At 31.6% G+C, this 47,010-nt stretch carries 39 protein-coding genes and 1 tRNA gene (1 of these 40 cut by a window edge); 26 read left to right on the top strand and 14 right to left on the bottom strand.

All coding sequences use genetic code 11. The features are described 5' to 3' along the window. Positions 1 to 97: 97 nt before the first annotated feature. A tRNA-Cys gene (locus N4A44_01510) sits at positions 98 to 171 on the bottom strand. 123 nt (positions 172 to 294) lie between these two features. On the opposite strand from N4A44_01510, the gene N4A44_01505 reads away from it, so the two are divergent. The 4 genes from N4A44_01505 (at position 295) to N4A44_01490 (ending at position 4,098) form a co-directional block, all read left to right on the top strand. After that, entirely contained in the window at positions 295 to 870 is a 576-nt protein-coding gene (locus N4A44_01505; GenBank protein MCT4552322.1) for a TIGR00730 family Rossman fold protein, read from the top strand. Between the two features lie 145 nt (positions 871 to 1,015). Then, a complete protein-coding gene (locus tag N4A44_01500; protein ID MCT4552321.1) occupies positions 1,016 to 1,447 on the top strand; it encodes a SufE family protein in 432 nt (143 codons plus the stop codon). Next, positions 1,440 to 2,921 carry a peptidoglycan DD-metalloendopeptidase family protein gene (locus N4A44_01495; GenBank protein ID MCT4552320.1) on the top strand — a complete coding sequence of 494 codons (1,482 nt, stop codon included), beginning with the start codon at positions 1,440 to 1,442 and terminating at the stop codon, positions 2,919 to 2,921. Before N4A44_01500 ends, N4A44_01495 begins: the two co-directional genes overlap by 8 nt. Before the next feature lie 70 nt (positions 2,922 to 2,991). Then, positions 2,992 to 4,098, top strand: coding sequence for a glycoside hydrolase family 3 (locus tag N4A44_01490; protein MCT4552319.1), 1,107 nt, complete (start codon positions 2,992 to 2,994; stop codon positions 4,096 to 4,098). Positions 4,099 to 4,140: 42 nt separating this feature from the next. On the opposite strand, the gene N4A44_01485 is transcribed toward N4A44_01490, so the two are convergent. After that, complete coding sequence (locus N4A44_01485) at positions 4,141 to 6,765, bottom strand: valine--tRNA ligase (GenBank protein MCT4552318.1); 2,625 nt, start codon at positions 6,763 to 6,765, stop codon at positions 4,141 to 4,143. 183 nt (positions 6,766 to 6,948) lie between these two features. Here N4A44_01485 and N4A44_01480 point away from each other — a divergent pair, with 183 nt between their 5' ends. Further along, the gene (locus N4A44_01480; protein MCT4552317.1) at positions 6,949 to 7,338 is read left to right on the top strand and encodes a hypothetical protein; all 390 of its coding nucleotides are present in this window, start codon (positions 6,949 to 6,951) and stop codon (positions 7,336 to 7,338) included. Positions 7,339 to 7,596: 258 nt separating this feature from the next. Here N4A44_01480 and N4A44_01475 read toward each other — a convergent pair whose 3' ends face one another. Next, a complete protein-coding gene (locus N4A44_01475) occupies positions 7,597 to 8,814 on the bottom strand; it encodes a phosphoglycerate kinase (GenBank protein MCT4552316.1) in 1,218 nt (405 codons plus the stop codon). A gap of 147 nt (positions 8,815 to 8,961) precedes the next feature. Beyond that, entirely contained in the window at positions 8,962 to 10,413 is a 1,452-nt protein-coding gene (gene pyk, locus N4A44_01470; protein MCT4552315.1) for a pyruvate kinase, read from the bottom strand. A gap of 135 nt (positions 10,414 to 10,548) precedes the next feature. Between pyk and N4A44_01465 the strand changes: the two genes are divergently transcribed. After that, positions 10,549 to 10,782 carry a DUF2312 domain-containing protein gene (locus tag N4A44_01465; GenBank protein ID MCT4552314.1) on the top strand — a complete coding sequence of 78 codons (234 nt, stop codon included), beginning with the start codon at positions 10,549 to 10,551 and terminating at the stop codon, positions 10,780 to 10,782. Positions 10,783 to 10,838: 56 nt separating this feature from the next. On the opposite strand, the gene xth is transcribed toward N4A44_01465, so the two are convergent. Then, positions 10,839 to 11,615, bottom strand: a complete 777-nt coding sequence (gene xth, locus N4A44_01460) for an exodeoxyribonuclease III (protein ID MCT4552313.1) — start codon at positions 11,613 to 11,615, stop codon at positions 10,839 to 10,841. Positions 11,616 to 11,870: 255 nt separating this feature from the next. Continuing rightward, positions 11,871 to 12,386, bottom strand: a complete 516-nt coding sequence (locus N4A44_01455; GenBank protein MCT4552312.1) for a ClpXP protease specificity-enhancing factor SspB — start codon at positions 12,384 to 12,386, stop codon at positions 11,871 to 11,873. Positions 12,387 to 12,633: 247 nt separating this feature from the next. Here N4A44_01455 and N4A44_01450 point away from each other — a divergent pair, with 247 nt between their 5' ends. The 3 genes from N4A44_01450 (at position 12,634) to typA (ending at position 17,242) form a co-directional block, all read left to right on the top strand. Continuing rightward, positions 12,634 to 13,620, top strand: a complete 987-nt coding sequence (locus N4A44_01450) for a hypothetical protein (protein MCT4552311.1) — start codon at positions 12,634 to 12,636, stop codon at positions 13,618 to 13,620. 160 nt (positions 13,621 to 13,780) lie between these two features. Further along, entirely contained in the window at positions 13,781 to 15,238 is a 1,458-nt protein-coding gene (locus tag N4A44_01445) for a replicative DNA helicase (GenBank protein ID MCT4552310.1), read from the top strand. A 180-nt stretch (positions 15,239 to 15,418) separates the two neighbouring features. Further along, entirely contained in the window at positions 15,419 to 17,242 is a 1,824-nt protein-coding gene (gene typA / locus N4A44_01440; GenBank protein ID MCT4552309.1) for a translational GTPase TypA, read from the top strand. Positions 17,243 to 17,336: 94 nt separating this feature from the next. Here typA and N4A44_01435 read toward each other — a convergent pair whose 3' ends face one another. From N4A44_01435 to N4A44_01425, 3 genes are all read right to left on the bottom strand, one after another. After that, the gene (locus N4A44_01435; protein ID MCT4552308.1) at positions 17,337 to 17,915 is read right to left on the bottom strand and encodes a porin family protein; all 579 of its coding nucleotides are present in this window, start codon (positions 17,913 to 17,915) and stop codon (positions 17,337 to 17,339) included. Positions 17,916 to 18,064: 149 nt separating this feature from the next. Beyond that, positions 18,065 to 19,684 (bottom strand): ATP-binding cassette domain-containing protein, encoded by a 1,620-nt coding sequence (locus N4A44_01430; protein ID MCT4552307.1) that lies wholly within the window; start codon positions 19,682 to 19,684, stop codon positions 18,065 to 18,067. A 10-nt stretch (positions 19,685 to 19,694) separates the two neighbouring features. Continuing rightward, the gene (locus N4A44_01425; protein ID MCT4552306.1) at positions 19,695 to 20,477 is read right to left on the bottom strand and encodes an ABC transporter permease; all 783 of its coding nucleotides are present in this window, start codon (positions 20,475 to 20,477) and stop codon (positions 19,695 to 19,697) included. 279 nt (positions 20,478 to 20,756) lie between these two features. Between N4A44_01425 and N4A44_01420 the strand changes: the two genes are divergently transcribed. Further along, complete coding sequence (locus N4A44_01420) at positions 20,757 to 21,056, top strand: hypothetical protein (protein ID MCT4552305.1); 300 nt, start codon at positions 20,757 to 20,759, stop codon at positions 21,054 to 21,056. Between the two features lie 52 nt (positions 21,057 to 21,108). On the opposite strand, the gene dnaJ is transcribed toward N4A44_01420, so the two are convergent. Together dnaJ and N4A44_01410 are read right to left on the bottom strand one after the other, a co-directional pair. Further along, complete coding sequence (gene dnaJ / locus N4A44_01415) at positions 21,109 to 22,260, bottom strand: molecular chaperone DnaJ (GenBank protein MCT4552304.1); 1,152 nt, start codon at positions 22,258 to 22,260, stop codon at positions 21,109 to 21,111. A 466-nt stretch (positions 22,261 to 22,726) separates the two neighbouring features. Further along, entirely contained in the window at positions 22,727 to 23,761 is a 1,035-nt protein-coding gene (locus tag N4A44_01410) for an AI-2E family transporter (GenBank protein MCT4552303.1), read from the bottom strand. 91 nt (positions 23,762 to 23,852) lie between these two features. Here N4A44_01410 and ychF point away from each other — a divergent pair, with 91 nt between their 5' ends. The 9 genes from ychF (at position 23,853) to N4A44_01365 (ending at position 36,376) form a co-directional block, all read left to right on the top strand. Next, positions 23,853 to 24,956, top strand: a complete 1,104-nt coding sequence (gene ychF, locus N4A44_01405) for a redox-regulated ATPase YchF (GenBank protein MCT4552302.1) — start codon at positions 23,853 to 23,855, stop codon at positions 24,954 to 24,956. 59 nt (positions 24,957 to 25,015) lie between these two features. Beyond that, entirely contained in the window at positions 25,016 to 27,625 is a 2,610-nt protein-coding gene (locus tag N4A44_01400) for a PBP1A family penicillin-binding protein (GenBank protein MCT4552301.1), read from the top strand. Between the two features lie 51 nt (positions 27,626 to 27,676). Continuing rightward, the gene (locus tag N4A44_01395; GenBank protein MCT4552300.1) at positions 27,677 to 28,201 is read left to right on the top strand and encodes a hypothetical protein; all 525 of its coding nucleotides are present in this window, start codon (positions 27,677 to 27,679) and stop codon (positions 28,199 to 28,201) included. 261 nt (positions 28,202 to 28,462) lie between these two features. Next, the gene (locus tag N4A44_01390; GenBank protein ID MCT4552299.1) at positions 28,463 to 30,850 is read left to right on the top strand and encodes a PD-(D/E)XK nuclease family protein; all 2,388 of its coding nucleotides are present in this window, start codon (positions 28,463 to 28,465) and stop codon (positions 30,848 to 30,850) included. A 129-nt stretch (positions 30,851 to 30,979) separates the two neighbouring features. Continuing rightward, entirely contained in the window at positions 30,980 to 31,243 is a 264-nt protein-coding gene (rpsT, locus tag N4A44_01385; GenBank protein MCT4552298.1) for a 30S ribosomal protein S20, read from the top strand. A 132-nt stretch (positions 31,244 to 31,375) separates the two neighbouring features. Further along, positions 31,376 to 32,284 carry a hypothetical protein gene (locus N4A44_01380; protein MCT4552297.1) on the top strand — a complete coding sequence of 303 codons (909 nt, stop codon included), beginning with the start codon at positions 31,376 to 31,378 and terminating at the stop codon, positions 32,282 to 32,284. Between the two features lie 9 nt (positions 32,285 to 32,293). Continuing rightward, a complete protein-coding gene (locus N4A44_01375; protein ID MCT4552296.1) occupies positions 32,294 to 34,591 on the top strand; it encodes a hypothetical protein in 2,298 nt (765 codons plus the stop codon). After that, positions 34,563 to 35,081, top strand: coding sequence for a hypothetical protein (locus N4A44_01370; protein ID MCT4552295.1), 519 nt, complete (start codon positions 34,563 to 34,565; stop codon positions 35,079 to 35,081). The genes N4A44_01375 and N4A44_01370 overlap by 29 nt, the downstream gene beginning before the upstream one ends. A 14-nt stretch (positions 35,082 to 35,095) precedes the next feature. Continuing rightward, positions 35,096 to 36,376, top strand: a complete 1,281-nt coding sequence (locus N4A44_01365) for a hypothetical protein (protein ID MCT4552294.1) — start codon at positions 35,096 to 35,098, stop codon at positions 36,374 to 36,376. A 34-nt stretch (positions 36,377 to 36,410) separates the two neighbouring features. Here the strand turns inward: N4A44_01365 and nrdR are convergent, their stop codons facing one another. Together nrdR and N4A44_01355 are read right to left on the bottom strand one after the other, a co-directional pair. Then, a complete protein-coding gene (gene nrdR, locus N4A44_01360; protein ID MCT4552293.1) occupies positions 36,411 to 36,869 on the bottom strand; it encodes a transcriptional regulator NrdR in 459 nt (152 codons plus the stop codon). 135 nt (positions 36,870 to 37,004) lie between these two features. Further along, positions 37,005 to 39,047 carry a ComEC family competence protein gene (locus tag N4A44_01355; protein MCT4552292.1) on the bottom strand — a complete coding sequence of 681 codons (2,043 nt, stop codon included), beginning with the start codon at positions 39,045 to 39,047 and terminating at the stop codon, positions 37,005 to 37,007. A 679-nt stretch (positions 39,048 to 39,726) separates the two neighbouring features. Here N4A44_01355 and N4A44_01350 point away from each other — a divergent pair. Next, positions 39,727 to 41,064 carry an MATE family efflux transporter gene (locus tag N4A44_01350; protein ID MCT4552291.1) on the top strand — a complete coding sequence of 446 codons (1,338 nt, stop codon included), beginning with the start codon at positions 39,727 to 39,729 and terminating at the stop codon, positions 41,062 to 41,064. A 136-nt stretch (positions 41,065 to 41,200) separates the two neighbouring features. After that, positions 41,201 to 43,285, top strand: a complete 2,085-nt coding sequence (fusA, locus tag N4A44_01345) for an elongation factor G (GenBank protein MCT4552290.1) — start codon at positions 41,201 to 41,203, stop codon at positions 43,283 to 43,285. Positions 43,286 to 43,651: 366 nt separating this feature from the next. Here the strand turns inward: fusA and N4A44_01340 are convergent, their stop codons facing one another. After that, positions 43,652 to 44,104, bottom strand: coding sequence for a hypothetical protein (locus N4A44_01340; protein MCT4552289.1), 453 nt, complete (start codon positions 44,102 to 44,104; stop codon positions 43,652 to 43,654). 342 nt (positions 44,105 to 44,446) lie between these two features. Between N4A44_01340 and rpsJ the strand changes: the two genes are divergently transcribed. The 5 genes in view from rpsJ to rplB are tightly spaced (at most 25 nt apart) and all read left to right on the top strand, a layout consistent with a single transcriptional unit that may run on beyond the window. Further along, a complete protein-coding gene (gene rpsJ / locus N4A44_01335) occupies positions 44,447 to 44,755 on the top strand; it encodes a 30S ribosomal protein S10 (protein ID MCT4552288.1) in 309 nt (102 codons plus the stop codon). Between the two features lie 23 nt (positions 44,756 to 44,778). After that, positions 44,779 to 45,450: a 50S ribosomal protein L3 gene (gene rplC / locus N4A44_01330; protein ID MCT4552287.1), complete on the top strand. Its 672-nt coding sequence runs from the start codon at positions 44,779 to 44,781 to the stop codon at positions 45,448 to 45,450. 12 nt (positions 45,451 to 45,462) lie between these two features. Next, positions 45,463 to 46,086, top strand: coding sequence for a 50S ribosomal protein L4 (gene rplD, locus N4A44_01325; protein MCT4552286.1), 624 nt, complete (start codon positions 45,463 to 45,465; stop codon positions 46,084 to 46,086). A gap of 13 nt (positions 46,087 to 46,099) precedes the next feature. Beyond that, the gene (rplW, locus tag N4A44_01320) at positions 46,100 to 46,423 is read left to right on the top strand and encodes a 50S ribosomal protein L23 (protein MCT4552285.1); all 324 of its coding nucleotides are present in this window, start codon (positions 46,100 to 46,102) and stop codon (positions 46,421 to 46,423) included. A 25-nt stretch (positions 46,424 to 46,448) separates the two neighbouring features. Beyond that, positions 46,449 to 47,010 carry the 5' portion of a 50S ribosomal protein L2 gene (gene rplB / locus N4A44_01315; protein MCT4552284.1) on the top strand. Its footprint extends 272 nt past the window's final position, so the window shows 562 of its 834 coding nt (coding positions 1-562); its start codon is at positions 46,449 to 46,451; its stop codon lies off the right edge, out of view.

Here is a 47,010-nt window from a genome sequence, read left to right as displayed (position 1 = left end):
TTCGTCAGCGGCAGATTTTAACTTGTTCAAATACGGTGAATAAAAAATAAACCCCAGGAGAACCTTACCATTATCCCTGGAGTCTAATTTCAAAATTTGGAGGTCGGTACCGGATTTGAACCGATGTACATGGATTTGCAGTCCACTGCATAGCCTCTCTGCCAACCGACCATATAACTTATGAAAATATAATATTCATATTAAAAAAAAATTCAAGTTAAAAATAAAAATATTTGATAAAAATCCTTACTTTTGCTATAATGTCATCAAAATATAAATGAGGAGAAAAAGTAAATGATAAAAAAAGTTTGTGTATTTTGTGGGGCTCACAAAGGGAAAAATCCTAAACACGTAAAAACAGCATACGAAATGGGAAGAAGATTGGCAGAAGCAGAAAAAACACTAGTATATGGCGCCGGTGGAGTAGGTCTTATGGGAGCTGTTGAAAACGGAATTATTCACCACGGTGGAAAAGCTGAAGGACATACAACAGAAGTTATTACCCACCTAGAAAAACCAATAGACAGTCCATTAGTTAAAAACTATGTTCACAAAGATCTCTCTCTAAGAAAAAGAAAAATGATGGAAGTTTCTGATGCCTTCATAGCACTTCCTGGCGGAGTTGGAACTATAGATGAAATAACAGATGTTTTAACTGCCTTACAAGTAGACGAAATGACAGGTAAATGTTTAATCCTAGTTGGAAAAGAATTCTGGGGACCTCTTTATAAAGTATTAAGAAGTGGTTGGAGAGATGGTTTTATCGCTAGAGATGACTTCGATAAATTCGTAATAGTAAATACTCCAAGACAAGCAATTAATTATCTAAGAAAATATGATAAGCTAGGAATTAAAAAATCTTTTATATAAAGCTTTTGATTCTTTTGGATAAATTTAATGAAAGCCCCTTGAAATAAGGGGTTTTTCAAAAAATATTTCATAAAAAATCCCATTTATAGTTTGAACTTCTAAGAAAATATGTTATAATTAAAAGAAAAAATAAAGGATATATTTTATGTTGAAAACTATACCAGAAATAGAACAAGACATGTCTATGTTTCTAGATTGGGAAGATAAGTACGAATATATTATAGAATTAGGTAAAGAACTTCCTGATTACTCAGATATTAGAGATGAAAACCATATCGTAGAAGGGTGTATGGCTAATGTTTGGTTGGTCAAGGAAAGAAATCATAATGGAACTTATTCTATAAAGCTAGACGGCGATGCTATAATAGTAAGAGGTTTACTATATATAATATCATCTTTATTTAATAATAAGACAAGACAAGAAATTTCAGATATAAATGCTCAAGATACTTTAGAGAAATTGGCTCTAGACTCTCATTTATCATCACAAAGATTAAACGGTTTAAGTGCCGTAATTAAAAAGATTCAGAATTTTGATTTAGAAGAAAAATTGGAGAAGGAAGCGGAAAATGAATAAGGCTGTAAGAAGAACAAAGAAAACTAAAAACAAGAGAATTGTTAGCAAAGTAGATAAAAAGTTTCCAACAATTTCTATTTCTGAAGCTATTAAGGTTTTAAAGAAAAGTGATCACTTCCAATTCTTTTCTTACGGTTTTGCAGCTGCAACTTTAGTTTTAACTATAGTTATATCTAGTTTCCAAATTTTTTATAAGAAACCAACATCAGCATATCTTATAAAAGAACAACAAAAAGTTTCAGATTCTATGAGGGAAGAAGAAGCTAGAATGGCAAAGCTTCAACATAAAATTAAAGAAGGTGGCGAAGAACCTCTTATAGCGGGTGAAAAAAGAGAAAGAGAACTTATCAAAGTTGTTGAAGAAGGTGATACTCTAGGCGGGATTATGAATGAATATAATATCCCTTACTCTCAAACTTATTCTCTAATAAAATCATTAAAAGGTACATTTGATATCAAAAGAGATTTAAGACCTTCATCAAAAACAAAACAGGGTACTAAACTTATATTTGATGTTGAAGAAGGCTATACTGCAGAGAATAATTTAAGAGCCAATCTACAAAAGTTCACAATAGAAATTTCTCCTATAGAAAGAATTGAGGCTATAGTTGAAAAACATGAAGATGAAATTAGTTTCGATGTAAGAAAAATCAAAGATAATAAATACACAAAATTAGTTAGAAAAGAAGCTAAGATTGCTCCAGAGCAAAGTATAATGTATTTAGCTGAAAAGCAAGACATACCTTATAACATAATATATAGCTTCTATGATATTTTCTCATTCGATGTCGATTTCGAACGTGAAATAAGACCAGGAGATTCATTTGAACTTCTTTATGAAGAAGAGTTCTCTAAAGAAGGTAAATATTTAGGTGTAGGTAAACTTCTTTATGGTAAGCTAAGCATTAGAGGTAAAGAATTTAAAACATACAACTATGCTAAAAAAGAGGGTCAAGATAAATTCTATGATGAAAAAGGTAAGGGATCTACAAAAGCTCTTAAGAAAACACCAATCAATAAGGCTAGAATATCTTCAACTTATGGTTCTAGAAGACACCCAGTATTAGGTTTCAGAAAGAATCATAATGGAGTTGATTTTGCAGCTCCAACAGGAACTCCAATTCCAGCAGGTGGATCAGGTACAATCATCTATAGAGGATGGAAGGGACCAAACGGAAACCTAATTAAGATCCGTCATAACTCTACTTATACAACAGCGTATGCTCACTTAAATTCATTCAAAAAAGGATTAAGAGTTGGTTCATACGTTAAACAGGGTCAAATTATCGGATATGTTGGAAGTACTGGTAGATCTACAGGTCCTCACTTACACTATGGTATCCAAAAGAACGGTAGATATGTAAATCCACTTACAATCAAGTTACCATCGACAGAAAGTCTTAGAGGGAAACATCTTAAAGCTTTCAAAAAGAAAAGAGATGGAATGAATAAAAAATTCGAATTTTTGGGATAAATAAAAAATCTCGGCATTAAGTCGAGATTTTTATTCAGTATTCTAATATAGAATTAAAAAAGGGTAAAAAATGAGATTAAAAATAATATTTTTTATATTAACTTCATTTATTATAATTTTTCTTGGTAATATTTATAATAAAAGGCAAATTTTAAAAGAAAAAATAGGACAAATGATCCTAGTTGGCTTTAAGGGAAAAGAAGTGCCTGATTATCTAAAAGCTCAACTTAAAGATAATATAATAGGCGGAATTATTTTATTCGATTATGACGTTACTAGCAAAAGCTTTGATAGAAATATAGAAAATCCCAAGCAGGTTAAATCACTAATATCTGATTTACAAAATAATGCGAAAACACCTCTTTTTATCAGCGTTGATCAAGAAGGTGGGTTAATAAATAGGCTTAAACCAGAATATGGTTTTCCTAAGACATTATCTGCCAAAGTGTTAGGCGAAAAAGATGATGCAAAATTAACATATGAAAATGCAAAAGTTATAGCAGAAACTCTTAAAAGTTTAGGATTTAACCTTAACTTTGCACCGGTAGTTGATGTTAATACAAATCCTGAAAATCCAGTGATTGCAGGCAAGGAAAGAAGCTACTCTTCAAATCCTTATAAGGTTGCAGAACATTCTGAACAAGTAATTAAAGCACATAAAGATTTAGACATCTTAACTGCTTTAAAACATTTTCCTGGGCATGGAAGTTCAAGCTCAGATTCGCACTTAGGTTTTGTTGATGTCAGTGAAACTTGGAATGAAAAAGAATTAATTCCATATAAAGAATTAATTAATACAGGTAAAGTAGAAATTGTTATGACAGCTCATGTTTTTAACAAAAAATTAGATGAGAAATATCCAGCAACTTTATCTAAAAAATCCCTAAGTAAACTAAGGAAAGACTTCGCTTATGATGGAATTATAATTAGTGATGATCTTCAAATGAATGCCATTGCAAAGCATTATTCCATTGAAGAAGCAATTCCTTTAATGGTTAATGCTGGAGTAGATATTTTTTGCATAGGAAATAACCTAGAAATCGATGAAAACATCGTTCCAAAAGTAATAGATATTGTTATGGAAAAGATTTTTTCAGGTGAGATATCAGAAGAGCAAATAGAAACATCTTATAATAAAATAATATCTCTAAAAAAGAAATATAAAATCATAAGATAATTCTATAAAAAAATAAAAGAGGTTATTTAAACCTCTTTTATTTTATCCTAAAGTTTCAATCAAAACTCTTAGTTTTTCAGCTTTTATCTTATTCTTTTCATAAGATATCTTTTGCTCCATTAAAACATTTTCTGGTACGTTTTTAACAAAGTTTTCATTGTTAAATCTACCTTCTGCAGCCTTAATTCCACCTTCAAGTTTAGCTAAATCTTTTTTCTTCTTTTCAATATCTATATCTATGTTGTCATTTAATACACCTTTAACATTGAAAGTAGGGTTAGCTATGTAAAGAGTTTTTTCACTTGAGCCAAATTCTAAAGCTTTACATCTAGCTAAAGTTTCCAATATAGCCAAAGTATTATTTTCAAGTTTTTCTTTTATTTCTATATCTATAAATGCACTAGCACTAATACCTAAGTCAGCTTTTATAGTACGAATTTGTTGAATAAGCTCAATGATATCATCAATATTAGTATCAGAGAAATCCCAGCCATATAGTTTCCAAACTTCAGAAGCTAACAAGCCATCTCTATCAGAAGTTTGTCCCCAAAGTTCTTCGGTAACAAATGGCATGAAAGGATGTAATAGTTTTAATATTTCATCTCTAACAAATGCAAGAGTTGCCTTAGACTCATCTGAAGGGTTCACTTTACCCATTTCAATGAACCAATCACAGAATTCTTTCCATACAAAATCATAAGCAGCAGATGTAGCATCATTAAATCTTAAGTCTTTTAAGGCTCTATAAACGTTTGCCCTTGAAGTTTTTAATCTTTCAAGTACCCATTTATTTCTTTCTTCAGAAACTTTAAATGGATCAAAAGTTTCATCATAAGATGCACATTGCATTTCAATAAACTTACATGCATTCCAAATCTTAGTAACAAAGTTTCTATAACCTTCAATTTGCTTTTCACTCAAGTTTATATCATTACCTTGTGTAGTAGCAGATGCAAAATAAAATCTACAAGCATCAGCACCATACTTATCCATAAGCTCAATAGGATCAACTCCATTACCTTTAGATTTACTCATCTTCTTACCATGTTCATCATTAACTAATCCATGGAAAAAACATTTTTCAAATGGAACAGATTTTTTATCATCTCCTTTGAAGTCTTTTAAGAAGTGAGTTCCCATCATCATCATTCTAGAATACCAGAAGAATACTAAGTCTCTACCTGTAATCAATAGCGAAGTAGGGTAGTATTTTTCTAACTCTTCAGATGTGCTACCAACACCATTCCAACCTAATGTAGTAAATGGCCAAAGTGCCGAAGAGAACCATGTGTCTAAAACATCATTATCTTGTTTTAATTCAATTTCATCTGCAGATTTACCATAATGTCTAACAGCTTGTTCCAAAGCTTCTTCTTCATTCTCAGCAACAAAACAATGTCCATCTTCACCATAGAAAGCAGGAATTCTATGTCCCCACCAAAGTTGACGAGAAATACACCAATCTTGAATATTATTCAAGAAGTGAAAGAAAGTATTTTCTACAAATTTAGGAAGTATTTCAGTTTCACCATCTTTAACGGCAGCCATAGATCTCTCAGCCATTTTCTTAGTATCTATAAACCATTGTTCAGTCAACATAGGCTCAACAATTTCCTTACTTCTTTCTCCGTAAGGAATTGCCATGTTGTTATCTTCGGCTTTAACGAAAAGACCAAGTGCTTCCATTTTTTTAATAACTAATGGTCTGGCTTCTAATCTATCCATACCAACGAATTCTTCAGGACATTTATCATTTAAAGAACCATCTTTATTCATAATAGAAATCATAGCAAGACTATTTCTCTTACCAACTTCAAAGTCATTAAAGTCATGAGCAGGAGTTATTTTCACTGCACCAGTACCTTTTTCAGGATCTGCATATTCATCAGCTATAATAGGAATAACTCTTCCAATCATAGGAAGTTTAACAGATTTGCCAATAAGGTGTCCTATTTTTTCATTTTCAGGATGAACAGCAATTGCAGTATCACCAAACATAGTTTCTGGTCTTGTAGTACCTATTTGAATAAATTCACCTTCTTTACCATCAATAGGGTAATTGAAGTAATACATTTTTCCTACAGTTTCTTTATTTTCAACTTCTAAATCAGATACAGCAGTCTGTAACGCAATATCCCAGTTAACAAGTCTTTGACCTTTAAATATCAATCCATCGTTATATAAAGATATGAAAACTTTTCTAACAGCAGAAGACACATCTTCGTCTAAAGTAAACTTTAATCTATCCCAATCAGGGCAAGCACCAAGTCTTCTAATTTGGTTTAAAATTTCACCACCAGATTCATTTTTCCATTTCCAAACTTCTTCAAGGAATTTTTCTCTACCTAAATCGTAGCGAGATTTACCTTGCTCAGCAGATATTTTTCTTTCCACCATTAACTGAGTAGCAATACCAGCATGATCTAACCCTGGTTGCCATAAAACATCTTTTCCTTGAGCTCTACAGAATCTAGCATAAATATCAGTTATAGAATGCTCCATTGCGTGACCACAGTGTAAGTTACCTGTGACATTAGGAGGAGGCATGATTAAGCAGACTGAATCTTTCTTTGATTTCACATCAGAAGCACCGACGTGAGATTTCTCCCATTTGTCATAAATTTGCTTTTCTAAATTGTTAAAATCAAATGATTTATCTATTGCCATTTTTCTACAACCTTTCTTTTAGTTTTTGTTTGAATAATTAATAGTAATCAATGATATAACAGGCGCTCACAAAACACAATAGAAATATTGATAAGAATAAAATATTAAAAACCCTTGACATATTGGGTTGTAATATGCCAGAGTATAAACTCATAATTTTTTAAACCTAATAAATGATTTTTTATGCAATTACAAAAAAGTCTACAAAAGCAAATCGAAAGAGTTAAGCAAGTTGAAAAGAATTTATCTTCTGCGAAGGGTGGAAATGTTGTTTTCGAATTAACATCAAATCCAGCAAAAGCATTAGAAGCTTGGTTGCGGAATGATGAAAATTTCAACAATGTTTCACCTGATTTTAAAGAGCAGGTTGATGCGGTTAAAGCAAGATCCATCTACCTATTAAATGAAAATGCCGGAGTTAGAGTTTCCGATCTACTGAATTCTTTAAAAAAGTTTCGAGAAAATATTTCTGCTGAAATAAAAAGACTTGAGAATGCCTCTAGAAAGAGAAGTGGTTCAAAATCTTCTAATGGAGGACCCAGAAGGGTTCGCCATCATAGAAATATTGCTTAACTATTTCAATGAAAATAAAAGGGAGTTGGTTTTTACCAACTCCTTAATTTTATATAATGTTCGTTATTAAGTATTTACTAGATAAAAAAAAGCCTCCAGAATTCCAGAGACTTTATATTTACTATTAAACAAGTATTTTGTGCGAAGATTAGTAAAATCAGACTTTAAATTCTAAGAAGCGTATAAGTAATACGTGACTGAATTTAAATGTCACAATTTTGCTAAAAATTCGTGCAAAAGCCACCGTTTAATTTATATTTACTTTTCTAAAGCTTTAACTCCAGGTAATTCTTTCCCTTCCATGTATTCAAGGAAAGCACCTCCAGCTGTAGAAATATAAGTCATTTTTTCTATATTTCCAGATTGTTTAAGAGCAGAAACAGTATCTCCACCTCCACCAACAGAAGTTAATTCACTAGCTTGAGTTTGTTTAGCGATAAAATCAGCAACTTCAAAAGTAGTCTTTTCAAAAGGCTTCATTTCAAACGCACCAAAAGGTCCATTCCAAACAATACTTTCTAGTTCAGTAATTTTATTTTTAATTAATTCCAAAGTTTTTGAACCAAAATCTAAAGCCATACAATCTGCAGGAACAGCATCTATAGCAACAGTTTCAACTTCATTTTCTTCATATGATTTAAACTCAGGAGCAACAACAAGATCAACTGGTAATATAATTTCACAACCTTTTTCTTCAGCTTTTTTAAGAACTGTTTTTGCAACATCAACCATGTCAGCTTCAACTAAAGATTTTCCCATGTCATAACCTTGTGCTAGTAAGAAAGTATTAGCCATTGCACCACCAATAAATAATACATCAATCTTATCCATCAAGTTTTCTAATACAGTAATTTTTGTAGAAACTTTGGCTCCACCAACTATTGCCCCACTTTTACCGCCATCAATCTCAGTTGGTTTATGTAGTATAGTACCCAAAGCGTTAAGCTCATTTTCCATTAAGAACCCGGCAAAAGAAGGTACATGATTAGTAATGCCAAAAGTAGAGGCGTGAGCTCTGTGAGATGTAGCAAAAGCATCATCTACATAAAAGTCAGCCAAGTTAGCCAGCTTCTTAGAAAATTCTTCATCACATTTCTTTTCTTCTTTGTAAAATCTTAAGTTTTCTAGAAGTAAAATATCTCCACCATTCATGTCTGCAATAGTTTGTTCAACTTCTTCGCCAATACAGTCATCAACAAATATAACTTCTTGTTCAACTTCATTAGCAACTTCTTCGGCAATTTGTTCTAAAGAGAACTTAGCTTCTTTTCCTTCAGGTCTACCTAAGTGAGAAGTTACAATAACTTTAGCTCCAGCTTCAGATAAAGCAATCGCAGTAGGCGCAAATTTTTCAATTCTAGTTTTATCAGAAACTTTTCCATCTTCAGTTAAAGGTACGTTCAAGTCAGCTCTAACAAAAACTCTTTTACCTTTTAAATCTTTTGATAATAAATCATCCATAGTATGAAATTTCATATTAAAATCCTTTCTTAAATTATTTTAATCTCTCCGCAATTATACTACTAAAGAATAAAAAAGAAAAGTCATAAATAACATTAAATAAATAAAAAAAACTCCCCAGAAATTTCCAGGGAATTTTAATAATTGTATTAAGAAGATATCTTATACACGTACAACTGTTACGATATTAGTATTACCTTCTTCCATAACTGATTTAGCTTCAGGAGTTTTCTTACCCATAGAAACTACGATATGGTCGCCAGTTTCAGCATTAACTTCTTTTTTAGCTAATTCTCTAGCGAAGTTGTCCATACCTAATTCAGAATTATTTTCTTCACTAGTTACAACACCTCTAACACCAGCACAGATACCTAATCTACCAAGAGTTCTAGGTTCTAATGAAACAGCTAAGATTGGAGCTTCTGGTTTATTTTTAGCAATTCTAATTGCTGTAGTACCAGAAACAGTAGCTGTAACGATTGCTGAAGCAGAAAGTTCGTTAGAAATTTGTTTAGCAGAGTGAGCCATAACGTCAGAAACAGTATTATGTTCTAGGCCTTCAAGAATAACAGCATTAAGATTTCTTTTGTAATCTTCAGAAGCTTCTACTTTTCTAATAACGCTATCCATCATTTCAACTGTTTCGATAGGGTAGTCACCGATAGTAGTTTCAGCAGAAGTCATAACACAGTCAGCACCTTCAAAAACTGCGTTAGCAACGTCTGTTACTTCAGCTCTTGTTGGGAATGGATTGTCAATCATAGATTCCATCATGTGAGTTGCAACGATAACTGGTTTAGCTAAGTCTCTACCAACTCTGATCATTTCTTTTTGGCAAAGAGGAACATTTTCAGCACCAACTTCAACAGCTAAGTCGCCTCTAGCTACCATTAAAGCATCAACTTCTTTAGTGATTTCTACTAGGTTTTCCATCGCTTGAGGTTTTTCCATTTTAGCAATTATTTTAATATCATCTCTAACAAGTTCTCTACATTCTCTGCAGTCTTCAGCAGTTTGAACGAAAGAGAATGCTAGGTAATCAAAGTCAGCACTGTTGATAATTTCGATATCTTCTCTATCTTTTTTAGTCAAGCAAGATGATTTAATTCTAACATCAGGAATATTAAATCCTTTTTTGTTTTTAATCCATTCGCCAGATAGAACTTCAGTTTCAGCAAAGTCAGCACCTTTTTTAGTAACTTTTAATTGAACTTTACCATCATCAACAAGAATTCTTGAACCAACTTCTAAAGCTTCAATAACTTCAGGGTGAGGCAAGCAAACACGAGTGCTATCACCAGGAGTTTCATCTAAATCAACTGTGAATTTTTGGCCAATTTCTAATTTAGCTTTATCGTCTTTGAAAACACCAACTCTGTGTTTAGGACCTTGTATGTCAGCTACAGCAGTAACATAAACACCTAATTTTTTAGAAACTTCTCTTAAAGTTTTTAATCTATCTAAGTGAGTAACTGTTTCGTGAGAAAAGTTAAATCTAAATGCAGAAGATCCAGCTTTAATCATTTTTTCCATCATTTCTGCAGATTCAGTAGCAGGTCCGATAGAGTTTAATATTTTCGTTTTTCTAAACGCATTTTTGTTTGTTTCAAACATATTATTCTCCAATTCGATTTTTAATAGTTGATTTTATATAATATTTTTATAAAATACAGTATGTACTATAAATAAAAAAAGAATAAAATCAACAAAAAAAGTTTGAAAAAGCTGAGAAAATTATCGGAGGAAAAGATGTCAACAGTGTCAGGAGAACAATTAAGAAGTTTTATAGATAGAATCGAAAGATTAGAAGGCGAAGTTTTAGAAATTAAAAACGACATTAAAGAAGTTTATGCAGAAGCTAAAGGTACAGGCTTTGACGTGAAAGTGATGAAGAAAATCGTAGCTTTAATGAAGAAAGACAGAGACGAAGTGGCTGAAGAAGAAGCAATCTTCGAAACTTACAAAGCAGCATTAAACTTATAATTTAATTTCGCTTTAAAAAATTAAAAAGAGCAGGGGATTAACCTCTGCTTTTTTCTTTAATCTTTAAGTTCTAGAACTACCGGAGTGTGATCTGATGGTTTTTCCTTTGATCTAGGTTCTTTATCTATATCACAGTCAACCAACAAATCCATCGCTTTATCATTCAATAAGAAGTAATCAAGTAAGATGCCATATCCTTTTGGCCAACATCCACCTCTATAACCCCAGTAAGAATATGCATCATCAACATCATCATGAAAAGTTCTATAGGCATCAGTAAAACCAAGAGCTTTTAAATTATTAAATTCCGCACGACTTTCAGGCTGAGTAATAGCATCATCCTTATATGCCTTTGGATTATAAACTTCTCTATCAGTTATGGCCACATTATAATCACCAGTAACGATAAGAGGTTCATCGTATTTTAATACTTCTTTAACATGTTCGTTTAATTTTTGATGCCACTTTATTTTATAAGGGAATTTAGGTGTGTCTATAGGATTTCCATTAGGAGCATATATGTTGCAAATTCTAACTTTCCCACCAATAACAGCTTCTATATATCTAGCTTGTTCATCTTCTTCGAAAGTAGGTAGCCCTCTAACAACATCTTCAATAGAGTGTTTAGAAATAATAGCAACACCATTATAACTTTTTTGCCCATGAGTTTCTATGTTATACCCTAAAAGTTCAATTTCATTTCTAGGAAAAACCTCGTCCATACATTTAATTTCTTGCAAAAGAACAACATCTGGCTGAACCTCTCTCAACCAATTTACAAAATTTTCTAATCTAGCTCTAACAGAGTTTATATTAAAAGTAGCTATTTTCATTTTAAAACCTTTCTCTTAAACTTTTATAAAAATATACAGAAATTGTTTTCAAAGTTAAGTAAAATTATATTTCGATTATATTAAATTAATTAATCGTAAAATTCATTTTATAATTGTTATATATGTATTAAGCAAGTATTTTGGCTTAGTAAATTATAAAACAGATAAAATTTTTGAGGGAGTGTATAAATAATACATGACCGAATAAAATTATTATCTAATTTTGCGATTTAATATTCAAAAGATGCAGCTTAATTAGTCTCTGAAATCATCCAACGAAATAATATTATCCTTATCTTTCCCATCTTTTTTCTTTTCTTCCTCTTTTCTATTTGCATCATAATCAATATGAGGCTTAGGATCTATAGATGAATCGACTATATCAAACCTATCTTCACCATAGATATCTGGAACATCAAAAGCATAAGAGAAGTTAGCTATAGAATCTACAAATGCAGTGATTGCAGAAAAAGGAACCGTAATGTAATAAGGATTTCCACCAAAATTTAATGTAACACCAAATTCTTTATCAGAAACAGAAAGATTCTCGAAATGTTTTTCTAAAATAATAGTCATTTCATCTTTATACTTTTCATCTTTAGATATATAATCAGGTAATTTAACACCTTTTTGTCTAGTTTTGAAAGTTATATAGATGCAATTTTCATTAGGGCATCCATATTTACTAAGGTGCGTAAGTACATTCTTTACAACGTCTAAAAGAGCCTTTTCCACCAATAAATCATAGTCTATTTTTTTAGAGAAATCCATTTTCAAATCCTTTTCCACCTTTATTTTTTTATTTTTCCATATCCAAGAAACATTATAAAATAGTTTTTGCTAAAAACCTAGCTTTTTCTGCAAGTAAAAACCGTTTCTAAAAAATTATCACTTTTTTCTTGACAAATATTTTTAAATAGTGCTATATTGTCAATAGAAAACAATTTGAACTAATATATAAGAGGATTCGTCCTCTCAATAATTAAAATGTAAATAAAAACCTAAAAATAAAAAAAATATGAAAACTTTAATTACAAAGAGTAGTTACGTACTACTTAGCGCAATCGCATTTATGTTCATTTTTACATCTTGTAACGACGAAGGTCCTCTTGAGGACGAGAGTTTTACAAAGTATAATGGAATTGATAATGTACCTTTGGATTGTAGTCAAGAAACTCTTGACCTGTTCAATAGAGATTACATTACAACAACTGTAATACTTGAAAATGATACCGTACAGGGGAGGGTTTGTAACCTTGACTCGGCTGACGTAACCCAGCGTTACAAAGACGAGCTATCTGTTTTAGGGTTGAATAAAGAAACCATCCAAACAGGTTCGGTTCTTTATCTTAACTCTAAAGATGATTTTTCAAGCTTTACTATAGCTTCAAAAGATCCTAATATCATTTTCAATGAAAGTGAACTTGAAAGATCGATAAAAGCTGCCGAAGGAGTTGCTCTAAACGATACAATAGAAGCTAACCCATCTGCAAAGCAATTGGACATTGTTGTTATTTACGACAACTCACCGAGATTTTTCGAAATAAAAATCACGAGAACTCCGGTGAGAAACCCTTACCAAACTGAGGTGTCTGAACACTTGTATGAATATGAAATTGTAGGTTTCAAGTCTCAACCAGTTATGCTTGTTTACTCAGGCAAAACCGAGGACAGAAGAACATATTTTCATAAGTACATTGGTCCTAGAGTTATCGAGGGATCTGAAGCTAAGATCAGTGATATGGTCAAAGCTATCAATTACCCACAGGTTATTGAAAACAACCTAATGGTTATGAATGATGATCCTACATCTGTAGAAGCGGTATTAGACGTATTCGGAGATAATGGCAGAACAATATTCGCCACAATCTTTGAAAGGTGTCTTGCTCAAACAGACAGTGTAAACTTTGGTGATGTGATTTCAGTTCCAGCGTACGAAACTATGGAACAGTCAATCAACAAGGAAGCTCCTATGGAGATTAACTCCCCAATTAATGAGCTTTAATTTCATTTTTCATTTTATAAATTTTACCCCTCGTTAGTCTTCGGACTAATGGGGGGATTTTTTATATTCAATAACAAAAATTTAAAACACAAGTAAATTTTATTGATTTTTCTCAAATAATATTCTAGATTTATATCAATATTATTATAAGGAAACAATCATGTTAGAATTAAACGACATCAACATAAAAAACAAAACACCTATGTCTATTGAAGCGGAGCAAGCGCTTCTAGGTGCAATCCTTATAAATAATAGAGAATTAGAAAAGGTATCAGAGATTCTTCAGCCAATTCATTTCGCAGACAAAGTTCACAGCAAAATTTATGAAGCATGTGTTAAAATGATAGAGAGAGGTCACGTTGCAGACCCTATCACTTTAAACGATTATTTTTCAAGTCTTGGCGAAAGTAATGATATAGGTAAAGACTATTTAATCCGTCTTGCAACATCAAATGTGTCAGGTGTTAATATAGCAGGCTATGCTCAATTAATTTATGATAGAGCCTTAAGAAGAGAGCTTATTAACATTGGTCAAAATATTGTTGAAAATGCCTTAACAGATAATCTTGAAAATCCAGCATCAAAACAAATAGAAGAAGCAGAACAATTCCTTTATGATGTAGCTATAACAGGAACTGCAGAAGGTGATTTAAAAACATTCAAACAAACTTTAGGAGAAGCTCTTCAAAGTACAGAATATGCCCTTAAAAACAAAGGTGGAATCTCAGGTATATCTTCAGGTTTAAGAGATATGGACAAAGTTCTTGGTGGTCTTAACCCATCCGATTTATTAATCGTAGCAGGAAGACCTGGTATGGGTAAAACCGTACTAGCATTAAACGTAGCATTCAATATGGCTAACGAAGTTTATAACAAAAGATCTCCAGAAAAAATGACAGGACCATGTTGTTTCTTCTCACTGGAAATGTCAGCTGACCAGTTAGCAGCCAGACTATTATCAATGAATGCAGAAGTTGAAGGTCATAAACTAAGAAAAGGATCTATCACAACAGAAGAATTTGCTCGTTTAGCAGAAATTTCAAGAGCATTGGAAGAAATTCCTCTATTCATAGATGATACTCCAGGTATTACAATTTCAGCAATAAGAACTAGATGTCGTAGACTAAAAAGACTTCACGGCTCTCTTTCAGGAATCGTTATTGACTATTTACAACTTTTAACTCCATCAGGAAGACAAAGAGAAAATCGTGTTCAAGAACTTTCTGCAATGACAAGAGACTTAAAAATACTTGCAAAAGAAATGGATTGTCCAGTGGTAGTTCTATCTCAGCTATCTCGTCAAGTTGAGCAAAGAGAAGACAAAAGACCGGTTCTATCCGATCTTAGGGAATCTGGTTCAATCGAGCAGGACGCCGACATAGTTATGTTCGTTTACAGAGAAAACTATTATATTGCCCAACAAGAGCCAACTGCAGAAAATTCAGATAATTTTGAAGAGGAAATGCAAAAGTGGAAATCTAGAATGGAAAGAACTAAAAACCGTGCAAGTGTTATCATAGGTAAGAACAGACACGGTGAAGCCAAAACCATAAAATTATTTGCTAATATGGCATATTCGAAACTAGGCGATCTAGCAGTTCAATATGAAGAAGAATAAAATATAAGAAATTGTCATCCTCGTGCTTGTCACGGGGATCTCTCTTTTAAAAGTTAAATCAGCTCATAGAAATATGAGCTTTTTTAATATTAATTCCAAAATAACAACTATTTACTTGTATTATCAACTTCAATAAAGTAAGTTCATTTCTAAATTAAATAAATTAATAAGGAAAATAATATGCAATTCCGTAATATAGCTATTATCGCTCACGTAGATCATGGTAAAACAACACTTGTAGATAATATTTTAAAACAAAGTGGAACTTTCGCAGCTCACCAAGAAGTATCAGACAGAGTAATGGACTCTAATGACCTTGAAAAAGAAAGAGGTATCACAATTTTAGCCAAAGCCACATCTGTAGAATGGAAAGGTCATAGATTTAATATCGTAGACACACCAGGTCACGCTGACTTCGGTGGAGAAGTAGAAAGAATCCTTTCAATGGTTGATGGAGTAGTTTTACTAGTAGACGCAGCTGAAGGAGCTATGGCTCAAACAAAATTTGTGCTAGATAAAGCTCTTAACTTAGGTCTTAAACCAATAGTTTTAATAAATAAAGTAGATAGACAAGACGCAAGACCAAATGAAATTCATGACGAAATTTTTGATCTATTTGATAAAATGGGCGCTTCAGATGAACAACTAGATTTCCCAACTCTTTTCGCAGTTGGTAGAGATGGATGGGCAGTTCAAGATTTAGAAAATGAAGAAAGAAAAGATTTATCTCCTCTTATGGATTTAATTATAGATCATGTTCCAGCTCCAAAAGTTGATGAAAATGCCGAATTTAAAATGATTGCAACAACAATTTCAGCAGATCCATATGTAGGAAGACTACTTACAGGTAAAATTGAAAGTGGTAAGGTTAAAGTAGGACAACCAATACACGCACTATCTCAAGATGGAAGCAAAATAGAACAAACTAAAGTTTCTAAAATTATGGCATTCAGAGGTGTTGAAAGAGCTGAGCTTCAAGAAGCTGTTGCTGGTGACATCGTATCTATAGCAGGCTTCTCAAAAGCTTCTGTTGCAGACACACTTTGTGATCTAACTGTTGAAAAAGCATTAAAAGCTCAACCAATAGATCCTCCAACATTAACAATGAATTTCTCAGTAAACAGTTCTCCATTAGCAGGTAGAGAAGGAAAGCAGTTAACATCTCGTGTTATAGCAGCTAGACTAATGAAAGAAGCAGAAAGTAACGTTGCCTTAGAAGTAAAACCATCAGAAGAAAATGAATCTTTAGAAGTTTCTGGAAGGGGTGAGCTACAATTAGGTGTCCTTATTGAAACTATGAGAAGAGAAGGGTTTGAGCTTTCAATCTCAAGACCAAAAGTTAGATATAAAAAGGCTGAAAACGGACAAACTTTAGAACCAATCGAAGAAGTAGTTGTAGACGTTGAAGATGAGTTCACAGGTATAGTCGTTGAAAAGCTAAGTAAAAGAAAAGCAGAAATGACAGAAATGAAACCATCAGGTGGTGGTAAAACAAGAATAACTTTCTACGCTCCATCAAGAGGTCTTATTGGTTATCTTTCTGAATTCAGAACTGACACAAGAGGTACTGGAGTAATGAACAGACTTTTCCACGAATACGCTCCTTATAAAGGTGACATAGAACAACAAAGAAATGGAGTTCTAATATCTATGGCAAACGGAAAAGCAGCACCATACGCTTTATTCAATTTAGAAGACAGAGGTGTTATGTTCATAGAACCAACAGAAGAAGTTTATGTTGGAATGATCGTAGGTGAAAACGCAAAAGCAAACGATTTAGAAGTTAACGTTATAAAAGGAAAACAACTGACAAATGTAAGAGCTTCAGGTAAAGACGACGCAGTTAGATGTACTCCTCCAAGAAGATATAATCTTGAAGAATCTATTTCTTACATACAAGATGATGAGCTTCTAGAAGTTACACCAACTAAAATCAGATTTAGAAAAAGACATCTAGATCCAAATGATAGAAAAAGAGCTTCTCGTCAAAAAGCTGCTTTATAAAAAGAAAATTAAAACTCTCTTTTTCAAGAGAGTTTTTTTATAAAAAAAAGAAGTGAGAAATTTCCCACTTCAATTAATTATAAAATAATATTTATTAGAATACGTATCTAGCTTTTAAAGAAACAACGTCTTGTTCAAGATCATCTTCACCAATTCCACCTTCAACAGTAAATGGATTAACAATTTTTCTATATTCTAAAGATGTATAAAAAGGTGTTGCAGGAATATTAATATCCAAACCAACCATATATTGATATCCAATACCATCTTCTTCAAGTTCAACGTCTCCAACTGGTCCACCAACATTTACTGTACCATCAGTGATTTTACCAACACCGGCACCAACATATGGGCTAAGAAGTGGAGTAGGGAATGGAATATCTATATAAGCGTTTGCCATGATGCTTTCATATTCAACATCATTATTATCTTTAGCATCTCCCATTTTATTATATTCTATCTCAGCTCTTATATCTAGAACAGGAATAGGTAGTTCCCAACCAAAAGCAACAGAATATCCAGAATCAGACTTATCATTATTATCTGTATCAGCACTGTGAATAGATCCACCTAAATAAAATTCACCTAACAAACCAGCGTTAGCATTATTAACATTTGCAGAAAAAGCGATAGAAGAAACTAGCGCAACTAAAGCAATTTTACTTTTTACCATCATAATAATCTCCTTCAGTAAATTGACTTAATAAGATGTTAATATAATCATAAAAATTTAGCAACAGCTTTTTAAAATCAAAAGATTTAAAAATAAAAAACCTCTAAAATTATAGAGGTTTTACAATGTATTAAAAAACTTTTTCAATATTATAAATTTTTTAAGAATAATTTGATATTTTCATTTTTTGCTTTCTTAATATCAGCAGGAGAACCTTTCCATTCAAGTTTTCCATTATTAAGAAGAGCAATCCTATCAGCGATTTTAATTGCAGAATGAATATCATGCGTAATTGTAACAGCAGTAGCTCCAATTTTTTTTACAGATCTAATAATTAAATCATCAATAATCTCCGACGTTATTGGATCTAGTCCTGTAGTAGGTTCATCAAAGAAAATTATTTTTGGATTAGTAGCAATTGCTCTAGCCAAAGCAACTCTTTTTTGCATACCACCAGAAAGTTCTGAAGGATATTTTTCACCAATTTCATCTGCATCTAAATCAACATCAGCAAGTTTTTCTCTAGCTATATCAAATGCGATTTCTTTTTTAATTCTTTGACTTTCAATAATTCCGAAAGCTACATTTTCAAGTACAGTCATACTATCAAATAAAGCATTACCTTGGAATAAGAAAGAAATATCTTTATTTAGCTTATAAAGTCCAGTTCCAAAGAAACCAGTAATCTTCTTACCAAACACAGAAACCTCACCAGAATCTGGTTTTAAAAGACCATTTGCTATTTTAATAAATACAGATTTGCCACCACCAGATCTTCCTAATATAACAAAAGACTCACCTTTCTTAACTTTAACAGAAAAGTCATTAAGAACAGGTTCGCCATCAAAAGTTTTAGAAACATTTTCAAAGTTTATAATAGAATTGTCAGCTGCAGGTTTTGCTTTAACTTCATCTTTTTTCTTAAATATTTTAGGAGTTTTAAAAGAAACCATTTCTTTTAAACTTTTTCTATTTTCTTTTTTAACAGAAACTTTTACTTTTTTCTTAGAAGTTATTTTTTTAACCTTATCTTTCTTATCAAACTTTGCTTTAAGAGAAGAAACTTTTCCAGAAATTTTTTCCCCTATAGGAGATAATGGATTCTTAATCTTAGGAAGTTTAAAAGAAGGTTTTTTAATTTTTCCAGATACAGCTTTTTTAATTTTAGAAAAGCTAAGTAGCTTTAATAAGTTTCCATCAAAAGCTTCTTTATCAGCAGAAATCTTTTTTTCTTTTTTAGTTTTCTTTCCAGACTCTTTTCTATTTTTAGCAGGAACTTCAATATTAAAGATATCTTCGCTAGCCATTTTAATTTCATCGTTTTCAATTATTTCTTCAGCTTTAACTTCTTCAACTTTTTCAGTCTTAGCTTTCTTTTTAGCAGTTTTCTTAATTTCCTTAGTCTCATTAGTTTCAGGCGAAGGAATACTAGCTTTCTTTAAAGAAGCTTGAATTTTTTCTTTTACTTTTCGTTCAAATTCTTCATCAGAATCTATGATCTCAACTTCATTTTTAATCTTATCTAACTCATTTTTAACTTCATCAGCCTTATAGAAAGTTTCTTTTTCATTTGAAGTTTTTTTATCTTTTTTATTATCCATATTTTCAACCATATTCTTAATTTTTTCTTTGGTTTTACTAACTTCATCTTCTTCTAAAGAAGGAGATTCCAAATTAACAGAAGATTTTAGTTCATTTTTCTCTTTTTCGTTTTCCTCTTTATTTTCAGACATATTTGCATACAGTCCATTCATCAAATCTTTTTTCATAATAAACTCCTTAACTAAATAAAACTGCAGTTAGTATATAGTTAAACATTAATATTAAAATAGAAGAAACAACTACAGATGCCTTAGTGGCTTTACCAACACCAGCTGCCCCACCTTCAGAATAATAACCTTTATAGCAAGCAACTATAGATATTAAAGCTCCAAATACAGCTGACTTAATAAGTCCTGAAATAACATCTTCCATTAATAAATGTTCAAAAGAATTTTGTATATAAATATGAGGATTAAAACCTAACATTTTCACAGATACAAAGAAACCACCAAATACACCAACTATATCAGCAATAAGTGTAAGAAATGGCATAACAATTATAGTGGCAATAACTCTTGGAACTATTAAATATCTAAAAGGGTCTGTTGAAAGTGTCTTTAAAGCATCTATTTGCTCAGAAACTTTCATAGTACCAATCTCAGCAGAAATTGCAGCTCCTGATCTACCTGAAACCATTAATCCAGTAAATACAGGACCCAACTCTCTAGTAAGAGCAATTATAACAACGGTAGCAATTGCACTTTCGGCAGAAAATCTAGAAAATCCAGAATAACTTTGTAACGCTAAAACCATTCCAGCAAATAATGCTGTAAATGCAACTATCGGAATAGAATGAAATCCAATCTCCCACATTTGCTTAAATAAAATTCTAAGATGGAATGGAGGAGTAACAATCGCTCTAAATATATTAAGTACAAAAGCTAATAATTTTACAGTTTCAGTAACCAATAATCTGAAACCAGCTCCTGCGTTATTAAAAATTTCAAATATTTTTCTCATAGTAAATCGACTCCAATCTCTTTATTTGCAACAAGTTTGCATAAAAGTAACGTTAAAATTCATTCTAATACATGGCTTATTAAAAGTAAAGGCTAAAATAGACTCAAAAATTCCCAAATAAATTTAGAAAAACTCTAGTTTTTTAAAAGATTTATAGGAATACAAAGTAAATAGTAATTTTTAACTTCAAAATATTTAAAGAATATAAAAAATACTTTACTTAATTCCGTAAATATGTATCATTAATATATAGGGATTAAATTTTCAGAGGAGAAGATTATGTTAAAAAAATCTTTAAAATTATTAGTTTTAGCTGTATTCACAGTTTTTATTTTTCAAACTTCAAATGCTATAGCAGGGTATGGGGCATGGAGCGCATGTAACTGTTCTGGTGACACTAGCAATCCTAAAACGGACGGGATTCAAACAAGAAGTAAAAGTGGTGGAAGTTGCGCAGCAAGAAGTGGAGATGTTGGAGAATGCGAAAGAGTTTGTGTTTGTGACATAAGACCAGGATATGTTGCTGAGTGGAAAACTTTCGATAAAAACAGTAATAACAAAGCTGATTTCACAGAGTAGAGCGACATCATAAAAAATAAAAAAAGAGGTTTAAACTTAACCTCTTTTTCTTTTATCCAAATATTTTTGAAAAGAAACCTTCATCTCCCGAATCAATTCCTTCTTTTTCAATTTTTCTAAGCATTTCTTCTTGTTTTTTAGAAACCTTCTTAGGAATTTTAAGATCCAATTGTATCATAAGATCTCCACGAGAATCAGAATGTAATAAATGGAAACCTTTTCCTCTAACTTTTAATACATCACCAGGTTGAGTTCCCTTAGGTATTTTTACAGTTAAATCTTTCCCATCTAAATTAGGAACTTCAATTTCTCCACCAAGTATAGCCTTGATAAAATCTACAGGAGCTTCCATGAAAACATTATTTCCATTTCTTTTATATATTCTATGAGGTTTAATATTTACTCTAATAAACATATCGCCAGAAGGAGCTCCATTAAATCCAGCTTCACCTTCCCCTGAAACTCTTAAAGTAGTTCCATTATCAATACCTTTTGGAATAGTAATTTCAATTTCTTTACTTTCCATAGAAACGCCTGTTCCAGAACAATCAGAACAAGGATCATCAACTTTTACACCACTTCCATGACAATCATGACATGTTTGAGAAACAGCAAAGAAGCCTTGTTGAACTCTTATTTTACCAGCTCCGTTACAAGTAGGGCATGTATGAGGCTTTTTCTTACTTTTAGATCCTGTTCCATCGCAAGATTTACATTTAGATTGTTTTCTAACTTTAACTTCTCTTTTTAATCCATTGAAAGCTTCTTCTAAAGAAATATCTACAGCATATTGTAAGTCATTACCTCTCATAGATGCTTTAGCTCTTCCGCCAGCAGCTCCGGCGCCAGCACCGCCACCCATAAAATCAGAGAAGATATTATCAAATATATCCGAGAAACCTCCAGCAGAATTAAAGTCAAACCCACCAAATCCATGAGGTCCACCAGCGCCACCATTAGCACCTGCATTACCCATGCCACCTCTCTTATAAGCTTCATGACCAAATCTATCATAAGCAGCTTTCTTTTGAGGGTCTTTTAAGCAATCATAAGCTTCATTAATTTCTTTAAATTTTTCTTCAGATGTTTTATCACCTTGATTTTTATCAGGATGAAATTTTATAGCTTGCTTTTTATAAGCCTTTTTAATCTCATCTGCTGAAGCATTTTTACCAACACCTAAAGCTTCGTAATAATTAGTCATTTCCTAATTCACCAATCCAATTTTTTTTTTAGTTTATACAACGTTGTTTTATTTAATAAATTCTAGCGAATCGAGTCTATAAAAATGGAAAAAACTCTCTCGCTGATTAAAAGAATTTCTAATGTAATTTTTCCATCAATATATAGTAATATATGCTTCTAGGTCAAGGGAAATCTAAAGCAAAAAAATATTTCAACTGAAACAACACTCTTTGATTTGCCTTTCTCAGGATTCTTTCCTATATTAAAAATATACCGAGAGAGAAAATTTAGAAAGAATTACTCTCAGTATAAAAAATATTATTAACTATGGTCTTTGCTTCTCTCCTTCCTTTCCCATAATTCTCCTTTCTGAACAGCAAAGACCACTTTTTTATCATAATGAAAAAAAATACCCCAGAAATTTCCAAGGCATTTTAATAATTTTTACTTTTTAAACTTTGCAATATAGCGTCTCAAGAAGCAGTTTAAATTTCTCCGTCTTGAGATAATAATCTTGCTACATTCTTAGTTCCTTCAATCTCTGAAAGTATAAGCATAACTATTGCCATTAGAGGAACACATAAAAACATTCCAGCAATTCCCCATAAACTTCCCCAAGCTGCTAATGAAAGAAGTATAACAACAGGAGACAAGTTAAGAGATTTACCCATTAATTTAGGATCAATAACATTACCAATTATTATTTGAGCTCCAACTATAAAAGTTGTCACAATAATAAATGGAGTTAATGTATGGAATTGTATTAATGCCATAAGAATAGGGAATATAGAACTCACTATAGAACCAAATGTAGGTATATAATTAAGTAAGAATATTAATACAGCCCAGAATTCAGCATTGTTTAATCCAACAATAGACATACCAATGTAAGAAACAACTCCTGTCGCAATAGACATAACTGTTTTAATTCCTAACCATTTTCTAATTTTAAGATTTATATTTTGCATAGTTTTTTCAAGTTTCTTTCTTTTAGCTTCTGTACTTGAAATCGCTTTAATTTTTTTATGGAAACTTTTTTCTTCTAGTAATATGAAAAGAACATATATAGCAACTAATCCAGCATTTCTAAGAATAGAAGTTATTGAGCTTAAAAGGTTTGCTAACACAGCTTTAAAATTAAGACCTTTTACAAAGTTTTGTGCACTTTCAGGAGATACATGTAAAGCAGCAGCAGTTTTATTAATAAACATTTTAACTTCGCCCTCAATAGAAGATATATTTTGAGATGCACTTATAATGTTACTGCCAATAATATTGCCAATTTCATAAACACCGTAAGAAACTATAAATAAAGAAAGTATTAATGATATAAATCCTGATCCTCTTTTAAGACCAATTATATTATCAAAAAAGTGTTTGAAACTACCTTTCATAGCATTGATTAAAAACCAAAAGAATATTGCTATAATAAATGGTAGAACTATGTCTCTAGCAATAGCCAAAAAACTTATTATTAAGATAGTGTTAAATAAATAACTAGTAAATTTACTTTTTTCCATTATGAAAATCCTTTTCCAAGTTAAAAAATTCTTGATATATATCCTGCTATATTATAAACTCCAAACAAATATAAGTAAAGGAGTTTTTAACATGGGTTTCAAATGTGGAATCGTAGGATTACCAAACGTAGGTAAATCAACATTATTTAACGCGTTAACGCAAACAATTTCAGCGGAATCTGCAAACTATCCGTTCTGTACAATAGAACCAAATGCAGGTGTTGTTTCTGTTCCAGATAGCAGATTGGAAAAATTAGGAGTAATTAATAAATCTCAAAAAATTCTTCCAACAAAATTAGAATTTTTAGATATTGCTGGTTTAGTAAAAGGCGCATCTAAAGGTGAAGGTCTAGGAAATCAATTCTTGGCAAACATAAGAGAGGTCGATGCAATCATACACGTTGTTAGATGTTTCGAAAGTACAGAAATCACTCACGTTGAAGGTAATGTAGATCCTCTTAGAGATATTGAAATTATAGAGACAGAACTACTTCTTTCAGATTTAGAATCTCTTGAAAAGAGGCTTCCAAATTTAGAAAAGAAAGCTAAGAATGGAGACAAAGAATCGGTAGCTATTTTACCAATGGTTAAAACCGTTCTAGAAGCTCTTCACAATGGAAAGGCTGCCATTTCAGTTAAGCCAGAAGATAAAGATGATTTAAAAATATTTAAAGGTCTAAATCTTCTAACTTCTAAGCCAGTTCTTTATGCTTGCAACGTATCTGAAGAAGAGGCACAAGATGGTAACGAACATTCTAACAAGGTAAAAGAATGGGCTGAAAAAGAAGGTAACAAATCAGTTGTTATTTCAGCAGAAATAGAAAAAGAAATTTCTACGCTAGAAAGCGATGAAGAGAAACAAGAATTTCTAGAAACTTTAGGTCTAAGCGAAACAGGTCTTAACAAAGTAATTAGAGAAGGCTACGATCTTCTAGATTTAATTACTTACTTTACTTCAGGACCTACAGAAACTAGAGCATGGACAATAACAAGAGGAACTAAAGCTCCTCAAGCAGCCGGTGTTATTCACACAGATTTCGAACAAGGATTTATCCGTTCAGAAACGATTTCTTATGAAGACTATATTTCGTGCGGAGGCGAAGTTAAATGCAAAGAAGCAGGTAAAATGAGAGTAGAGGGTAAAGATTACGAAATGCAAGACGGCGACGTATGTCATTTCTTGTTTAATAAGTAATTATTTGATATACTTTTATTCTATTGACTCATATATATAAAAAAGGTAAAATACTAACCATGAAAAAGACAGATAAGAATACAAAAAAAAGAAAAATTCCACTATCATTTTTGCTTAAAGTAGGATTTTACCTATTCCTTTTAGGTTCTATATCGTTTGGGTACATAGTATACAAACTTTCAGAAGATCTACCTGATTACAAACAATTATCAGAGTACACACCATCAATCACATCTAGATTTTATGCTTCAGACGGAAGTCTTCTAACTGAGTATGCAAAAGAAAGAAGAACCTTCGTTCATTATGAGCAATTTCCAGAAAAATTAGTAAGTGCTTTCATCGCAACAGAAGATCAAAATTTCTGGAAGCATAAAGGTATTGATCCAAAAGGTATTATTAGATCTATATTCATTAATGTAAAAAATAAAGCGCTTGGAGCTCACAGAAAATTAGTTGGTGCATCAACTATCACACAACAGGTTTCAAGAAACTTTTTCTTAAGTAGCGATCAAAAATACGAAAGAAAAATTAAAGAAATAATTCTAGCTTTAAAAATAGAAAGAACTTATTCAAAACAACACATAATGACTCTTTACCTAAATCAAATTTTCTTAGGTGCAAGATCTTATGGTGTTGCCGCCGCCGCAAAATCTTATTTTAACAAAGGTCTTGATGAGCTAACTCTTCCAGAAATGGCATTCCTAGCTGGATTACCAAAAGCTCCATCAAACTATCACCCTGTAAGAAATAAAGAAAAGGCACTTGATAGAAGAAATTTCGTTCTTAAAAGAATGAGAGAAGAAGGTTATATTTCTCGTTCAGAATATGAGGACGCAGTTCAAGCAGACTTAGATGTTGCTGACAGCCTAGTAAATAAACAAGAACAATATTCTAAATACTTCGCAGAAGAAATTAGAAAAGTTCTTACTGATGAATATGGTACAGAAACTTTCTATAGAGGTGGTTTATCGGTATTAACAACTGCTGATCCTGTAATGCAAGAAACGGCTACAAAACTTCTTAAAAAAGCTCTTTTAAACTATGACAATTCTCATGGTTATAGAGGTGCTGTTAGAAAATTTGATATGAGTGAGATTAAAAGGCTTGTATCAAATGGAGATGTTGAAACTCTTAAAAAAGAATTTGGAGAAAATCTAACAGAAAAACTTATTTTAAATAGTAAAAAAGTTGATACTGCGAAAAAAGATATCTGGGAAATATTAGTTAAATATGATAGCAGCCTTTCAGGTATGTACAACTGGGAAAAAGCTATTATAACAAGCGTTGCTTCAGATATAATTACTTTAGGTTTAGAATCTGGAAAAACAGGATTAATAAATCTTAAGCCAATTTCAAATTTCAGAGTAGATCCTAAAGTTTATGGTGTAACAAAAGTTTCATTAAAAGATAATTCTTGGAAGAAGAGAATCTTCGACGAAGGTGATATAATTTTCGTAGAAAAGAAAGCGGGAACTAAAAACTATTATGACCTAAGACAAAGTCCAAAGATCAATGGTGGTATGGTTGCTATGGATCCAAAAACAGGAAGAGTCTTCGCAATGGTAGGTGGTTTCTCTTTCAATAAGTCATTCTTTAATAGAGTTACTCAATCAAGAAGACAACCAGGATCTACAATTAAACCATTCGTTTATATGGCTGGTTTAGATAGCGAAAAGTATGTTCCTAACTCAACATTATTAGATGCTCCAGTGGTTATCTCTAAAGGTGATGGTGCAATGTGGAAACCAGAGAATTATGACAATAAATTCTTAGGTGAAATTCCAATGTATTTATCTCTATGGAAATCAAGAAATAACCCAACTGTTAGATTAGCAAAAGATGTTGGTATCAGAAATGTTATCAAAATGTCAGAAAAATTTGGAGTATATAATCATCTGTCTTCAAAAGAGAAAAACCTTTCTCTAGCATTGGGATCTGGTGCAACAACACTTCTAAACTTAACAACAGCATATTCTCAAATCCTTAATGGAGGAAGAAAAATCACTCCAACTATGATTGATAAGGTTCAAGATAGAGAAGGAAACAATATTTATGTTGTTGATAAAAGAAACTGTGAAGAATGTGGAAATATAGATTGGCAAAATGGTCTTCTACCTCCAACTGTAGAAGATAACAGAGCTCAAATTATTGATGAAAGAACTGCTTATCAAATCACTCATATGATGAAAGGTGTAGTTGATTACGGTTCTGGTAAAAAAGCTAAAATTCCAGGTAGAGATATAGCTGGAAAAACAGGAACATCAAATGATGCTAAAGACGTTTGGTTCGTAGGTGGAACTCCAGATTTAGTAGTAGGTATCTACATGGGATTTGACCAACCAGAATCTCTTGGATGGGGAAGTGCCGGCGGTACATTATGTGCTCCTATATTCAAAGAATTTATGACTACAATATTATCTGATAGCAAGGCAACAACATTCCCAGTTCCTACAGGAATAAAATTCGTTAGATTAGATAAAGCTACAGGTAAGCCTGCAGCGTATGATCTTCCTGAAAGTCAAGTTGTTGTGCAACCATTCAAACTAGAAGATAACGTTGAAAAAGTTATATCTTCAGAAGAAGGTGGTGAATATCAAGAAGGTAGCGAAGAAAATAACTACGCACCAAATGATTCAGAGGATTTAAATTTAGAAGAAGATATCTATTAATTTATCTTTTTCTATCCTATCTCATGTAAGAAAGGGTTGAGGGTGATTTAATTGAACAATTCTCCAACTACATCTCAAAATGACTTATATAATGGCAGAGTATATAATATACCTGCCACTAAGCCTTTTCTAAAGAGTATAGCGATAGATTTCGTTGAAAATGGTAGTTTCCAAGATCTTATAATGCTACCAACAAAAAGATCGTGTAGAGAACTTCAAAAAGAGATATACAGCCTATCAAAAGAAAAGGGATTAAATACAATAATCCTACCTAATATTATGGCATTTGGAGAAGTTAATGAAGATGATTTGTACTTTGAAGAAAGCATAGTATCACCAATAGATTTAATAGAAAAATCAAATTTAATATCTATCTCAAATATAGAAAGAACATCACTTTTATCTAAATTCATTATGGCTAAATTTAAGTCAGAAGAAGAGGGTAAAGCTATAGTAGAATACTTCGGATGGGATAAGGCAATATCACTTGCATTCGAATTAGGAAAACTAATAGACAGTTTCGAAATAGAAGAGGTAGATTTAAATATTCTTAACGACATATATCCTGAAGAATAGTCAGAGCATTATCAGAATGTAATAAAACTTCTAGAAGTTATAAAAGAATATTGGGATGAAATACTAGATGCAGAAGGAAAAATAAACCTTGCTAAAAAGCAAGTTTCAGAAATTAAATCTTTTGCAGATTTTTTAGAAACAAATAATAAATACAGTAGAATTGTAGTTGCAGGAACCACGGGTTCTCAGCCAGCGACAAGATACCTTATAAAGAAAATACTTCATAATGAAAATAGTGTTCTTATATTGCCTTCAATAGATATGAATATATCTGAAGAATCTTGGTTTGATATAGGTCAGTCTCACCCTCAATATGGAATGAAATTTTTATTGGATGAGCTATCTATAAACAGAAAATCTATAGAAGAATTTCCAATTTCTAAATCCAATTTCCAAGAGAATAAAGATCTAGAAATTTTTATTTCAGAAATAATGAAAGAGCTTGGTATAGAATTAAAAAATCCATCAGAAAAAGTTTCAGAGAATGTCCTAAATAATATCTCTATTATAGAAGGTAAAACAAATAGAGAAGAATCTGAATTGATAGCAATTTCAATTTTAGAACACATTAAGAAATCTCCAGAAGAAAAGATTGTAGTAGTTACTCCAGATAGACAAATGTCTAAGTCAATAACAACGAATCTTAAAAGTTTTGGTATAGAAACAGATGATAGTGGCGGATCTTCATTAAGCAAGTCTGAACTAGGTAGATATATGCTTTTAACTAACAGTCTTATATCTTCAAATTTTGATGCCTACAGCCTAATTTCATTCTTAGAAAACAAATATACAAATATTATAGAAAGCTTTATATCTAATAAGTCTGAAGATCAAAATTTATCTTCTAAAGAGATTAAAAATAAAAAGAAAATTATAATTAAAAATATTATAGATTTAGTGTTCAGAGGAGAAAAAATCTCTAAAGGTATCGATGAAATAATAAATAAACTTTATAAGCAAAAACTTCTTAGAGTCGAAATGGATAATGGAAATAAAATCACTTTCCAACCACATCTTACAAATATATCTACAAATGATATAGATGAAGTAATCTCAATCTTAAATAATGTTAAAACAAGTTCTGAGAGTCTTTCTAATATATTTGTAGAAAACAGAAAAACAAACTTTGTGAAAGTATTAGAAGCGCATATTAAATTTATTGAAAATATATGTGATTATAAAAATATCTTTAGTAATTCTGATGACGGTAAAGTTATCCAAAAAACACTAATAGAAATAAAAAATGCTATGCAGGATTTCAATATAGAAGTAAGCATATATGAATACGAAAAAATCCTAGAGGCATTTCTTGATACAAAGAGCATACGAAGCCCTCAATTCAATCACAACGTTTCTATCCTAGGTCCAATAGAAGCAAGAATGCTGGAAACAGATTATCTTATTCTAGCAGGATTAAACGAAGGAATATTCCCTCAAGGGCAAAAAGAAGATATATTCCTTAATAGAAAGATGAGAGATGAATTAGGTTTACCACTTCCAGAAAGAAGAATAGGACTGTCTTCTCACGATTTCGCAACATTAATAACTTCATCTAAAAAAACATTAATAAGTTATGCTCAAAAAAGAGATGGATCTATATCTCTTCCATCAAGATGGATACAAAAAATAAACTCATATCTTTCTAGGGTTGATTTAAGTATAGATAAATCGGAAGAAGTTCGTCTTAGAAAAATAAGAAATCATCTATTTAATAGTAAAGATTTCTCACCTATAAAAAGAACTTCATTTAATCCAGCAAAAGAATTAAGACCTAAAAGACTTTCTGCTACATTCGTAGAAAAAGCTTTAAAGGATCCTTATCAAATATACTCAAGATATATACTAAAACTATATAAGAAGTTCGACATAAATCAGGAGGTTTCAGCAGCAGATCTTGGCACAATAATGCACGAAGCTCTAGAAAATTTTGTAAAGAAAGATATGACTCATAGATTTGACCTGACTCAGGAGTTTGAACGCTTATTAGAGCTTAAATCAGTAGACGACAGTATAAAGATATTCTGGAGAGGTAGATTTAAAAAATTTGCCGATTGGTTTGTTCCCAAATATAAAAAAGAAAAAGATCAAATCATAAAACATTCTTTCACAGAAATTAAAGGATCTTATCTAGTTCCTGTAAGTGAAAAACTATCAGTTTCTAACAATGAAGTTCCTTTAATTATAGAAGGTACTGCGGATAGAATCGACCAGCTTCAAGATGGATCTTTTAGAATAATTGATTACAAAACTGGAACATGCCCAACTTGGACGCAAGTGATAGATGGATCAAAAGCTCAAATGGCAATAGAGGCTCTTATCCTAGAGAAAGGTGTTTTCAAATCATCTGAAGATGCAAAAGAACTTAAGACGCTTATGGGAGGCAAGGTTTCAACTTTAGCATTTATAACTATGTCTAGCCATAAAAATTCAGTGGGTGATGATAGAATATATCCTAAGTCCCCAGAAGAAGTAGATAATTTAAGAATTATAATTGAAAAGACAGAATCCGGTTTACAAACTCTAAACAAGGAATTTTTAAGAAAAGATAGAGAATTATTAGCATCTCCAACTTCAGAAAGTCAAAAGGAATCATTCTTTAATGACTACAGACACTTAGAGCGAATTAAAGAGTGGAAAAACAATGTTTAATTTTTCCTTGACTAATCGAAAGAAATACCATATAAATAGCACACATTATGTGAAAAAGTTTAAGAAGCATATTTGAAAATAACCTTAATTAAGAGTATGCAAAACCAAACAAATAAGGAAATATAAAAGATGGCACATCACAAATCATCAAAGAAAAGAATTAAAAGCGACGAAGCAAAAAGACAAGTAAACAAATCTAGATTATCAACAATCAGAACTTTTATCAAAAAAGTAGAAGCTGCTATCATCGGTGGCGACAAAACTGTTGCTAAAGAAGCTTTAAAAAATGCTGAATCTAAATTAGCAAAAGGCGCTTCAAAAGGTGTTATGCCTAAAAAAACAGCTTCAAGAAAAACTTCTAGATTAGCTGCTCAAGTTAAAAAAATGAAATAAATCTAATATTCAAAAAAAGATTTAGATCATCGTAATATGAAAGATTGTAAGAAATTACAATCTTTTTTATTTTAGACCTTGTCTATAAGGGCATTTTATGATAATATTAAGCAAGGAGAGTAAAGTAGAATTATGAAAAAATATCTAGATAAAAAACATCATATAACTATTTCTACAGGTTTTATGCTATTTTTAATAGCAGTTTTATCATCTCCATCAAAAGAATCTCAAGCCAAAAAGAGATATGGAAGAAGACAATTAGAAATTCAAAAATCATCTACAAAATTATCAAACTGCGAAGATAAAGCAGAACTTTGTTATCAACATTATGACCTTTCAACTAAAGATTGGAAAAAAGGTGCTAATGGTGAATATACTGAAAAAGCTAACAATTGTAGAAATCAAATTCACGAATGTAGAAAGGCTTATATGCCTACTAAAAAAGATTGTGTATCAGTCCTTGACCAATGTTATGCAGAAAATTGCCAAGGCGGAATCTGCGCAAATAAAGAAGATAATATAGACCTAGCACTTGCATGTATGACAAATCAAAACTATTTCTTCGTTTATGGTTGTATGATAGATGTAGAAGGTAAAGCTGGTCTTTGGGCCCAAAAAGCAAAAGGTCAAACAGCGGCTTTGGAAGAAGAAAAATTAAGACAAGAGCAAGCTCTTAAACAACAAGAATTGGATGCTCAACTTAGAATTAAACAAGCAGAAATACAAGCAAAGCAAGCGGAAGCTCAGGCTCAATCAGAAGTAGCTAGAATACAAGCTGAAAATGAAAGAAAAATGGCCGCTGAAGAAAGAGCTTATAAAGATAGAAAAGAAGCTGAAGAAAGAGCTAGAAAAGCTGAGGCAAGCAAAGATCCAAATGCTGAGTTCTTAAAGAGCGTTCTTAAAATGAAGAAAGATTTAAAGAAATTGCAAAAACATCTAACGGATGCAAAAAGTATGATCGGCTACAGAGAGAGTAGCAAAAAACCAGAGAATGTAATGTGGTATCGTCCAAACAAAGATAACACAATGGATGAAGAGTAGAGGGATAATATGAATAAATTTTTCAAAAAATCATTATTCAAAACAAGCATAATTTCTATGCTATTTATCCTATCTTTTACCTCAAAAAGCTATTCTTACGATAGAACTTGCGAAAATCCATTTACTCCAGGTGTTACTTTAGATGCAAGTAAATTTACAAGTGGGGGAACTTATAAGGTTAGATTTATATGTGAATCAGTTACAGACTCAGTTGAAAATATAGAGAAATTATTAAAATTAGATGAGAATAATATTAAAATATCACTAAATGATAATAATAAGTGGATTAGTGTAGGTATTGGAAACCAAACATATAGGTTTGAAGATGATGCGACATCTTCTGGTACAATATACGATGTTTTGGAAGATATTGGCTCTTTTAAAGAGGAAACAAAAAAAACAGGTTCAAAATCTAAATCAAATGATTTGGACAAAGCTCTTGAGGCGGCATTGGCACAGGTAAATACTTATGAAAAAGATTTTGTGATAAAGCCAAGATATTGTAATAGAATATTCACTCCAGGTGTTAAATTATATGAGGAAAGATTTACTGAGGATGCAGATTACAATGTAAAGATGCTAAAATGTACAACTGAAAGTTTTCAAAAAGAATTAAGATATCTATTACCAAATGCTAGATTTGCATGCATTAAAGGCGATGATAGAATAGAGTGTATTTTAAAGGTTAATAATAAAAAGATAGTTTTCAAATCTAGTAAAAATAAAAATGAGCACAAGGGATATACTATACCTGACATTATAGAAGGAATTGCAGGTAAATACTCTGGTAAATTAGATGTATGTAAACCTCAAAATATAGATATTTTTAGGTATTTGGGAGTAAGTATGACAAATCCTAGTGCTAAATACATATCAAAGAGGTGTCTTGAAGTAGCAGGTTGTGATGAAGGAGCTATAGATGATTGGGATGGCGACGGTAGAACTTATACCAGATTAGATAGGTTTGGTTGGAGCTGGAATGGTGGAAAAAATGATACAATCTTTAACTTTAATAAAATAACAGAAGATTGTGCATATAATAAATTTAGAATAGATACTAAACAAGGATGTTATTATTACAATCCTGATGCTAGAAATCTATACAAATTTGACGGAGAATATTGGAGAGAAGATGGGGTTATGCTTAGGTTGATAGATGATCTTTGCGCAGGAAAAGAGGAAGTTTTACCAACAAAATCTCCCGAAACAAAAACGGTTTATATTAGAGAGCCAGTAAAAGAAGATCCTATGAAGAAGTTCAATGATATTCTAGCACAATTAGAAAAAATTCCAGTTAAAAAAGAATCTTACTATTCTTGTTCTAAAAACGAATATGCAAACAGCGTTTATCTAAAGCTTAAAGGCTTCTTAGATGAATATAAAAAATTTGTAACTTTAACAGAAGATCTTGATATGGAGGCTATATCAGGTGGCGGAGATCTATATACAGGTTTCCTTTCAGATATAGATGATGAAATGGAATTTTGCTCAGGAATAGGTGATCACGTTGCAAAAGTTCAAACAGCTATAGATAAAATAAATCAAAAGAACACTGCATTTTGTTCTAGATTAGATGAAACTAAAAAGAAGAATTTAGATTCATTCACAGAAGGTTTGGATTTAATAGATAATGAAGCATTTTTAAGTGAAGATCTATTGTTCGATGATACATCAAGAACAGAATTTAGTGGAGGATATAAAAGTTATAATGTTGATATCCACAAAAGACCAAATTCTAATGTTGGTAAAAATTCAGCAGTACTAGGTGCAGAAGCAATTAAAGCTATTTACATTGCAGATAAAGCATATGACGCACTTTACGAATGCTTCAAGTTGACTTATAAAAGAGCAGAACAGATTGCAAAAAGAGCTGCAGGTTACGATACTTCAAGCACTTCAGATTATGGTTATGGTGATTCAAAAGGTCCAATTAACTATAATTCAATAGCTGGTCAAATTTCTAAAATTAGAAAAGGTAGAGAAATAACAGATGTTTGTAATTCTATTAGAAATTCTCTTTATTATATAGGTAACCCAAGTTTTGATGAAATCCCAAGCTGTAAAGTTTGCGAAGAAGGTGGTAAAGCAGAAGATAATACAAAGTCTCAATTAGAAAGTTGTTTAAAAGCAATAAAATATACTTATGATAAACAAGAAGAAGAAAAAAAGAATTCACAACAAAATCAATCATTAGGTTATCAACCTATTGGCTACAGCCCCTATGGACCAGTTATGATGGTTCCAGGATCTTCTGGCGGTAGATCAAATATGCCCTGGAATGAACCAGTGGAATACTATCAACAATAGCTCAACAAGATTTATTAGCGCAAAAGCTGTAGGAAATGCAGTTCATTATACAATGGCAAATGGCCAAACTTGGGTAAAAGAAGGTGGAACAAAAGCTTGGAGACACACAAATCCAGGTAATATGAAATCAACTACTTTTACAAAAAGAGCAGGTGCCATTGGAACAGGGGTTGAAGAAACTTACTATACTAATGAAAGAGGCTCTCACTACGCAGTTTTCCCAGATTGGGATACTGGAAAGAGAGCAATAAAAACACTTCTTTTAAGTCCTAGTTACAGAGATAAAGATATAAGAGGCGTTGTCAAAAGATATGCTCCAACTGCTTCAGGAGAAGTAAATAAAGCTTATGTAAATAAACTTCAAGTCTGTACGGGGGAGAGTTGTCGTTGGAAAACAGTAAAAGATTTCTCAGAAAAAGAATTATCTGATTTAATAGATGGAATTATAGATATGGAAGGTTATAGATCCGGCAAGGTCTATAAGTTATAAAAAGGAGACATCTTGTGTTGAAAATCAAAACTTCATTAATTTTAGCATTTATTATGACGCTTATATCACAAGAAAATGCCTTTTCAGCTTCAACAAAATCCTTTCTTAAAAGCTCTACAGTTCATATTTCTGCTCAAGCAAAATCAGATACGGAGGCGAAAGATCAAGCCTTAAAAGAGGGTAGAAAACAAGCAACAGCTAAAGCTCTTACTAAAGCAATAATCAAACCAGAAGATCTAGATTTTTTATTAAACGACATAGAAACAATCGCTGGAAAATTCGTAGAATCATACACTATAAATAACGAAAGAATCTCTATGATAAAATATGAGGCAGATCTTACCGTTAACTTCTACTCAAAAGATTTAAAAAAGTTTTTATCAGCTCAAAACATAGATTTCATAGAAAATATTCCTTTAAGATTTCTAATAATTCCAATAGAAACCTCTTTCTTTAATTCATCGAATGGAAATATATGGTCTACCAAACTTTGGAAGCAAACTTGGAAAAAATTAAAAGATATTAATAAAAATAGTATAAACTTTCAATTGGCAAAAGGCGATTTTGAGGATATTGCAAACATAACTTCATCAAACCTTCTTCATCAAAGAAATCCAAATACTATAAATCAAATTCTTGATAAATATAAGGCCACAACAATTCTAACAATAGAAGTTATGGATATAAATGAAGAAACTTTAGGAATAAGAATTTTAGACCTAGACAATTACAAGTCTCATGAGTTTTCATATAATAAAATATATGATCTAACTGAAGAGGAGAACTATGAGTTAGCCGCTCAAAAAGCAATAGATGAAATTTTTAAGATGGCTAAAACAAAGAACTTAGATATAAAAAAGCAGGAAGTTAAAACAGATCTTGAATTTTATATAAAAAGCCTTAGAGATAAAATAAATATTAAAAAGTCTCTAGAAGGTATTAGTGGTATAAAATCTTTTTCAGAAAAGAAATCTTCACTAAGAACTGTAGTATTTGAACTTTCATATAATAAAGCAGAAGAGAAAGAAATCCTCGAGAAATTACTTTCTATGAAGCATAGTTTCATGGTTATTTCTAAAGAAATGAACAATGATAATCAGGATTTAGAAGAGGAAGCTATTAATGAGGTTCCTTCATCGAATGAAAATAGAGATATAGAAGCAGAAAGAATTCTAGAAGACATACGTGGTGTAAATAAGCTTAATGAAGAAAAAATGAAATATTTTAATGAGGCAAATGAGGAAAAAAATTTAGAAAAATTAATGATCCCAGAAAAGGCCAACTATACGTTCTAAAATAAAACCTCCCAGAATAGGGAGATTATTAATTTTATTTAATATTGTTTTTAATCTTGTCTAAAAAATCATTAAAATCTTCTTTCTTAGAAAAGTTTTTATAAACAGATGCAAATCTAATATAAGCAACAATATCAACTTTTTCTAGCTCTTCCATCAATTTCTCACCAATATTACGAGATGTAATAGAAGTTTGCCCTGACATTTCTAATTCCTTAACAATAGAATTAACAATGCTTTCAATTTTTTCATCAGAAACATTTCTCTTATTCACAGCTAATTTAATAGATTTATGAAGTTTCTCTTTATCAAACGGAACAATTTTTCCATCACTTTTTTCAACAGAGATATCTCTAAGCTGCAATCTTTCAAAGGTAGTAAATCTACCATCGCAATTAGGGCAAAATCTTCTTCTTCTTATATTAGTACCATCTTCACTTTGCCTAGAATCTTTAACTTGGGTTTCTATATTTCCACAAAATGGACATTTCATATTTCTAAGTTCCCTTCAATATTTTTTAGTCGACATAAATAAATTATAGTAAATTTAAAGGATAAAGTAAAGGCAAAAAATATAGGGATACCCTAATGGGAATCGGGATAGAATCGATATTCTAAGAATATATAATCATATTTTATTCCATATAAAATGCCCAAACATATTCTTAAAAGTTTTAATTTCTATTTTACTATTTCCAGCATCAATTTTATCAGAGATAAAAACTTCCACAATAGAAGCTTCTTTAACATTATTTTTAGTAATAAGCTTTTTATCTTTATTGCTGCAGTCCTCAAATCTATCTACAATCTTACGTCCAAAGTAACCATTCTCATCTACATTTAAAATAATATCAAATTTGCATAAATCTCCAAGTTTACTAAAATTTTCAGGATATTTAAAATAATCCGTTAGATAAAGAATTTTACTTCCTTTCTTATCAAACTTACAAAAATCCTTCTCACAAAGAAGTTTTTTCCCATTATTCTTAAACTTCTTTAAATTACTCTTATCAAATGCAAACTCCTCAGATATACTAATTAAAGAATAGGTGCTCATTCTTCCTTTTCTTATATTCTTAAAAGCTAATCCCTCATTATTATCCATAACAAATGTCATAATATTAGAACTTTTAGATATAATTAAATCAGGCTTTTTCATGTTAAATATAGTAGATAATCCTACAAGTACTAAAAGCAATCCCCATTTCTTCCATTTAGATTTCCAAACAAAAAACCAAAGTAATCCAGCAGAAATAAACCAAATGAATTCCTGAGGCAATGCAGGCGTAAGAATAGGACTTTGATAAAACCCAACTATCCAATCTATTATCCAAACCATCAAATCAATAGAACATTTTAATGCCATTAAAATCAAGTTTTTCAAAGGATCTATAAAGTAAACCAAATAGAATAAAAGTATTAAAGGCATTACTATGAAAGAAAATATAGGCACAATAATTATGTTTGAGAGAACCGAAATCAAACTAGTTTTCTTAAAGAAATATATAGCGAAAGGAAGTGTAAACATCCAAGCAGTTATATTTGTTAAAAAGTTCAAATAGAAAAAGTATCCAATTTTTTTAACGCTTTTAAAGAATTTGCTTTCCTTAAACCTATTATTTCCATTTTTAATATGAAAGTATTTTGCGGAGATTCTAGCGTAATATGGAAAGTTTTCATATATAGAAATTAGAGCCAAAACGGAAGAAAAACTCATCAAAAATCCAGGGTTAATAACTGAAGCAGGAGCGAATAAAACAATAAGAAATGCGGATATAAAAACACTTCTTTTAGAGAATGGGCTTCTACCAAACATCATAACCAGTATAAATATCAAACACATTATATATGCTCTTACGGTTGGCAATCTAGCCCCTGAAATTAGCATATAAAATGTAATAGGAATTATACTAATAAACAAAGAAATATTCTTCGCATCATACCTTAAAGATAGATACTTTATCCTAATAACAACTAGCCTAATTAAGAAGAAACTCATAAATGCAATAATACCCATATGAAAGCCAGATATAGATAAAATATGAGTTATTCCAGCTGTCAAAAATTTATCAGAAAGATCAAATCCAGCAGAGTATCTTTCTCCACTAACAAGAGAATGTGTTATCTGTTTAGTATCTCCTCTTTCAAGTTTTTGATCTATTTTTAGGTTTACATCACGCCTTAAATTTTCAACCCAAAAAGACATTTTTTCCCAAAAATAATCTGGTTTTCTGTGCCTAGATTTCATGAATTTTTCATGATATTTTAATCCATAAAAGACACTTCCAACCCCACCAATATTTTTAAAATAAGCATATCTAGCAAAGTTAAATCCTCTCAAAGTAGAAGCCGTAGGTGGAGGTGAAACAGCTCCAGTAAACTTTATATACTTACCGATTTCAGGATAAAAATCTTGATTTCTAGTCTTCACTCTAAGGGAGGACGGAAGTTCTTTTTTATCAACTTCAGGTATCCAAACCCTATCAATAAGTATCCTATAAACACCATCTAACACTTCAACTTTTCTAACTCTCCCACTAACAAAGGTTTTTTTGAATCTTTCCTTTAAGAAAACAGTTTTACTAGTTTGAATAGACTCCGAAATATTTAAAAATCCACCAATAAAAAATAATGCCAACAACAGAAAGTTCTTAGTAAATACTATATTCACACTATCTCGTTTTCTAGCAATAAAAATAGAGCATATAAATAGTATTAGATTAATGATAAAAACCTTTCTAATCAAGTGTATTGAAGGAATATAGGGTAGCGCAAAGTATATAGCGTTTCCAAAACAAAATAATATAAATAACCACAAAATACCTCTATCGAAATCCTCAAAGAAGTAGTTTGTTAAGCTTTGTTTGGCATCTAAAAAATGCTTATTTATATACTCTATAAAACCCATAATTTCCATAATTCTAAATTAATTATAAACACATAATTACAACTTCATTTTGAATAAAGCAAGAGAAACATATCCTAAACAAAAATTGAATCATAACTTTAATTAATCAAATTTAACCTAAAAATAGCAATTTAGAATCGATACCTAAAAACGCCATTTAAGAGTCTTAAATTGAATCTCTACTTCAACAAGTTATAGGGAAGAGTATCATATATAAGATTTAATTTTTAAAATTGAATCATAACTTTAACCACAGTGTCGAATCTTTTTAAAAAGACTCAATTTATCAAAACTTAAAATATGCTGAATATTTCCAAATAATTATACTATTAGGACAAAATAATAGGGGTAAATACTATTTGAATTTAAAAGAATTATCTTGCAATTTTATATCTCATACATATATTAATCTGGCTAATAAAATATAAAATGAAGGTATGAAATGTCTAAAGCGATAAATTTCACAGAAGGTAATATAAAATCACAATTAATAAAATTTGCAATTCCAGCTATGACTGCGATGTTAATGATAATGACATTTCAATTTGTAGATACATACTTTATATCTATGCTAGGAAAAAAAGCTCTAATCGCAATGGGATTTATCGGCCCAATAGTTATGTCAGTTTTAAATCTTCTATTTGGCTTCGGAATGGCAGCTCTGAATCTATCAAGTAAATATGTCGGTCAAAAGAAAATAGAGGAGACAAAAATAGTCTCATCACAAATTTTAATGATAGCTATAGTTTTTGGAATATTAATTTCCATTCTTGGTTTGATATTTTGCAAAGACATATTCTTACAAACTGGAGCGGATCAAGAATCTATGCCTATGATTTTAAAATACATGCACATATGGTTCTTAGCAGTTCCATGTGTTATTTATACAATAGTTGGAGAAAAATTATTTTTTGCAAAAGGAGATTCAAAAACTCCAAGAAATTCCCTAGTATTAAGTTTTTTAACAAACACAATTTTAGACCCAATTTTTATTTTCGGATTTTTCATAATACCAGCAACAGGAATCTTTGGCGCATCTCTAGCGACTTCTTTAAGTAGAGTGGTCGCAGTTGTCTACATGACGGCTAAAATGCTAAAAGGAAATATGCTTTGTCTTGATAAAAGAGTATTCAAAAATTTCAAACCACTTCTAAACAATGTATTAAAGATATCTGCAACTTCTTCATTCTATTATATCCTAATAGGTTTTTTCCCTGTGGTTTTAAACAAAACAATTTCTTCTATATCATTAGATGCAATAGCAGGGATTGGAGCGGCAACCAAGATCGAAGGTTTCTTTATTATAATAACGATTGCCTCAGCAATAGCATTAAGTACATTTGTTGGGCAAAATATAGGTGTTAAAAATTATAGCAGAATTAAAAAGGCATTAAACTATGTGTCTAATTTTGGAATTATATATTCTTTAGCTTGTTCAGCAACTTTCTACCTGATAGGCGGAAGTTTAGTTAGCATATTCACAGATAATCCAGAAATAATTCAATACGGTAAAAATTATCTTCTAATAACAAGTTTTTCATATATGTCTCATATTTTAATAATGGAAGGACATGCTCTATGGAGCCTTATGGGAAAATTAAAATACTCTGTAATAAGTGCATTAATTCAATTTATAAGTATATCATCATCAATTTATTTAGGAGCATATTTATTTGGTATTAATGGTGCTATAATAGGATTGTCACTTTCTAAATTTTTAGTTGGTTTACATTCTTATTTTAAAATGAAATCAACTTTGAAAAAATTGTTAGTTAAATAAAAATAGATCTTTTAATATTTTCTATTCATATTTATTCTTTTCGCTTGCAATTTATAATTAAAATTGTTATAAAAAACGAAATTTCAAAAAACCTCGCAAAAACAATGCGAAGAATATAAAATGGAGAAACCAAAAAATGGCAAGAAAAACACCAATTGAAAAATACAGAAACATTGGTATTATGGCGCACATCGACGCGGGTAAGACTACATGTACTGAAAGAATTTTATTCTACACTGGTAAATCACACAAAATAGGTGAGGTTCACGAAGGTGAAGCAACTATGGACTGGATGGAACAAGAGCAAGAAAGAGGTATTACAATTACTTCAGCTGCAACAACTTGTTTCTGGAATGACCACAGAATTAACATCATCGATACACCAGGCCACGTTGACTTTACAATGGAAGTTGAAAGATCTCTTAGAGTATTAGACGGTGCTGTAGCAGTATTCGAATCTGTATCAGGTGTTCAATCTCAAACAGAAACAGTTTGGAGACAAGCAGACAAATATAAAGTTCCTAGAATGTGTTTCATTAACAAAATGGACAGAATGGGTGCTGACTTTGAAATGTGTGTTGGTATGATCCAAGATAGACTTTCTACAAATGGTATCGCTATCCAATATCCAATTGGTGCAGAAGAAAATTTCAAAGGTTTAGTTGATCTTGTTGAAAATAAAGCTTACATCTGGACTAATGAAGAAATGGGTGCTAACTACGATGTAGTAGAAATTCCAGCTGACTTAAAAGAAAAATGTGCAGAATGGAGAGAAAAGCTAATAGAAAAAGCTGTTGAAATGGATGAAGCACTTATGGAAAAATACCTAGACACAGGTGAAATTTCTGTTGAAGAGCTTAAGGGCGCTATTAGAAAAGGTGTTTTAACAATGGAGGTTATCCCAGTTCTTTGTGGTACTGCATTTAAAAATAAAGGTGTTCAACCATTATTAGACGCTGTTATTGATTACTTACCAGCTCCTACAGATATCGCATCTATCGAAGGTGTTGATCCTAAAAATAAAGAAGTTCCTCTTGCAAGAAAAGCAAGTGATGATGAACCTCTAGCTGTATTAGGATTTAAAATCGCAAACGATCCATATGTTGGTTCATTAACATTCGCAAGAGTTTATTCTGGTAAACTAGAATCAGGTTCTTATGTGATGAACGTTAACCAAGGTAAAAAAGAAAGAATTGGTCGTATGTTATTAATGCACGCGAACACAAGAGAAGAAATCAAAGAAGCTTATGCAGGTGATATCGTAGCTCTAGTAGGTATGAAAGATACTAACACAGGTGATACATTGGCTGATTCATCTCACCAAATCATCCTAGAATCTATTGATGCTCTAGAACCAGTTATTGAAGTAGCTGTTGAGCCAAAAACTAAAGCTGACATCGAAAAAATGTCTATAGCTCTTCAAAGATTGTCTAAAGAAGATCCTTCTTTCAGAGTTACTACTGATCAAGAATCTGGTCAAACAATCATTAAAGGTATGGGTGAGTTACACTTAGACATTATCGTAGACAGAATGAGAAGAGAATTTAAAGTTGAATGTAACGTTGGTGCTCCACAAGTGGCATACAGAGAAACAATCTCTCAAGAAGTTACTCAAGACTACACTCACAAGAAGCAATCTGGTGGATCTGGTCAATTCGCGAAAGTTAAGATCAAGTTTGAACCACAAGAACCTGGTTTCGGTTTTGAATTCGAATCTACTATCACTGGTGGTAACGTTCCAAAAGAATACATCCCAGGTGTTGAAAAAGGTTTGAAATCAGCAATGCAAACTGGTGTGCTAGCAGGTTTCCCTTGTGAAGACTTTAAAGCTACATTAGAAGACGGTGCTTACCATGACGTTGACTCTTCAGTTCTAGCATTCGAAATCGCAGCAAGAGCAGCATTCAGAGAAGCAGCTAAATCAGCGAAACCTAAATTACTAGAACCTATGATGGAAGTTGAAGTAGAAACTCCAGAAGAATACATGGGTGACATTATCGGTGACATCAACTCTAGAAGAGGTCAAGTTGCTGAAATGAATACAAGACATAACGTTAGAGTAGTTACTGCTAAAGTTCCTCTAGCAAACATGTTCGGTTACGTTAATACTTTAAGATCTATGTCTCAAGGTAGAGCTGTGTTCGGAATGGTATTCAGTCACTATGCTGAAGTTCCAAACAACGTAGCAGAAGAAATTATCGCTAAAGCAAAAGGCGAATAAAAGATAAATAATATTTAAACCCGGGCTATGCCCACAAGAAATAGTGTGAGATAGAATTTAAGGCTAGATTCAATCCTCACACTAATTCTTTTTAAAGATAACTCTTGATCAGATTTGGAGACAAATCGTATTTCAAATTATCAATTAACACAGGACGCGACAGCTGCTATCATTTTGGATGGTAAAGTCGCAATTCGAAAGAGGGGGCTTGACCAGTCCTTGTAATCAACGCCTCTTTCAGAACCATTGGTAGTGGCGAACGAAAATGGTAAAGCCGGACCATCGGTTCCTCCGTTTAGTCAGCGGAGGATTTTTTATTAAAAAAGCTCCTGTAACTAGGAGCTTTTGTTTTCTTTATCAGATTTGTTAAGATTTTTTAAATCTGATATCCAGCAATTCTTTTAATTTGAATCCAATTTTGTTTATATCAACAGCTTCGCAATACTCAAGCGCCTCATGTGGAATTTCCGGATTGAATATAAAGCCATGCTCATATTCTTTTTTAAATTTCACAATTGTAGGTGTTATGTGTACATCTTCTATTGAAGGAATGTATGCAGAAATGAATGCCTGTAGGGTTTCAATAAAAGATTTTAACTCTTCCTTTGAAAGTGGTTTCTCATTGTGTCTTGGGAGAAGGGACCATTTCTCGATACTTTTTGAGAAATCTTTATCTTTCTTAGGGTTTGAAGACTTTATTTCCACTTTATAGTGCTCTTCTTCCTCTCTTTTTATTTGAAAGGTAATTTCATTCTCAGTTTTTTTCATGGAGATTGTTATCTCGCCTAGACTTGATAAGTCTAATAGTATTTGTTTCATATTTTAACATTTAATAAGTATTTACAGGTATTTTACCAGTGGAAGAATATATGTCAAGAAAAAAATAATTAACCATTATGTTGGTGTGTTGTTTGAGATTTTTTATTAGAAAAATCACTAATTTACACCATTTATTTTGCATTTATAATAGGGAATCAAAAAAAGTTGATTTTTTTACATTTTTTCCTTGCATTTAAATTCAAAAGGATATATTTTCAAATCACTTGCATAGGTTCAGCAAAGAATCCATGTAAGTAATTGAAATTTAAGAACTCGCAGAACTATATAGGAAACCCCTGATAAGCTGCGGATTATTTAAAATTATTAAAGGAATTAGAATAGATGTTAAATTCTAGTATAAGAATCAAATTAAAAGCCTTTGATCACAACGCCTTAGATGAAAGCACTAAAGAAATAGTGAATACAGCTAAAAGAACTGGCGCTACTGTGAAAGGGCCTATACCTCTTCCTAGAAAAAGAGAGTGCTTTACAGTTAACAAATCTTGGCACGTAAACAAAGAGTCAAGAGAACAATTCGAAATAAGAACTTGTAAAAGAATTATCGATATTTTGGATCCAAATCCACAAACTGTTGACGCTCTTGGAAAGTTAGAACTTTCATCTGGTGTAGAAGTTAAAATAGAACTATAAAAAGGTAAGTATAGGAAAATAAAATGAGAACTGGTTTAATAGCTAAAAAAATAGGTATGACTAGGGTGTTTGATGAAAATAATGCTCACGTACCTGTTACAGTTTTGCAAATGAATGGCTGTAAAGTTGTTTGTGCAAAAACTGAAGAAAAAGATGGTTATGATGCTGTTCAATTGGGTTTTGAAGCTGCTAAAGATAAGCATATTTCAAAATCATTGAAAGGTCATTTCGCAAAGAATGGAGTTGATGCTTTAAGAAAGCTTGTAGAATTCCGCGTTTCAAAAGATTGTTTATTAAAAGCTGGCGACGAATTAGCTGCTAATCACTTTGTTGATGGTCAATTCGTAGATTGCCAAGCATATACTAAGGGTAAAGGTTTTGCCGGCGCTATGAAAAGATGGAACTTTGGTGGTTTAGAAGCTACTCACGGTGTATCTATCTCGCATAGATCTCACGGTTCAACTGGTCAATGTCAAGACCCAGGTAGAGTTTTCAAAGGTAAGAAGATGGCTGGTCACTATGGTGATGAACTACAATCTACTTTAAACTTAAAAGTTGTATCTACTGATGTTGAAAATGGTTTAATTTTAGTAAAAGGTGCTGTACCAGGATCTAAAGGTTCTTACGTTGTAATTAAAGACGCGGTTAAAAAAGAACAAAAAGATTTGCCTGTTCCAGCGGTATTGAAAGCTTAAGAGAGGTAGATTATGAAATTAGATGTATTAACATTAGATAATAAAGTTGTTGAACAAATCGATCTATCAAAAGATATTTTCGGATTGGATCCTCAAAAAAGTATATTACACAGGGTTGTTCTTTGGCAATTAGCTAAAAGAAGATCTGGTAATCACAAGGTTAAAGTTGTTTCAGAAGTATCTGGAACTGGTAAAAAACCTTTTAAACAAAAAGGCACTGGTGCTGCAAGACAAGGTTCGCTAAGATCTCATCATATGAGAGGTGGTGGTAAGATACACGGTCCTGTAGTAAGAGATCACGGTTTTTCTCTTCAAAAGAAAGTTAGAGCTTTAGGTTTGAAAATGGCTTTATCTTCTAAAATGAAAGAAAAGAACTTAATCGTTATCGACAGTGAAAAAACTAAAGCAGCAAGTGCTAAAACTTTAAAAGCCCAATTCACAAAATTAGGTTTAGATAAAGTATTAGTTATTGGTGGTGAAGCTCTTGATGAAAACTTCAAAAAGTCATCTGCTAATATTAAACATGCTGACGTTCTTCCAGTTCAAGGTGCAAACGTTTATGATATCTTGAAACATGAAAAGTTAGTTTTAACTAAAGAAGCTGTTGCAAAACTTGAAGCAAGATTTGCGAAATAAAGGAATTTAGAAAATGGCTGAAACTAAAAAGACAATAAAAAAAGCTACAGAAAGAGATTTTACAGTTCTAGTAAAACCTTTGATTACAGAGAAGGGTACTTTAGTTGCTTCTCATGGAAAGATTGCTTTCCAAGTAGCTACTAGTGCAACAAAAGAAGAAATTAAGAATGCTGTAGAATCTATTTATGGTGCTGAGGTTGTTTCTGTGAACACATTGAACCAATCTGGTAAAAGAAGAGTATTTAGAGGCGTTAGAGGTAAAAAAGCTGACTTTAAGAAAGCTTACGTTACTCTAAAAGAAGGTTCTAACATAGATATAACAGAAAATGTTAAATAAAGAATAATTAAGAAGGTATAGAAAAATGGCATTAAAGACGTTTAAACCGATTACACCTGGTATGAGAAGTCTAGTTCTTATCGATAGATCTGAACTTTACAAAGGTAGACCTGAAAAGTCATTGACTGCTGGTTTGAAAAGAACTGGTGGTAGAAACAATACTGGTAGAATTACTACTAGACATATTGGTGGTGGACACAAAAAACTTTATAGAATCATTGATTTCAAAAGAAATAAAGTTGGTGTTGAAGGTGTTGTAGAAAGATTGGAATATGATCCAAATAGAACTGCATTTATCGCATTGGTTAACTACAAAGACGGTGAAAAAAGATATATTTTAGCTCCACAAAAATTACAAGTTGGTGATAAAATTGTAACTTCAGAAACTGCAGATATTAAACCAGGTAATGCGCTTCCATTAAAAGCGATTCCAGTTGGTACAATTATTCATAACATTGAATTACAACCTGGTAAAGGTGGTCAATTAGCTAGATCTGCTGGTGCATATGCTCAATTAGCAGGTAAAGATGGTGATTACACTCAAATTAAATTATCTTCAGGTGAATTAAGATTGGTTAGATCTGAAT

This window comes from Alphaproteobacteria bacterium (assembly GCA_025210155.1).
Taxonomy (GTDB): Bacteria; Pseudomonadota; Alphaproteobacteria; order Rs-D84; family CASDRH01; genus JAOASE01.
Note: the sequence above shows the minus strand (reverse complement) of the source record. Positions and strands in the feature narration are given on the sequence as shown.

Coding starts and splice junctions, on each gene's coding strand:
- N4A44_01505 (MCT4552322.1), top strand. CDS start 295: ATGATAAAAAAAGTTTGTGTATTTTGTGGGGCTCACAAAGGGAAAAAT.
- N4A44_01500 (MCT4552321.1), top strand. CDS start 1,016: ATGTTGAAAACTATACCAGAAATAGAACAAGACATGTCTATGTTTCTA.
- N4A44_01495 (MCT4552320.1), top strand. CDS start 1,440: ATGAATAAGGCTGTAAGAAGAACAAAGAAAACTAAAAACAAGAGAATT.
- N4A44_01490 (MCT4552319.1), top strand. CDS start 2,992: ATGAGATTAAAAATAATATTTTTTATATTAACTTCATTTATTATAATT.
- N4A44_01485 (MCT4552318.1), bottom strand. CDS start 6,765: ATGGCAATAGATAAATCATTTGATTTTAACAATTTAGAAAAGCAAATT.
- N4A44_01480 (MCT4552317.1), top strand. CDS start 6,949: ATGCAATTACAAAAAAGTCTACAAAAGCAAATCGAAAGAGTTAAGCAA.
- N4A44_01475 (MCT4552316.1), bottom strand. CDS start 8,814: ATGAAATTTCATACTATGGATGATTTATTATCAAAAGATTTAAAAGGT.
- pyk (MCT4552315.1), bottom strand. CDS start 10,413: ATGTTTGAAACAAACAAAAATGCGTTTAGAAAAACGAAAATATTAAAC.
- N4A44_01465 (MCT4552314.1), top strand. CDS start 10,549: ATGTCAACAGTGTCAGGAGAACAATTAAGAAGTTTTATAGATAGAATC.
- xth (MCT4552313.1), bottom strand. CDS start 11,615: ATGAAAATAGCTACTTTTAATATAAACTCTGTTAGAGCTAGATTAGAA.
- N4A44_01455 (MCT4552312.1), bottom strand. CDS start 12,386: ATGGATTTCTCTAAAAAAATAGACTATGATTTATTGGTGGAAAAGGCT.
- N4A44_01450 (MCT4552311.1), top strand. CDS start 12,634: ATGAAAACTTTAATTACAAAGAGTAGTTACGTACTACTTAGCGCAATC.
- N4A44_01445 (MCT4552310.1), top strand. CDS start 13,781: ATGTTAGAATTAAACGACATCAACATAAAAAACAAAACACCTATGTCT.
- typA (MCT4552309.1), top strand. CDS start 15,419: ATGCAATTCCGTAATATAGCTATTATCGCTCACGTAGATCATGGTAAA.
- N4A44_01435 (MCT4552308.1), bottom strand. CDS start 17,915: ATGGTAAAAAGTAAAATTGCTTTAGTTGCGCTAGTTTCTTCTATCGCT.
- N4A44_01430 (MCT4552307.1), bottom strand. CDS start 19,684: ATGAAAAAAGATTTGATGAATGGACTGTATGCAAATATGTCTGAAAAT.
- N4A44_01425 (MCT4552306.1), bottom strand. CDS start 20,477: ATGAGAAAAATATTTGAAATTTTTAATAACGCAGGAGCTGGTTTCAGA.
- N4A44_01420 (MCT4552305.1), top strand. CDS start 20,757: ATGTTAAAAAAATCTTTAAAATTATTAGTTTTAGCTGTATTCACAGTT.
- dnaJ (MCT4552304.1), bottom strand. CDS start 22,260: ATGACTAATTATTACGAAGCTTTAGGTGTTGGTAAAAATGCTTCAGCA.
- N4A44_01410 (MCT4552303.1), bottom strand. CDS start 23,761: ATGGAAAAAAGTAAATTTACTAGTTATTTATTTAACACTATCTTAATA.
- ychF (MCT4552302.1), top strand. CDS start 23,853: ATGGGTTTCAAATGTGGAATCGTAGGATTACCAAACGTAGGTAAATCA.
- N4A44_01400 (MCT4552301.1), top strand. CDS start 25,016: ATGAAAAAGACAGATAAGAATACAAAAAAAAGAAAAATTCCACTATCA.
- N4A44_01390 (MCT4552299.1), top strand. CDS start 28,463: ATGAATATATCTGAAGAATCTTGGTTTGATATAGGTCAGTCTCACCCT.
- rpsT (MCT4552298.1), top strand. CDS start 30,980: ATGGCACATCACAAATCATCAAAGAAAAGAATTAAAAGCGACGAAGCA.
- N4A44_01380 (MCT4552297.1), top strand. CDS start 31,376: ATGAAAAAATATCTAGATAAAAAACATCATATAACTATTTCTACAGGT.
- N4A44_01375 (MCT4552296.1), top strand. CDS start 32,294: ATGAATAAATTTTTCAAAAAATCATTATTCAAAACAAGCATAATTTCT.
- N4A44_01370 (MCT4552295.1), top strand. CDS start 34,563: ATGAACCAGTGGAATACTATCAACAATAGCTCAACAAGATTTATTAGC.
- nrdR (MCT4552293.1), bottom strand. CDS start 36,869: ATGAAATGTCCATTTTGTGGAAATATAGAAACCCAAGTTAAAGATTCT.
- N4A44_01350 (MCT4552291.1), top strand. CDS start 39,727: ATGTCTAAAGCGATAAATTTCACAGAAGGTAATATAAAATCACAATTA.
- fusA (MCT4552290.1), top strand. CDS start 41,201: ATGGCAAGAAAAACACCAATTGAAAAATACAGAAACATTGGTATTATG.
- N4A44_01340 (MCT4552289.1), bottom strand. CDS start 44,104: ATGAAACAAATACTATTAGACTTATCAAGTCTAGGCGAGATAACAATC.
- rpsJ (MCT4552288.1), top strand. CDS start 44,447: ATGTTAAATTCTAGTATAAGAATCAAATTAAAAGCCTTTGATCACAAC.
- rplC (MCT4552287.1), top strand. CDS start 44,779: ATGAGAACTGGTTTAATAGCTAAAAAAATAGGTATGACTAGGGTGTTT.
- rplD (MCT4552286.1), top strand. CDS start 45,463: ATGAAATTAGATGTATTAACATTAGATAATAAAGTTGTTGAACAAATC.
- rplW (MCT4552285.1), top strand. CDS start 46,100: ATGGCTGAAACTAAAAAGACAATAAAAAAAGCTACAGAAAGAGATTTT.